The organism is Spirochaetota bacterium, from assembly GCA_038043445.1.
In the GTDB taxonomy this organism is placed as follows: Bacteria; Spirochaetota; Brachyspiria; order Brachyspirales; family JACRPF01; genus JBBTBY01.
The window spans coordinates 1-55067 of the sequence record JBBTBY010000069.1; the positions used below are offsets into that span (position 1 = coordinate 1).

The 55067-nt window shown below is 55.6% G+C and carries 47 protein-coding genes; 23 read left to right on the forward strand and 24 right to left on the reverse strand.

What is annotated here, in order from left to right:
* Both AABZ39_10645 and AABZ39_10650 read left to right on the forward strand, forming a co-directional pair.
* Positions 1–415 (forward strand): hypothetical protein (locus tag AABZ39_10645; protein ID MEK6795227.1); only part of this gene is annotated, 415 nt, incomplete at its 5' end.
* Positions 412–1491: a uroporphyrinogen decarboxylase family protein gene (locus AABZ39_10650; GenBank protein MEK6795228.1), complete on the forward strand. Its 1080-nt coding sequence runs from the start codon at positions 412–414 to the stop codon at positions 1489–1491. The genes AABZ39_10645 and AABZ39_10650, both read left to right, overlap by 4 nt.
* Here the strand turns inward: AABZ39_10650 and AABZ39_10655 are convergent.
* Together AABZ39_10655 and AABZ39_10660 are read right to left on the reverse strand one after the other, a co-directional pair.
* The gene (locus AABZ39_10655; protein MEK6795229.1) at positions 1477–2922 is read right to left on the reverse strand and encodes a hypothetical protein; all 1446 of its coding nucleotides are present in this window, start codon (positions 2920–2922) and stop codon (positions 1477–1479) included. The genes AABZ39_10650 and AABZ39_10655 overlap by 15 nt on opposite strands.
* A gap of 3 nt (positions 2923–2925) precedes the next feature.
* Entirely contained in the window at positions 2926–7827 is a 4902-nt protein-coding gene (locus AABZ39_10660; GenBank protein ID MEK6795230.1) for a right-handed parallel beta-helix repeat-containing protein, read from the reverse strand.
* A gap of 376 nt (positions 7828–8203) precedes the next feature.
* On the opposite strand from AABZ39_10660, the gene vorB reads away from it, so the two are divergent.
* The 12 genes from vorB (at position 8204) to AABZ39_10720 (ending at position 19259) form a co-directional block, all read left to right on the forward strand.
* Entirely contained in the window at positions 8204–9253 is a 1050-nt protein-coding gene (gene vorB, locus AABZ39_10665; GenBank protein ID MEK6795231.1) for a 3-methyl-2-oxobutanoate dehydrogenase subunit VorB, read from the forward strand.
* Positions 9253–9999: a thiamine pyrophosphate-dependent enzyme gene (locus AABZ39_10670; protein ID MEK6795232.1), complete on the forward strand. Its 747-nt coding sequence runs from the start codon at positions 9253–9255 to the stop codon at positions 9997–9999. Before vorB ends, AABZ39_10670 begins: the two co-directional genes overlap by 1 nt.
* Positions 9996–10526, forward strand: coding sequence for a 2-oxoacid:acceptor oxidoreductase family protein (locus AABZ39_10675; protein ID MEK6795233.1), 531 nt, complete (start codon positions 9996–9998; stop codon positions 10524–10526). Before AABZ39_10670 ends, AABZ39_10675 begins: the two co-directional genes overlap by 4 nt.
* A 45-nt stretch (positions 10527–10571) precedes the next feature.
* Positions 10572–11408: a hypothetical protein gene (locus AABZ39_10680; protein ID MEK6795234.1), complete on the forward strand. Its 837-nt coding sequence runs from the start codon at positions 10572–10574 to the stop codon at positions 11406–11408.
* Positions 11409–11564: 156 nt separating this feature from the next.
* Complete coding sequence (locus tag AABZ39_10685) at positions 11565–12146, forward strand: TetR/AcrR family transcriptional regulator (GenBank protein ID MEK6795235.1); 582 nt, start codon at positions 11565–11567, stop codon at positions 12144–12146.
* Positions 12147–12158: 12 nt separating this feature from the next.
* A complete protein-coding gene (locus AABZ39_10690) occupies positions 12159–13004 on the forward strand; it encodes a 4Fe-4S binding protein (GenBank protein ID MEK6795236.1) in 846 nt (281 codons plus the stop codon).
* The gene (locus tag AABZ39_10695) at positions 12989–13243 is read left to right on the forward strand and encodes a ferredoxin (protein ID MEK6795237.1); all 255 of its coding nucleotides are present in this window, start codon (positions 12989–12991) and stop codon (positions 13241–13243) included. The genes AABZ39_10690 and AABZ39_10695 overlap by 16 nt, the downstream gene beginning before the upstream one ends.
* A 25-nt stretch (positions 13244–13268) precedes the next feature.
* Entirely contained in the window at positions 13269–13595 is a 327-nt protein-coding gene (locus AABZ39_10700) for a cupin domain-containing protein (GenBank protein MEK6795238.1), read from the forward strand.
* A gap of 87 nt (positions 13596–13682) precedes the next feature.
* Positions 13683–14558 carry a branched-chain-amino-acid transaminase gene (gene ilvE / locus AABZ39_10705; protein MEK6795239.1) on the forward strand — a complete coding sequence of 292 codons (876 nt, stop codon included), beginning with the start codon at positions 13683–13685 and terminating at the stop codon, positions 14556–14558.
* Positions 14555–15043: a hypothetical protein gene (locus tag AABZ39_10710; GenBank protein ID MEK6795240.1), complete on the forward strand. Its 489-nt coding sequence runs from the start codon at positions 14555–14557 to the stop codon at positions 15041–15043. The genes ilvE and AABZ39_10710 overlap by 4 nt, the downstream gene beginning before the upstream one ends.
* Before the next feature lie 2 nt (positions 15044–15045).
* Positions 15046–16089 carry a hypothetical protein gene (locus AABZ39_10715; GenBank protein MEK6795241.1) on the forward strand — a complete coding sequence of 348 codons (1044 nt, stop codon included), beginning with the start codon at positions 15046–15048 and terminating at the stop codon, positions 16087–16089.
* A 35-nt stretch (positions 16090–16124) separates the two neighbouring features.
* Positions 16125–19259, forward strand: a complete 3135-nt coding sequence (locus tag AABZ39_10720) for a glycoside hydrolase family 38 C-terminal domain-containing protein (GenBank protein ID MEK6795242.1) — start codon at positions 16125–16127, stop codon at positions 19257–19259.
* Positions 19260–19261: 2 nt separating this feature from the next.
* On the opposite strand, the gene AABZ39_10725 is transcribed toward AABZ39_10720, so the two are convergent.
* Both AABZ39_10725 and AABZ39_10730 read right to left on the reverse strand, forming a co-directional pair.
* Positions 19262–20764, reverse strand: a complete 1503-nt coding sequence (locus AABZ39_10725) for a hypothetical protein (protein MEK6795243.1) — start codon at positions 20762–20764, stop codon at positions 19262–19264.
* A gap of 90 nt (positions 20765–20854) precedes the next feature.
* A complete protein-coding gene (locus AABZ39_10730) occupies positions 20855–22120 on the reverse strand; it encodes an FAD-dependent oxidoreductase (GenBank protein ID MEK6795244.1) in 1266 nt (421 codons plus the stop codon).
* A gap of 240 nt (positions 22121–22360) precedes the next feature.
* On the opposite strand from AABZ39_10730, the gene AABZ39_10735 reads away from it, so the two are divergent.
* Together AABZ39_10735 and AABZ39_10740 are read left to right on the forward strand one after the other, a co-directional pair.
* A complete protein-coding gene (locus tag AABZ39_10735) occupies positions 22361–22555 on the forward strand; it encodes a hypothetical protein (protein ID MEK6795245.1) in 195 nt (64 codons plus the stop codon).
* A 4-nt stretch (positions 22556–22559) separates the two neighbouring features.
* Positions 22560–23351 carry an SDR family oxidoreductase gene (locus AABZ39_10740; GenBank protein ID MEK6795246.1) on the forward strand — a complete coding sequence of 264 codons (792 nt, stop codon included), beginning with the start codon at positions 22560–22562 and terminating at the stop codon, positions 23349–23351.
* Positions 23352–23373: 22 nt separating this feature from the next.
* On the opposite strand, the gene AABZ39_10745 is transcribed toward AABZ39_10740, so the two are convergent.
* From AABZ39_10745 to AABZ39_10775, 7 genes are all read right to left on the reverse strand, one after another.
* The gene (locus AABZ39_10745) at positions 23374–24108 is read right to left on the reverse strand and encodes a hypothetical protein (GenBank protein MEK6795247.1); all 735 of its coding nucleotides are present in this window, start codon (positions 24106–24108) and stop codon (positions 23374–23376) included.
* On the reverse strand, positions 24105–24716 hold the full coding sequence (locus AABZ39_10750) for a regulatory protein RecX (protein MEK6795248.1): 612 nt from the start codon (positions 24714–24716) through the stop codon (positions 24105–24107). The genes AABZ39_10745 and AABZ39_10750 overlap by 4 nt, the downstream gene beginning before the upstream one ends.
* Positions 24713–25693: a hypothetical protein gene (locus tag AABZ39_10755; GenBank protein ID MEK6795249.1), complete on the reverse strand. Its 981-nt coding sequence runs from the start codon at positions 25691–25693 to the stop codon at positions 24713–24715. The genes AABZ39_10750 and AABZ39_10755 overlap by 4 nt, the downstream gene beginning before the upstream one ends.
* Positions 25690–26307 carry a hypothetical protein gene (locus tag AABZ39_10760; protein ID MEK6795250.1) on the reverse strand — a complete coding sequence of 206 codons (618 nt, stop codon included), beginning with the start codon at positions 26305–26307 and terminating at the stop codon, positions 25690–25692. Before AABZ39_10760 ends, AABZ39_10755 begins: the two co-directional genes overlap by 4 nt.
* Before the next feature lie 159 nt (positions 26308–26466).
* The gene (locus tag AABZ39_10765) at positions 26467–29274 is read right to left on the reverse strand and encodes a right-handed parallel beta-helix repeat-containing protein (protein MEK6795251.1); all 2808 of its coding nucleotides are present in this window, start codon (positions 29272–29274) and stop codon (positions 26467–26469) included.
* On the reverse strand, positions 29271–30803 hold the full coding sequence (locus tag AABZ39_10770) for a sulfatase-like hydrolase/transferase (GenBank protein ID MEK6795252.1): 1533 nt from the start codon (positions 30801–30803) through the stop codon (positions 29271–29273). Before AABZ39_10770 ends, AABZ39_10765 begins: the two co-directional genes overlap by 4 nt.
* Positions 30800–31543, reverse strand: coding sequence for a helix-turn-helix domain-containing protein (locus AABZ39_10775; protein MEK6795253.1), 744 nt, complete (start codon positions 31541–31543; stop codon positions 30800–30802). Before AABZ39_10775 ends, AABZ39_10770 begins: the two co-directional genes overlap by 4 nt.
* 147 nt (positions 31544–31690) lie before the next feature.
* On the opposite strand from AABZ39_10775, the gene AABZ39_10780 reads away from it, so the two are divergent.
* Both AABZ39_10780 and AABZ39_10785 read left to right on the forward strand, forming a co-directional pair.
* Positions 31691–33253: an adenylate/guanylate cyclase domain-containing protein gene (locus AABZ39_10780; GenBank protein ID MEK6795254.1), complete on the forward strand. Its 1563-nt coding sequence runs from the start codon at positions 31691–31693 to the stop codon at positions 33251–33253.
* On the forward strand, positions 33250–34308 hold the full coding sequence (locus AABZ39_10785) for a hypothetical protein (protein ID MEK6795255.1): 1059 nt from the start codon (positions 33250–33252) through the stop codon (positions 34306–34308). Before AABZ39_10780 ends, AABZ39_10785 begins: the two co-directional genes overlap by 4 nt.
* Positions 34309–34312: 4 nt before the next feature.
* Here the strand turns inward: AABZ39_10785 and AABZ39_10790 are convergent, their stop codons facing one another.
* The 4 genes from AABZ39_10790 to AABZ39_10805 are packed head-to-tail and all read right to left on the reverse strand — an operon-like array spanning position 34313 to position 38196.
* Complete coding sequence (locus tag AABZ39_10790; GenBank protein MEK6795256.1) at positions 34313–34744, reverse strand: ACT domain-containing protein; 432 nt, start codon at positions 34742–34744, stop codon at positions 34313–34315.
* A gap of 1 nt (position 34745) precedes the next feature.
* Positions 34746–36032, reverse strand: coding sequence for a phenylacetate--CoA ligase (locus tag AABZ39_10795; protein MEK6795257.1), 1287 nt, complete (start codon positions 36030–36032; stop codon positions 34746–34748).
* Positions 36033–36052: 20 nt separating this feature from the next.
* Positions 36053–36628, reverse strand: coding sequence for an indolepyruvate oxidoreductase subunit beta (locus tag AABZ39_10800; GenBank protein MEK6795258.1), 576 nt, complete (start codon positions 36626–36628; stop codon positions 36053–36055).
* Positions 36625–38196 (reverse strand): thiamine pyrophosphate-dependent enzyme, encoded by a 1572-nt coding sequence (locus tag AABZ39_10805; protein ID MEK6795259.1) that lies wholly within the window; start codon positions 38194–38196, stop codon positions 36625–36627. Before AABZ39_10805 ends, AABZ39_10800 begins: the two co-directional genes overlap by 4 nt.
* A 60-nt stretch (positions 38197–38256) precedes the next feature.
* Between AABZ39_10805 and AABZ39_10810 the strand changes: the two genes are divergently transcribed.
* From AABZ39_10810 to AABZ39_10825, 4 genes are read left to right on the forward strand one after another with little or no spacing between them, the layout of a single operon-like run.
* Positions 38257–38436, forward strand: coding sequence for a hypothetical protein (locus AABZ39_10810; GenBank protein MEK6795260.1), 180 nt, complete (start codon positions 38257–38259; stop codon positions 38434–38436).
* Between the two features lie 45 nt (positions 38437–38481).
* Positions 38482–39432 carry a CDF family Co(II)/Ni(II) efflux transporter DmeF gene (gene dmeF, locus AABZ39_10815; GenBank protein ID MEK6795261.1) on the forward strand — a complete coding sequence of 317 codons (951 nt, stop codon included), beginning with the start codon at positions 38482–38484 and terminating at the stop codon, positions 39430–39432.
* A 34-nt stretch (positions 39433–39466) separates the two neighbouring features.
* Positions 39467–40078, forward strand: a complete 612-nt coding sequence (locus AABZ39_10820; protein MEK6795262.1) for a hypothetical protein — start codon at positions 39467–39469, stop codon at positions 40076–40078.
* A gap of 21 nt (positions 40079–40099) precedes the next feature.
* Complete coding sequence (locus AABZ39_10825) at positions 40100–40639, forward strand: DUF1697 domain-containing protein (GenBank protein MEK6795263.1); 540 nt, start codon at positions 40100–40102, stop codon at positions 40637–40639.
* Positions 40640–40707: 68 nt separating this feature from the next.
* Here the strand turns inward: AABZ39_10825 and mnmA are convergent, their stop codons facing one another.
* The 9 genes from mnmA to rpmB form a co-directional block, all read right to left on the reverse strand.
* Positions 40708–41760 (reverse strand): tRNA 2-thiouridine(34) synthase MnmA, encoded by a 1053-nt coding sequence (gene mnmA, locus AABZ39_10830; protein ID MEK6795264.1) that lies wholly within the window; start codon positions 41758–41760, stop codon positions 40708–40710.
* Entirely contained in the window at positions 41757–42569 is an 813-nt protein-coding gene (larE, locus tag AABZ39_10835) for an ATP-dependent sacrificial sulfur transferase LarE (GenBank protein MEK6795265.1), read from the reverse strand. The genes mnmA and larE overlap by 4 nt, the downstream gene beginning before the upstream one ends.
* 207 nt (positions 42570–42776) lie before the next feature.
* The gene (locus AABZ39_10840) at positions 42777–44921 is read right to left on the reverse strand and encodes a hypothetical protein (GenBank protein ID MEK6795266.1); all 2145 of its coding nucleotides are present in this window, start codon (positions 44919–44921) and stop codon (positions 42777–42779) included.
* A gap of 133 nt (positions 44922–45054) precedes the next feature.
* Complete coding sequence (locus AABZ39_10845; GenBank protein ID MEK6795267.1) at positions 45055–46311, reverse strand: hypothetical protein; 1257 nt, start codon at positions 46309–46311, stop codon at positions 45055–45057.
* A 9-nt stretch (positions 46312–46320) separates the two neighbouring features.
* Positions 46321–47529: a hypothetical protein gene (locus tag AABZ39_10850; GenBank protein ID MEK6795268.1), complete on the reverse strand. Its 1209-nt coding sequence runs from the start codon at positions 47527–47529 to the stop codon at positions 46321–46323.
* Between the two features lie 258 nt (positions 47530–47787).
* Positions 47788–49920: a glycoside hydrolase family 38 C-terminal domain-containing protein gene (locus AABZ39_10855; GenBank protein MEK6795269.1), complete on the reverse strand. Its 2133-nt coding sequence runs from the start codon at positions 49918–49920 to the stop codon at positions 47788–47790.
* Between the two features lie 272 nt (positions 49921–50192).
* Complete coding sequence (locus AABZ39_10860; protein ID MEK6795270.1) at positions 50193–52340, reverse strand: beta-galactosidase; 2148 nt, start codon at positions 52338–52340, stop codon at positions 50193–50195.
* A 58-nt stretch (positions 52341–52398) separates the two neighbouring features.
* The gene (gene ispH, locus AABZ39_10865; GenBank protein ID MEK6795271.1) at positions 52399–54120 is read right to left on the reverse strand and encodes a 4-hydroxy-3-methylbut-2-enyl diphosphate reductase; all 1722 of its coding nucleotides are present in this window, start codon (positions 54118–54120) and stop codon (positions 52399–52401) included.
* A gap of 22 nt (positions 54121–54142) precedes the next feature.
* Entirely contained in the window at positions 54143–54334 is a 192-nt protein-coding gene (gene rpmB, locus AABZ39_10870) for a 50S ribosomal protein L28 (protein ID MEK6795272.1), read from the reverse strand.
* Between the two features lie 154 nt (positions 54335–54488).
* Between rpmB and AABZ39_10875 the strand changes: the two genes are divergently transcribed.
* The coding region (locus tag AABZ39_10875) for a tetratricopeptide repeat protein (protein MEK6795273.1) at positions 54489–55067 on the forward strand (579 nt) is incomplete at its 3' end.

Consider the following 55067-nt stretch of genomic DNA (forward strand, 5'->3'; position numbering starts at 1 on the left):
AGTCTCCCTCCCATCCTGCATACTCCATCGTGACGTCCTCGGCATCGATGGATCGTTCGCTATGCTCGGTGTTGCAGGGAAATACGACGGCATCCCCTCGGGCGGCGCGGATGATCATTTCTCCCGCCTCAATGACAAGCGAACCGGACCGCAGATAGATTATCTCATGGAACGGATGACGGTGCGCAAGGGAACGCCAGCCGCCGGGAGAGGTGAACTTCGCACAGTGGAGATAGATGATAGTAGAATGATCCATGACGGCAGTATACAGAGTACGGCCGATATGGTCAATGAGCGGGCGTTCATCGCGAAGGATGAAGACATGCCGCTTCCGTTCCGTACAATGCTTTTCCGATTCGTCATAGTGACGCGGCTCGGTTTTGGCGGTATACTATTGATCGGGAGCAGACGATGAACTCACATGAACGATTTGCCGCTGCGATGGAACACAGGGCGGCCGACCGTGTCCCGATAGACTACCTCGCGCATCGCACCGCCGACGCGAAGCTCCGCGCCCATTTCGGTGTCCGCACCGAGAGCGAACTCCTCGATATCCTCGGCGCCGACTTCTACTATCTCTCCTGCCGCGACATATCACAGAATGAGACCTGTCTGCCGTTCTATAAAAAACCGCTCGCAATGAACGAAACCGAGCGCACGTGCCCCCTCGGAATTCGCTGGCATCGCGGTGCATACGACGCCAAGTTCACCGTCGATGAAGCGGTCGCAGGGCCGCTTGCGAATGCGGAAACCGAAGCGGATATTCTATCGCACGCATGGCCGACCCCGAAAGATTTTGATTTCTCCCCGTTCATTCGCGAATGTAATGAGAACAATGACCGCGTGATCATCGGTGGGCTATGGACCGGCATCATGGGCGATTCATACCGCACCATGGGCTTTGAGAAATTCTTATTATACGCGGCGATGAATCCCGGCATGATAAAGACGCTCATAAACAAACTTACCGATGTCTATCTCTCGATCAATGATGCGATATTCTCACAGCTCAAAGGCAGGATGCATATCTGGTTCTTCGGCAATGATTTCGGTTCGCAGAATGGACTTCTGCTCAGTAAAGATATGTGGTGCGATTTTTTCTTCGAGAACATCAAACGGCTGACGTCGCTTGCGCATTCCTACGGCCTTTCCGTTATGATGCATTCCTGCGGCGCTATTGCCGAGATAATACCGCTCCTTATCGACGCCGGTGTGGATATACTCGACCCGATACAGGTCACGGCCAAGGGTATGGATGCGGCTGCGCTGAAACGTGATTTCGGCGGACGTATGGTGTTCCACGGCGGCATCGACACGCAGGAAATATTGCCGCGCGGATCGGTCGACGATGTGCGCGGGCATGTGATGTCTACGGTGAAGATACTGGGCGCTCTCGGCGGCTACATCTTCGCCCCGTCGCAGATACTGCAGACGGATGTGCCTGTCGGGAACATCGAGGCGATGTATCGGGCAGCGCTACTCTCCCGATGACAGCCGCGTTTTCGCTTTCTCAATGCTGTTCTGTGCACGCTCATAGAGCTCTGCGCCCGGCTTGATCTTTCCCCACAGTTCGATGGCTTTCCGGTAATCCTTGGCCTTCGCATAGGTCACCGCTTCGATGTAAATATCCTCATCACTTTTTGTCGGGGCTGTGCTTTCAGCCGCATCCTTAAGCCGTTCCTGCGCACGGACGATAGCGGCCTGTGCGCGGGAAAAGTATTCTGTTCCGGATTTGATCTGACGCCATGTGTCGATGGCGCCGATCGCATTTCCATCATTGAGGAGCCGTTCTCCCGATTCGTAATATGACCGGGATGCGGTCTGCGATTCCGCGAACGCCAACTTCTCGATCGCCTCCCGGTAGAACGGTGAATTCGGCGGTATCGTCGAGAAGCTGTCCGCCCCTTCGCGGTAGCGTGCCTCCCGGAGATGCGCTACGCCCTGGTCGAATGCCGCGCGCCCGTCGTTCACGGCAGGCGCCGGCGTCGCGTTCCCGAACATGGCCGAAAGCTGCAGTGCATGATGCATGCCGAGGTCGCCGAGCGGAACGAAGGAGTAATCGAAACGGAATTTCATCGCATCGACGGCGATGCGCGCCCCTGCACCGATGGTGAATCCGCGTGCGTCATAGCCGAACATGTACCCGGTGCGGATGAACGCGACATTGAAGATATCGAATTCCGCCCCGAGATCGAATTTCGGCGTATCGTTGAAGAATATCGTCGCATCGAACATCGCCTTTACACCGAATGCTTTGGTTATCCTGCCGCTGTATTTCAACCCCGCAGTGACCGCGCCCGGGAGCGTAATATCGCCCGCGAGGCCTATGCCGAGATTGCGCCCGTACGCGCCGACGGCGAAGGAATGCCGCTCCGCGATATTGGTGAAGGCGATGATGACGCCGGCATCCGCCATGATGCCGGATATCGTAAGGTCATCGAGGCGTTCCATCGCATAGCGCGCGGTAACGCCCGCATCGATAAGGAACGGTAATCTGAGATACGATCCTATCGGCAGTGCGATGGAGCCTGAGAAGACATAATCGCCGGAGGGTAGTATGCGTCCGGTGTCGCCGGAATACATCACATCGCCGATGACCGGTTCGGTGAAGATGAGGCCGTATCCGGATGCGGCAATGGTCATGACCCCGGGGAGCCGCAATACAACAGCACCGCTCCAGAGCGCCATGCCGAGATACGGATTGAACGAGCCGAGGAGGGCAAGGTCGCCGTCAAGCGAGCCGAGCGTAGCAGGGTTGTAGAACACTCCCTCGGCAGATCCAGTGTCGGCAGCCACTGTTTGACCGAGCGCCGTCGCCGCGCCGCCGATGCCGATGTTAAGCACATCGAACGAATCGGTGGCCGCACCGAACACTGCTGTCGCGGCGAGCATTGCGAGCATGGTGTGTCGTATCGTTCTCATGGGCTACGACTCCCTTCGACGTACTATCATTATCCGTATGACCCTCGTTCCGGCGTTCGATTTGATGAGACAGAGATATACGCCGGGCGAGACGAACTTGCCGTTGTCGGCGATGACGTTCCATGCCAGCTGGCCGGACGTATTATCAGCATTCATGACGAGTTTCGCCATGAGCTTGCCGGATACGGTGTATATCGATACGGAACTGTTCGTCGTCAGGTCCTTGAATACGATGTCGCCCGATCCGCGGTAGGGATTATTCTGCGCATAGACGGTGGCGAGGCTGCCCGAAGGCCAGAGATTGGATATCATTATCGGCGTGGAGGGCGATGATACGGTAAGTCCCGCCCCGTTCACCAGGGTGAGATAGATATGGTATTCACCGTTCGTCAGTGTCGATGCATTGGTCGAGTTCCAAGCCGCACTGAACACGCCGCTTCCGATGCTCGCGGCAACGTTCACTGACATGCCGTCGGCGTTCGTGATGGATACGGTAGCAGAAGCGATATCGGACTGTGCGTCGGCGTTCGTACCGAGCACGGTGAACACATTGCTTATCACCTGGTTGGAGGCGATATTGGTGATAGCGCCTGCGGGAGGGGTGTTGTCAAAATAATTCGTTATCGTTTCCACCCAATAGTCCGCTATCGTGGTATTGCTTACCTTGATGCTGAATACATTGGTTATAAGCCCTGCACCGAAGGGGAGCGAGAGATTCGTCCACCAGCTCCCGAGCGTGTTCGTCGTCGTCATCACGATGAACGGCGCATTGTTGGTGCTGAAGTAGAGATCGTTGTTCGTGGTGAAAATGCCGGCGTACATCCATCGATTGGTCGATATCCACGTGTTCGGCGAGGGGTTGGTGATGGAAACAGTGACGGTGTAGTTCGAGTTGATATAGCCCACACCCGATGACGCACTGAACCACGATTCATTGGTGAACGGTGTCGCGTTATCGAGCGCGGTGATATAGTAGTAGTAATCGTTCCCGGACAATGCGGTGATATCGGTCAGTATGGAGACCGTTGTTTCGACAAGCGGGGTGTTGAAATTCGACCAGGCGTCATTGTTCATCGAGCGGTAGATGCGATATGCGGTGGCACCGCCGACGTTGCCCCAGTCGATCACGATCCGGTTGAGCAGCCCGGCGGATGCGGTCACACCGGCAGGAACGGCGGTCGGCGTCTTATCGGTCTGCCAGATGCCGACCGGCGAGAGGAGATACGGGGAAAAGAAATTCGTCGATGCGGGAAAATCGCAGATACGGTTGCTAAGAACACCTGCATTGATGCTCCCCCAGTAATTCGAGCGTATATGTCCGTTCGCCCAGTTCGCGTTGATGCGTACATTCGTATACGGTTCGTAGCTGTATATGGTATTATACGAAAACTCGCCGGGGCCCGCATTGCCGTCGTACGCACCGTCGGAATAGAGCGCCGCATATGTATTGTTGCTGATAGTGTTATAGGTGAACGTGCAGCCGTCAGGGGACGAAATACGCATGCCGAAGGCATTGTCGAATATCAGATTGCTCGATACCGTGTTCGTGTCCGCGTTCTCATTCACGATGCCAATGCCGGCGTAGGACGCGTTCATGTGCCCGAAGACGATGTTGCTCTCGATCGTGTTGTACTGTCCGCTTTCATCGATATAGATGCCGGCTCGTCCGTTGCTGAAGACGATGTTGCCGATGATCTTATTGGTGTCCGCCTGATAAATGCGTATGCCGGTCTCGACATTGCCGAACACGATGTTCGACGCAACGAACGTATCGATGACACCGTTCGCGTAGAGGTAGATGCCTTGCTGGATGTTGCCGAATACGACATTGTTGAAGATGAGATTCGTCCGTGTGCCGATATTGGTGGCGTTGAGGAGCGCAATGCCGTGGTTGACGTTGCTGTATATCAGGTTGCTTGCGATGACAAGCTGGTCCGCGTTCTGGAACCGTATGCCGTTCAGGTTCGACCATATCGTGTTGGAGAGGATGAGATTGCGGTCGGCGTTCTCCGCCTCGATATAGATACCGTAGCTCGTGTTCTCGTATATGGAGTTCAGATAATAGAGATTGTAGTCCATCGTGCCGCCGCCGTTCATATGGATGCCGTATGCGGTGTTCCGGAACACCGAGTTCGAGATGATGTTCCCGAATCGGTGTGCGTCGATGTACATGCCGTTGCCGCTGTTGTTGAAAACGGCGTTTGATACGATCGTATTGCTGATGAAATAGCCCGGCATATAAAGGCCGGTGCTCCCGTTTGAGCAGATGATGTTATTCTCGATCCTGTTGCCTACGCGGTTCTGCCCGTTGTAGTACGGTGATCCTATGCCGAAGGTCTGGTTGGCGTAGCAGAAATTCCCCATGACGACGTTGCTCGAGGTATTCGAAAGTATTATGCCCGTCCGGTTACCCCACACCCTGTTGCCGGACACGGTATTTGAGATCGTGGAGTTCGAGAAGATGTGTATGCCGCCGCAGCCGTAATTCGCGTACCCGATGCCGTTCGAGTACACATTGTTGTTCGCGATGACGCAGTTCGATACGTCACCCCAGAGATAAATGCCGTTGATGAAATTGCGTACCGACATGCCCTCGATGCGAATGTTCATGGCATTGGAGACGATGATGCCGTAGCTGAACGGTCCCGGTATGCCGGCTCCGTCGATAATGGCGGCGGTATTATCCGCGCTCTGGATCCATGGCAGTCCGATGAGACTGAAATTCGTCTTTCCGGTGATCATGATGTTCTCGGTCAAATTCGTCCCGGCGAACATGACGACGGTGTGCCCGTTCGCTGCGTTCGTGACCGCGGTATTGAGCGTATAATACACCGCTCCTGTGTTCATGTTCGATGCGACCGCACGGCTGTACACGGTCACGGTGGCCGGTGCGCTGAACCAGGATTCATTCTCGAGCGGAACTGCGGCGTCATATGCGGTCACGTAGTAGCTGTACGGCGTATCAATGGCCACCGCGGTATCGGTTATCGATGTTATCGCCGCGCCCACGTTCGAATAGGGAGCGGTGACATTATATCCTGCGGCTCCGGTCTCCCGGTATACGCGATATCCCGTTGCCCCGCCCACCGCCTGCCACTCGATGATGATCTCTCCGCTCGTATTCGTTGCGGCATTGGTTATCACCGGCGGTACGGGTGCCGTAGTGTCCGCCTGGAATATGCCGATAGGACCGAGACGATAGGGCGCATAAAACGGCATTCCCCAGAGGTTGCCGTCGATACCGGCGGTTATCGCGCTTGACTGCAGCGTCCCGAAGTAATTCGTCTGCAGGTTCGTCGCCGCCCATCCGCCGTTCACGCGCATATTCGTCGCCGCCCCGCCATAGATGTTGTTGTAAGCGATAAGTCCGCATCCGCGGTTCCCGTCGTAGGTGCCGTCGCTGTAAAAATTATACGACGTGTTGTTCGTGAGGATATTGAACACGATCTCTTGGTACTCCGCTTCGGAGTTATGCATCCCGATACGATTCTCGAAGATGATATTGCTGACTATTCTGTTGCTGTCGGATCGGTCATCCGCAATGAGTATCCCGCGTCCGTTCGCGGTGGACGTATGTCCGAAAATATAATTGCTCACGATGATATTCATGACGCAGTTCGTCGGAGTGAAATTCGCGGAGGGCGGATTGGCAGGGATGAGGTATATCCCCTCAAGGCGGTTGCTGCAGATGATGTTCCCGATGACGGTGTTCGTGTCCGAGTCGCCGATGCGGATGCCGTAGCTGTTGCCGCTTACCGAGTTCGATGCGATGAAACAGGTGTTCACCGCATCGTGGACAAGATATATCCCCTCGTTCGTGTTGTCCGCAATGTTGTTCTCGACGATCCGGTTGCTTACCGTAGCCCCGTTGGTTGTAGCGTCCACCATGATGCCGCGCGCCGCATTGCTTACGATATCATTGCCGATGATCCAATTGTAGTCCGCGTACGATATCCTCACCCCGTCGCTGCGATTGTGTATTATCCTGTTCGATACGATGTAATTGCTTCGGTCAGAGCCCCACTCGCCGGACATAAGCACGCCGAGGTTGTTATATCGTATGTCATTGTACCGGATCATGTTCGAATACGTGCTCCAGCTGCCGGAGAAGCCGTGACCGCCGTTCGTGCACACATTATTTGAGATAAAGGTGTTATAATACGAGGATGGGAGATCGAAGCCATTACCGGTATTGCTGAATATTGCGTTGGATATGAACATATTATACCGATTGATGCCCCAGCCGCGCCATCCTGTCGCAAAATTCGAGCAGATGGAATTTCCCTCAAAATGGGAATAATCCATGCTCTGGCTCCAATTTGGGTTACCGAAGCCCCCTTGGCTGTTCCAGTACACGGTGTTGTATTTGTATATACACCGGTCGGCGTTCCATATGCAAATACCGATCCCCAGCGTCTTCCACACATTGTTCGAAAGGATAAAATTGGAAACGACCGAATCGCCATAGAGATAAATCCCCCCATTGTGGCAGTTCGTGGTGTACGGGCCGTTGGAATAGATGTTATTGTTGGCGATAGTGCAGTTCGAAAGATAATCGCGCATGTAGATGCCGTTGGTGAACAACCGGACCGTGAATCCTTCAACACGGATGCCCGCGCTGTTCGTGAGCGTTATCCCGAAGCTGTTGAGCGATGTGAACCCGGTGCCGTCGATTATTGCTGCGGTATTATCGGCGCTCTGTATCCACGGCCAGCTGATGAATGAGAAATTCGTTTTTCCCGCGATAACGATGTTCGTGTTATGCGTACCGGCGAAAACGACGATGGTTTGCCCATTGGCGGCGGCGTTTATTGCACTCGGAATGTCGGCATAGGTTGCCCCGGTATTTGTGTTCGAGGCGACCTGCGCATGGGAAATAGCCGGTATCAACAGAAGGGCGAGCATTACGAGAGCATATGCACAGGGGCGGCCGATTTTTGAGTGCGCCGAACACATAAGAGTCGACTCCTTTTTATGGACCCCAGTTCGCCTCGATTCTCCTATGATACTGGATATAACAAGACAAGCCCAAAATAGTGAAATTGTAAGCGTTTACATTATCGTATAGTATTGAAGATAAATTGAGCCGATTCGAGACACTCTTGAATAGAATTATGTGAGATATGTTGAATACAGCCATGCTGCCGAGCGTCATGGCACGGTTCTTTCGAGACCATGCCTTGACATTGAACGCGTTTTTATTATATAATCGTCTGTGTGGCGTGCCGCCCACATTCTCTTATCGAACTATACGAGAACGGCCCATCGAAAGGAGCATTTGTTGAGCGAACGAATTCTTATGAAAGGTAATGAGGCGATGGCGGAATCCGCCATTATAGCCGGCTGTCGGTACTATTTCGGATATCCTATCACCCCGCAGAACGATGTTCCCGAATACATGTCGCGGCGAATGCCTGCCGTTGATGGTGTATTCCTCCAGGCGGAGAGCGAGGTCGCCGCGATCAATATGGTCATCGGTGCCTCTGCGGCGGGAAAACGCGTCATGACATCGTCATCATCTCCCGGCATAAGCCTCAAACAGGAAGGCATATCGTATCTTGCCGGTATGAATCTCCCTGCTGTCGTTGCGAATATCACACGTGCGGGTCCCGGTCTCGGCGACGTGACGACGGCGCAAAGCGATTACTTTCAGGCGACGCGCGGCGGCGGTCATGGCGATTATCGCACGCCGACGTTCATGCCCGGCAATGTCCAGGAACTCGCCGACATGACGGTCGCCGCATTCGATCTTGCCGATGCGTACCGCACGCCCGTGATGATAATCGCCGATGCCACCATCGGTCAGATGATGGAGCCGATAACGCTCCCCAAGCCGACGGGGAAAGTGTTCGAAAAGCCGTGGGCGCTTACCGGGGCGAAGGGCAGGGCGAAGAACATCGTCCGCTCGCTTTGGCTGTATCCCGACCCCGGATTACCGCAGAATAACGAGCAATTGCAGAAAAAATATGCCCAGATCGAGCGCGAATACCGCATGTACGAAGAGTATAAGACATCGGACGCCGATTATCTTTTCGTGGCATATGGGACAACGGCGCGCATCGTTCGGGAAGTCATCGGCATGCTCCGCAGCGAAGGCATAAAAGCCGGATCGTTCCGTCCGAAAATGGGCTGGCCGTATCCGTACGAAGAGCTGCGTGCATGCGCAAAGGGCAAGAAATTCGTGCTCACCGTTGAAATGAGCTATGGCCAGATGGTCGACGATGTGCGCATCGGCATGAACGGTGATATTCCGGTACATTTCTACGGGAAAGCGGGCGGTGTCATTTTGACCACGAAGGACATCATCACCGCGTTCAAGGGATACATCTAATGGCAGTCGTATATTCCCGGCCCCGATCGATAGAGGATGTTCCGTTCCACTACTGCCCCGGGTGCGGACATTCCATCGTCCACAAGCTTATCGGTGAATGCATCGATGAGCTTGCCATCCTCGAGAACACGGTGCTTGTGGCGCCGGTGGGTTGCGCGGTGAACGCGTACAATTACTTCAAATGCGATACCTGTGAGGCGGCACATGGCCGTGCGGCGGCAGTGGCGACAGGGCTCAAACGATCCCTGCCGGACAATATCGTGATATCGTATCAAGGTGACGGCGATCTCGCGTCGATAGGCATGGCGGAGACGATACATGCCGCCAATCGCGGCGAAAAGATAACGATAGTGTTCATTAATAACACCATCTATGGGATGACGAGCGGCCAGATGGCGCCGACAACGCTCATCGGCCAGAAGACGACCACGTCGACAAAGGGCAGGAACGATTCCATGGGGTTCCCCATCGATATGTGCAAGCTTATCTCGACATTGGAGGCGCCGGTGTACGTGGTCCGGTCAAAGGTCACCAGTGCCGCATCTGCGCTCAAGACAAAAAAACATATAAAACGTGCGCTTACGCTGCAGAAGGAAGGGAAGGGCTATACGTTCGTGGAGATACTGTCGAACTGCAATACGAACTGGAAAATGACGCCGCTTGACTCGAATAAATGGATTGACAGCACGGTTGAAAAAGTATTCCCTCTGGGCGTCTTTGTAGACAAATTCGGAGAACAGAAATGACCGAGCGCATCATCATAGCTGGATTCGGCGGGCAGGGCGTGCTTTTCAGCGGGAAGCTATTGGCTCAGGCCGCCATGATGGCCGGTTTCAATGTGACGGAAATACCCTCGTATGGCGCTGAAATGCGCGGCGGGACCGCGAATGCGGCGATAACCATATCGGATACGGAGATCGGGTCTCCTATCATCGAGCAGCCGTCGTCGCTGTTATGCCTCAATATCGCATCGTTCGAGCGTTTTGAGGCGGATCTGCTCCCGAAGGGTATGCTCGTTGTCAATACATCACTGGTTAAGAATAAGAGCTCGCGGGACGATATTAATATAGTAGAAGTCAACGCGAACGATCTCGCGCGCGAAGCGGGGAACCCCGCCATTGTGAATATGCCCGTTATCGGGGCATACATAAAGGCAAGCGGCATTGTACCGTTCGAAACGGCGATGCGGGCGCTTGAGGCGGTCATATCCGACAAGTACCGGGACCTGTTGGCGGTGAATAAGAGGGCATTGGAGTTGGGGTACGGATCCTAGCATCCCTTGTTCAATCGGCTCCGTACCAGGATAAGGTGATCCGCAATGGCGACTGTAGGAAAGGAAAAAGCGTCTGAGGCGCAAAAGGCCGAATTCAACGAACGCATTAAGGATATGCGTGACCATGTTGAATCGATATCGGTGAAGATAAAAGAGATCGAAAAAGAGCTCATCGGCAAGACCGATAAGATCGAGACCGCAGCGCAGCGGCTTAAGCTCGCCGAGATGTACATGAACGTCATTTCGTTCCACACCGGTATGAGCGCGCTCTCCCAGCACATGCTCAACTACAAGAACGAGTCCTATCTCAACGAAGGGCGGAAGATCCTCTATAAAGTGCTTATACTGCTCGAAGAGGCACTGGGTAATCATGTCGATGACCCGCTCAATGAGAACGAGGCGGTGCACGAGGTTCTCGCGGGGAAATTCGACGATAAATGGAAACTCGCGTTCGCGCGGACGCTCGGCTACAATATCAATCTCATCGAGGACTGCTACGGCGACAACACGAAATGGAAGTGGAGTTTCGTCGAGGTAGAGGGACGCTACGCGATAGCGATGAAGAATTTCATCGATTACAAGACGTTCATCAAGAACATGGACCCGCGCGTGCCGGGCTTTTCCGAGCGCAACAATCTCATGAAATTGGTGAAGAAGCTCCTCAACGAGGCGGCGGAACTCTACCGCAAGAAATATGAGCTCAAAGAGCATCGTCTCGATGATATGAAATATGCGCTCAATATACTGGGTGCGCTTCGCCGCATACTCATGTATCTCGGCGAGGCCGAAGAGGCCAATGAGCGAAAGAAGATCTATGACCTATGGAAAAAGAAGATGGAAGATGATCTTCGCAAGAAAGAGGAATTGGACGCGAAGCGGTAGCGCTGCATTCCATGGAATAACATTGTATCCCGCAGGCGGGGCCGCGCGACCCCGCCTGCGGGATTTTTTTTACACTGGTAATGCCTTTTGCTTGACTCCTGGAAGAAGATTTATATATTTTTCAATGTTAGCAAGTGCTAACCGAAGGAGCAGGCCATGCCGGCAACGAAACGGCAAAAGGATATCATGAACGCGACGCTTACGGTCATTGCGGCCGAGGGCGTTGAGCACCTTACGGTGCGGCGTATCGCCGATCGCCTGTCGATAACCGATGCTGCGCTCTATAAGCATTTTGATGGAAAGACCGGCATTCTCGCGGCTATCGTCGAGGAGTTCCGCATCGATTCGCTCAAAGCGCTCGATGCCGCGGCGAAGGGTGTTACCCCGATCGATAAAGTGCGGCTTTTCTTCCTTGACCGTGCCGATTATTTTGCATCGCACCCGGAAATGGTGCCGGTGCTGTTCCCGGAATCCATGGTCGGAGGGAATCGGCGGCTCTTCAAAGCGGTGCTTTCCGCGATGGATGATCACAAGCAGGCGCTTGTTGTCATCATCGGCGAGGCGCAGAGGAAAAGGGAGATACGGATCGCTCCGCCGGAGCATGTGTTCATCATGATCATGGGTACGCTCCGGCTGCTCTTCACGCGCTGGCAGTACAGCGGTCACGGATTCGATCTCGCCGAAGAGGCGCGCGCGCTTTGGGCATCGCTTGTATCGCTCATTTCAGACATCAAATAACGGAGGCATCATATGGTTCGAAGCATCATCACGATCGACGAGGAGAAATGCAATGGCTGCGGGCTCTGCATACCCAATTGCCCTGAGGGGGCGATTCAAATGATAGACGGCAAGGCGCGTCTTATCAGCGATCTTTTCTGCGACGGGCTCGGCGCCTGTCTCGGGCACTGCCCGGAAGGGGCCATCACGACGGTCAAGCGTGAGGCGGCTCCGTACGACGAATGGACGGTGATGGGTAATATCGTCAAGGCGGGTGCCAACACGATAAAGGCGCATCTCATGCATCTTCGCGACCACGGCGAAACGGCGCATCTCGCAACAGCGGTCAAGTATCTCAAAGAGAAAAATATTGAAAATCCATTGAAGGAGGAAAACACAATGGTACATCAACATGGGGGCGGATGCCCCGGATCACAGGTGATCGATCGCTCGTCAGAGGAGGGAGCCGCAGATGCCGCGGGAACGCGTCAGTCGGCACTTCGGCAGTGGCCGGTGCAGCTCCATCTCGTATCGCCGATGGCCCCGTATTTTGTCGGCAAGGACGTTCTCCTTGCGGCGGACTGCGTGGCGTTCACGGTCGGTGATTTCCACAAGGACTGGCTCGCGGGGAAATCGCTCGCCATCGCCTGCCCGAAACTCGACGAAGGTCAGGACGTATACAAGGAAAAGCTTGTATCACTTATTGATGAGGCGAAGGTGAACACGCTCACCGTCATGATAATGCAGGTGCCCTGCTGCGGCGGTCTGCTTGCGCTCGCGAAGGATGCTCTTGCATCGGCGAAGCGAAAAATTCCTCTCAAAGCCGTTGTCGTCGGCTTGAAAGGTGATATACTGAGCGAGGAATGGGTTACTGCCTGACCAAGGGGGATGCCATGGCGAACAGGAACGAGAAGACCCCGGGGAATACACCCGGACGCTACTATGTGGATACGACATGCACGGGTTGCGGTGTATGCATTGATACGGCCCCGGGCGTGTTCGTTATGCATGACAGTGTCGCGTATGTCGTAAAACAACCGGATGCGTCATCGGAAACGGCTGCGGCGGATGCAAAAGCAAGCTGCCCGAGCGAATCGATAGGCGACGACGGCGTGTGAAGAATAAAGATCAAAGGAGTATCGTATGGAAGAGAATTTTTCAGAGAAGCCGCTTTCGGCAGCGGGATCGGTAGCGTATTCTGGCGGCGCTGTAGTGAGCAAGACCGTCATCAACAAGAAGGTCGGCACGATAACGCTGTTCGCGTTCGATCAGGGTCAGCGGCTGTCCGAACACACGGCCCCGTTCGATGCGCTCGTGAACGTTCTTGACGGCGAAGGAGAGATCGTCATCGGCGGGAAGGCGCATCGCCTCCATGTCGGGGATTTCATCGTCATGCCGGCGAACATACCGCATGCGGTGAACGCCGTGGCGAAATTCAAAATGATGCTCGTGATGATTCGAGGCGAGTGAACATATTGTTCTGCGATGCGGAAATCCGGATTTTCTTGCAAAATCATATGATCTGATGTAGTATGCGCTCATGCCCCGGAGGCGTGCATGAGCGACTGCATCTACATCGACGGAAAATTCTTCTCGCAGGAAACTGCGGTCGTTTCCGTGTTCGATCACGGTTTCCTTTACGGTGACGGCGTGTTCGAAGGCATACGCTTTTACAACAGTCGCATCTTCAAGCTCGATGAGCATATCGAACGCCTCTGTAAATCGGCGCAGGCCATATTCCTCGCGATACCGGTCGACAAGGCGGAGCTGCGGGCCATTGTCATCGAATCGGCAAAACGCTCTGCTCTTGAGAACGGCTACATACGGCTCGTGATAAGCCGCGGCAGGGGCGATCTCGGGCTTGACCCGCGCAAATGTCCGCACCCGTCGATCATAGTCATACCGAGCCTTTTGAAGATGTATCCGCCGGAGATGTATGAGAACGGGATATCGCTCATCACGGTGCCCACGCGGCGCAATATCAACGAAGCGATCAACCCGCGCATAAAATCGCTCAACTATATGAACAATATCATCGCCAAGGTCGAGGCGTCGCAGCTTGGCTTCGAAGAGGCGATAATGCTCTCTCATGACGGATATGTGGCGGAATGTACGGGCGATAATATCTTCTATGTCACCGACGGTGTCCTCTCTACGCCGTCGTCGTTCCATGGAGCGCTCAAGGGTATTACGCGCATGGTCGTCATAGCGCTCGCGAAAAAACGGGGGATCACCGTGCATGAGACAACGGCCACCCGCTACGACCTGTACACTGCCGATGAATGTTTCCTCACCGGCACCGGGGCCGAGGTCGTGCCTGTCGTGCGCATAGACGCCCGCCAGATCGGCGGCGGGAAACCGGGTGTCATGACCGCATCGCTCATCACGGATTTCCGCGCTCTCGTTGCGACCGACGGGGTCTCGATAGCATGATATGCCAGATATGCGGTGAAGAAGAGGCGGTGCTTCACATACAGGAGATCGTCGGCGATGCCCGTACTGAACTTCATGTCTGCAAGCGCTGTGCCGAAGCAAAAGGGATACTTCGCGATATCGCATCGCTCAATCTTACGCTTTCCGCCACCGTTGCCCCCCCGCGTTCGAAGAAGAAGCCGCGGGCGAAGCTTCGATCGCTTACCTGCTCGCGCTGCGGCACTACCGGCGACGAGTATGTGAAGGACCATCGCGCCGGATGTTCGCATTGCTACACGGACCTTTCGCCGGTGATGAACGGCGTGTTGAAAGAGCTGCATCCCGGCATTACCCATACCGGCCGTGTGCCGAAGGAGCCGGGGAATTCCGCGGCCGAGATAATACGCCTGAAAAGCGAACTGGCGCTCCTCCTCAAACAGGAAGATTATGAACGTGCGGCGACGCTCAGGGACGCGATCGCGGCGCTTTCCCGGACGGAACGCTAGCGATGGCGTTCAGGGAAGCTGCGTCGTGGTGGAACGGCGGGCTTGAGGCTGCGATAGCCGTCTCGACACGGTCGCGCATCGTGCGAAATATCGCGGGGATGCCGTTCCCCTCGCGGCTGAACGCCGACGATCGCGAGGCGGTCGTTTCCATCGCGGGTGAGGCCATTGAAAAGAGCGGTATGTTCGGACCGACGGGCGTACGATGCTCCGTCGCTTCGGTATCGCCCATCGAACGGCGCATCCTTGTGGAACGGACATTGCTCCGATCGTCCGCAGGCGAGGCCGATGTGCATCTCTGGGTGAGCGCGGACGAGACAATCGCGGTCGCGGTGAACGATGATGACCATCTGCGCATCGGAGCGACAACGGCGGGGGCGGATGCCGCCTTCGCGTATCAGCGGACGCTTGAACATGAACGTCTGCTCGAAACGACCATCCCGTTCTCCTTCGATCCGACACATGGTTTCCATGCAACTTCCGCTTCCGATGTGGGCACGGGCCTGCGCCTGTCGGTCATGGTTCATGTGCCGCTCCTTATCTGGGAACAGAAGGCGGCGCTTGAAAAGCTCCTCACGGCCATTGTGCGTTCCGGCGGTGTGATAAGCGGCATGCGCGGGCATAAGAGCCGCTCTATCGGTGATATCATCGAGATCTCGAACCAATCGACGCTCGGCGTGAGCGAACGCGAGATCGTCGACAATGCACGCACGTTCATCCGTAAGATCATCCGTGCGGAGACGAAGGCGCGTGAGGATGCGCTCAAGAAGGACAGGGCGCTCATCGAGGACCGTGTGTGGCGAAGCCTTGCGACGCTGCGTGCGGCGCGGAGCATCACCTACCTCGAAACGACGGCATTTCTGTCGTGGATACGTGTCGGTGCGCATATGGGGATCATATCTGTGCCGATGGCGCTCATCACGATGGCGCTCTTTACGACACAGAAGGCGCATCTCTGCCGTGAGCATGCCGCTCTTGTACCCAAGGCTGGACGGGATATCATACGCGCGGACCGTATGCGCGCGCTGTTCGCCCCCTACGGCGGGTAGGACTCGCCGATATCCATTGACTATGAGGAGCCGCTATGCCGCATGACAGATACTTGACGCCGGAAAAGGTCAGGCGATTGACCGATGAGCTCAGGAAATATATCCATCGCGATCGTGTTCCACTCACCGCGCTTTTCATGAGGAAAGGTGCCGCAGATGAACGTACGCCGCCTGCCTTCGATAAAAGCTGGAAGGAAATGACGCTGCCGTTCCATTGGGGTGAGCGTGATGCGACGGTATGGTTCCATCAGGATGCCGTCATCCCTCGTACGTGGAACGGCGGACTTGTTCGATTGCTGCTCATGCCGTCCGATATGGCCGATCGTGAGATAGCGAACGTGGAATCGCTCATCTTCCTCAACGGGGAGATCATCGGTGCGAGCGACACTTTTCACCGCGAGATCATCGTCTCCGACCGTGCCAGGGGCGGGGAGCGGATATCGATCCATCTGAAGAGCTGGTGCGGGCTCATGCGGCAGTGGGCGTACGACTGGCGGACGCTGCGATTCAGCGACGCGGCGCTTGTGCTCGTCAATAAGAACGCGGAATCCACGGTGCGGATACTTGAGACCATGCTCATGGCGCTCGAACTTTTTGGCAACGATACCTATGAATATAATCACCTCCTGTCCATCGCGAACCGCGCCGTGTCCGGGATACCGTTCGGCGAGACGGGGAAGCGTTTTGATGCGGGCGTTCATGCCATGCTCGTGCGGCTTGAGAAGGACCTTGTCAACAGCGATCCCAATCGTCCGTCGATGATAGCGGTCGGGCATTCGCATCTGGATGTTGCGTGGCTCTGGCGCCTCTCGCATACGCGCGGGAAGGCGGAACGGACGTTCGCCAACGCGGTGAATCTCATGCGCTATTATCCGCAGTACCGTTTTACGCAGAGCCAGCCGCAGCTCTTTCAATTCATCAAAGAGGATGATCCGTCATTGTACGAAGAGGTCTCCCGCCGCGTGAAGGAGGGGCGCATCGAGCCCATCGGCGGCATGTGGGTGGAGGCGGACTGCAATCTCATCTCGGGCGAATCGCTCGTGCGGCAGATGCTTCACGGCCAGCGTTTCTATGAGCGCGAATTCGGGAAACGTTCCGAGGTGCTCTGGCTCCCCGACGTGTTCGGGTATTCGTGGGCGCTGCCGCAGATAATGCGCGGCACCGGACAGAAATATTTCATGACGACGAAAATAACCTGGTCGCAGTACAATCGCCCCGATTACGATACGTTCACCTGGCGCGGCATCGACGGGAGCGAGGTGCTTGCGCATTACGTCACCGGGGCCAGACAGGGGTATAACGGTGAACAGACGCCCTATGACCTCATGAATATCTATCGCTCATACCGTCAGAAGGATATCAACAGCGAACTCTTGACGACGTACGGATACGGCGACGGCGGGGGCGGACCGACGCGTGAAATGCTCGAACGCGGCGCCATCGTGAGCGATATGCCGTTCATGCCGCGCGTCGTTAATGGCTCGGCGCTCGATTTCTTCAAACGCCTTGACAAACGCGTGTCTTCCGATCCGCGCCTGCCCTGCGTGGACGGGGAGCTCTATCTCGAATATCACCGCGGTACGTACACATCGCAGGCGTCCGTGAAGCGTTCCAACCGCATGGCGGAAGTGCTGTTCCAGTCGGCGGAGAAATTATCCGTGCTTGCCATGCTTTCGGGAAAGGCATATCCCGCGGAGGCGCTCCGGAGCGGATGGGAAACGATACTGCTCCATCAATTCCACGATATCATTCCCGGGTCCTCCATCCGCGACGTGTATGCCGATGCGGCGAAGGAATATGAGCGCATCTTCAGCGCGGCGAACGGCATCATAACGGATGCGCTCGTGAAATGCGCCGAGTCACTTTCAATGAAGAAGGGATTCGTCATTTTCAATCCGCTTCCCTGGATACGCAACGATATTGTAACGCTGCCCAGGGAATTGCGCGGTGTGTTCATTCCTGTGCTCAAGCGGGAACAGCCTGCGCAGACGGTGAGCATTCTCGGCGAGAAGCGCACCATCGTGTTCGTCGAGGGGCTGCCGTCGACGGGGATAGCGGCGATCACCGAGGCGAAGGAAAAAAAGAATAAGAAAAAGGTGCCGCCGATGCGGGCGAACGCGGGCGGCTGCGAGAATGCGTTCTTCAAGATACGCTTCGATCGCGAGGGGCATATCGTTTCACTTATCGATAAAAGGAAGGGGCGGGAGATAGTCGCGGACGGCGAAAAGCTCAATGGCCTCACGGCGTTTGAGGACATCCCGGTGAATTTCAATGCATGGGATATCGATCTCTATTACACCGAAAAACCCTATGCGGTGACGACGCGGTCGTTCTCGCTCAAGGAGCGCGGACCCGTGTGCGTTCGATACCGCGCGGAGAAACGCTTCCGCTCGTCGATGATACGGCAGGATATCATCGTGTATGCAGATGTCGACCGCATCGATTTTCATACGGAGATAGACTGGAAGGAGCATCAGACGATACTGAAGACAGCCTTCCCGGTGGCGATACATGCGAATTCCTATACGAGCGAGATACAGTTCGGCGAGATAGAACGAGCGAACAACTGGAACAACAGGATCAACTATGCAAAGTTCGAGACGGTGGCGCATAAGTGGATAGACCTTTCGGAGAACGACTATGGCGTGTCGCTCCTCAACGACTGCAAATACGGCCATGATGTGCTCGGGAATGTCATGCGCATTACGCTCATCAAGTCCGGTGTCGATCCGGACCCGAATGCCGATATCGGCATCCATCGCTTTTCCTATGCGCTCTATCCGCATGAGGGGCATGTGAAGGATTCGCTCACCGTTGAGATGGGGTATCGGTTCAATCATCCCTTGATCGTACGGGAGTGCACGGGCGGCGGTGACCGCGATTCGATATCCTTCATCAAGGTGTATGCGAACCACACCGTGCTCGATACGATGAAGCGCGCCGAGGATTCGGACGATGTCATCGTGCGGTTCTATCAGTCGAAGAACGTGCGTGAGCTCGTGAATGTCGTGCTCGAACGGGAGACTGCGCGCATCGAGGAGACGGACATGCTCGAGAATGCGATAGGCGCGGTGAAGCCTACCGAGAATGGCTTTGCATTCACACTTGAGCCGTTCAAGGTGAGGACGTTCAGGATAACGCTTGCGGATGATAAAAAGTCGAAGCGGTGAGGTCAGCGCTTCCCGAAATAGATGCGCGACGCGAGATCGTTCTTGTTCTTGACCATGATATCAAGCCATATCGCTTTTTTCTTAAGGGCGTCGCTTTTGGTTGCGAACTTACGGAATTTCTCGTACGTCTCGATGTTCTTTTTCGAGGCGTAGTATGCGCGCTTGTAGTTCTCCGGAAAAATGAGGTCTATCTTCTTGTCTATTTCCTCGTCGATGGTCTTCTGATACTGTTCGCAGAGCACGGCATACTTCGCATGCACGTCCTTCGCGTAGTCGACGATCATGCGGTCGTAGCCGGGTATCTTCGACACGACATCGATGATGTACGCCATGGTCTTTATGGCGCTCAGGTAGTCCTCTTCATGCGAGTATTGTGAGATGACGCGTTCGCAGAGGTCGAATATCTTTGTCGGCGTAAAAATATCGCGTACCCCGTCGATGACGATGGGCGTTTCGAACGGCGCCATGGTGGTCGCGGATTTCGCGAGCGTTTTCATCATCTCGATGATGACGTTCTTCTGCCATTGATTGCCCTTGATCGTTTCGAAGAGCGTCGTGAGCTGGTCGGCGAGCTTTTCCTTGTAGCGCTCGTCTTCCTTGAAGATGACCTCGTAGAACGAAAGTGATACGCCCTTAAAATCGACGGTGCCGTTGTCGTAGAAATAGATCGCCTTCTTCGCGTACATGGGCGAGGTAACGATGGAATTTTCCTTGATGAAATTCAGATATACTGTGTTCGCTATCACGAGCTTCGATTCGGAAGGATCGAGCTCGTTGGCGCGGGACTGCAGGCGCGCTGCGGTATTGAGGAGGAAGCCCGAGAGCATGCCGTGCTCGGTGACGACGAGCGGGGTGGTGATATTGCCCCCGGCGATGCCGGCCGATATCTTGAAATCCGGCAATACCACGCTGTAGGCGGTACGGTCATGCGGCACCGACGGGTCCTTGATGAGCGGTTTCGATGAGAAGCTGTTGAATATCATGAGCGTGGAGCGTATGATATCGGTGGCCGTCGTTCCGATGAGGATGATCTCGTCGCCGCGCTCGCGCTTCGTAAGGACGCCGTTGACCTGCGTGAGGCGCGGTATACCGTTGGTGATGAAATCGTCGAGCATGTGGAGCTGCGACAGATTGCCGCGGCTGTCCTGGCAGAAGCGCGTATAGCCGTGTATGTCGAGCATGGCGAGATAGATGTTCGATATGGAGATATTCCGTTTCAAGTCGCCGTAATCACGGAATTTCTCATGCGGGATGACGAGTTCGCGCCAGAGCTTGGTGAATTTGGCGATGGAGAGGTCCTCGAAGAAGCCCCAGTTAAGCTGCTTTATCATCTCGAATACCGAGGGGAGTATCGTTTCTACCTTGTACGAAGCCGGTATCGGTTTGAGATAATCGTAGAGCGCTGAGAACGTAGTGATATCGCCGGCAAGGATCGTATCGTTCAGATGGCAAAGCAGCTCATATTTCGAGGTGCTCTTCTCGGAAAACTCGGATAAATCCTTCAATCGTGTTTCCCTTCGGCAAGAATTTTTTCAGTGATTTCATTATAGGGCGGGTATGCAAAAAAAGCAATGGAAACACGGTCTTCTGCGTATCTAACGATGCGTTCCCGGCGGTACAATCGCACCCGCGGAGCAGAGTTCGCTGACGATCATATCGAACGGTGCGGTGCCGGGCGTCGTGTCTGTCCGCGCAGCAACGGCAGCCGCGGCCCCTGCCGCCTGGCCTGTGGCCATGCAGGTCGCCTGTACGCGGAGCGCCGAATTCGCGAGCCTGTCGCTTGCGATGATACGCCCTGCGGCGAGGATATGCCCACTCCCTCGCGGAATGAGCGCTGCAAGCGGTACCGTTGGCACGATGCCTCGAGCGAGCGGTTTCGGGACGATGCCGTTCTCGTCATGAAGATCGATGGGATAGAACGAATGACAGACCGCATCCGTGAACTGTCGTCCATTCACATAATCGTCATGGGTTATCGTGTGTTCTCCCGTTATGCGGTATGTCTCGCGTATGCCCGTTGTCCATGACATCGAAGCGAGCCGTGCGCGTTCGCAGCCGGGGAGTGTGCGTATGAACCTGAGGAGGCGGAGCGCCGCAGCCCTCCCGCGTATGTCGGCATCGGTCTTCGCCGCGGAGGTCGATGAATCCGCATTGAAGATATGTATCTGATTGCCCCCGCGGCCGGCGAGGAACGGCATGAACGATGTTCTCGAATGCGCATGATCACCCGGCATAAGCCTTCCGTCGGCAAGCGCTTTGCGGTATTCCGCATCGATGTGTTCGGCGTTAAGCGACTTGACATCATAGCCGTCGAAGGCGAGCATGATAGTGCCGGGCTGGCGAGTATCGCTTTTTTCGCAGGAGAGGCCGGCCATGCGGACGATATCGGCATCGCCGGTGCAATCGATGATCTCTTTCGCTGCTATCGATGCGAGTGCTCCGCCTTTGCCGGCGGTTTCGACATGCCAGGATCCCTCGTATGAAACGCGATACGGCATCTCATGGCAGCGGAGGACAACACCGGCGGCAAGACATTCCTCTTCCGCAAGAGCGGCGAATACGTACGGATTCACGCTTATTTGATGCTCCCAATGATGCTTCGGTGTTCGTGTGAAGTCGGGAAGCGATCCGCTGTCGAGTGCGACGGCCTTTCGGACCAGATCCCATCCGATGCCGGCGATGACCTGCTTTTCCCAGGCATGGAAGAGCCCGGGGAAATTCACGCCGCCCTGGGTTGTCGTGCCGCCGAGTACGCCTGTCATTTCAATGAGCGCGGTCTTCGCTCCCGCGCGTGCGGCCTGTATCGCAGCGCACATGCCGGCGCTTCCGCCGCCGACCACGACCACATCGAAACTGTCCATGGGAAACTCCTTGCTCGATGGTTAGAATATACACGGCGGTGCTCGATTGGCAATGGGTATCCGTTGCAGATAGTTGTCAAATAGTCGCAAGCGATCCGTCTTTCGCGACACGGCGTCGCAGCGCATCGATACGCCGAGAGTGTGCCTCGGCGAAGCGCAGTAGTTTTGTCGTATCCGACGTGCGTTGACAATCGCTCCCTATGGATATATAGTGATGACAGTTCCTTCAGGAGTGTTCTCATGGATAATGAACGAAAGAACGCAATGAACGGCGGCGGTATCTGCACCGGCGCGTACGGTCTTGCGATAATCGGTTCGGCAGTGTATTTCATCCAGCATGCGACGTCTTTCTGGGGCGGCGTGCTCGGTTTCCTCAAGGCGCTCGTATGGCCGGCATTTCTCATCCACAAAGTCCTTGAAATGATAAAGCTCTGATCCCATGCAGCGGCAAGCAGCACTGGTTACCGGCGCGTCCGGCGGTTTGGGGCTTGCCATAGCCACACTTCTTGCCGAGCGGTCCATCGATCTGGTGCTCGTGAGCCGCACTGAGAAAAAGCTCGCGGCCCTTGCCCGCGATCTCTCGAAGCGCTTCGGGATAACGGCGCATGTGATGCCGGCGGACCTTTCGAAGCCGTCAGCCGCACAGGATATTTTCCGGGCATGCAGGAAGAAGGGGCTTCGCATCGATATGCTCATCAACAATGCCGGTGCCGGTATCGCCGGTGAACACCTGGCAATGGATGAGGACTCGATCGACGCGATGATACGGCTCAATGTCAACGCCCTCACGGCTTTGTGCATGCTCTTCGGCAGGGAGATGAAAGCGCGTAAAAGCGGCATGATACTCAATATCGCATCGCTCGTGTCGCAGCTTCCGATGCCGTTCTTCACCGCGTATGGGGCGACCAAGGCGTATGTGGTGAGCTATTCGCGCGCGCTTCGGAGCGAACTGAGATCATTCGGCGTATCGGTCACCTGCGTGCTTCCCGGATTTATCGATACGGGGTTCGAGAAGAGCGCCGGTCTTAAGTCGCCTTCGTATTCGAGAATGGCGAAGTCGCTCGGCATGAGCGCGGACGCGGTGGCTCGTGCGTGCGTGCGCGCCATGTTCCGGCGCAAAGCGCTGTCGGTCGCCGGCTTCATGAACCGCATCGCTTATTTTCTGATCAAATTCATACCCAAGCAGTTCCTGTCGAATATGGCGTATCGGGCGATGAAGCGGTATTTCTAAGCCGCCTTCGGACCGACGGCGATCATCGGAAATCGGTCGCTTTCCAGTTCACGTTCTCATTGACGACGAACATCGAAAAATGCAGGCGTATCTCTGTCTTAGGGATTTTTGCCGCACAGATGACGGTGCCCGGATATGCGCCGGACGCATCGTCGCGATAATCGCGAAATGTCAGTGTTACATCATTCCCATACGATCTTCGCGTGAGGGACGCTATGCGCATGGTCGACGGCGAGAAGATGATGACGTCCTGCCACGGTGCATAATCGACCGTAAGCTCGGCTTTGTCGTTTACGACGGCGAGTTTCGTGCCCGTCATGCGTGTCGTATCGACAAAACGGAAGTCGAAAAGCATGAGGAGCGTATCGGTGTCGATGCCGCCGAGCACTGGCGCGACCGTTCTCAGCGTTCCGCTCATGTTCGTCTTGAGGAACGGTATCGATGCGCGCACGTTGCTCCCGATGAGAAGGATATCGGCCGCCGGTGCGTTGAAAATGCCGTCGGTGAGCGAGAGCCGTTTCCTGTCGTTCGCGCCGTCGTTCAGATAGATGAACGAGAACGGCAGCCCGTCATAGCGGCTGTCCTTGTAGAAGATGCCGCCGGAAGCGTAGACGGACCTGAACTGCGGTTTCGCGAAGTACGATGCGTAGAACGCCGCGTCGCGCACGGGGGCATGCGTTACCGGCGCAGAAACGCATCCTGTCATGAACAACGCGTATATCCCCGCGATGATGCCTGCGATGTATGATGATCTCATTCGGATGCTCCTTCGCGCCGCTCGCGTATCGCATGGGTGACGGCGTCATGGGAGAAGCCTTTGCGCCTGAGAAATATCATGAGCGTGCGCAGTCCCTTCTCGCCGGCTGCATACGCGCGATAGTGCTTGTCGAGCAGCGCATTGAGCGCGGCGCGTTCGGCCGCCGCCGCACCGGCAAGCATGACCTCATCGATGATGTCGCTGTCGATATGCGCATTGGCGAGGCGGAAGCGTATCTCCCGCGCGCTCCTCATCTTTTCGCGGTAATGATCGACGAGGAGCTTCGCATAATGCGTATCGTCGAGGAAGCCGATCTCGGTGAGATGTACTATCGCGTCGTCGATGATATCGCTCTCATATCCTTTTCGTGCGAGCCGTGTCCGCACCTGGTATTCGCTCCGTGCAGCCCGGGCAAGGAGATTCATCGCGTAGCGCCCTGCGAACACTTCCTTGGAGCGATGGACGACGGCGGTAAGCTCATCGTCGGAAAGCTCGCGGCCGACAGTGATGCCGAATTCGAGGGCGATATCATCAGGCACGGCGATCGCAGCACCGTCGGCATGCGCCACGAGCGCGCCCTTTTTCTGTTCGATTCGTGTTATCCTCATCGCGTTCTCCGCGCTTTCGATGCCGCGCGCGGTATGCTCTCGTCCGGTATCCTGCCTTCGATGATGGAAAAAAGGGCGTTGAGATCGATGCGCCTGCGGGCTTCCGAGAGCGTCTCTGCGAGGGCTTTCGGGCTCGCGCCGCGTATCCGGATCTCGATCTCCTTATGTTCGAAATAGTCATCGGTGGATATCTGTATCCCCTGTCCGCCCATGGCCTGTGCCGCGGAACGGAACGCGTGCCTCATGGCGGTGTATTCCGGATGGCAGAACGAATAGAACTTTCCGTAGATGCGCTCATATTTCTCCGGGTCGGGGATGTCCTCTTCGATGCATCGCTGCACATCCCAGCGGAAGAGTATGTCGTGCACCGGCATGCCGGTGATGAGCTTCACTTCATGAACGAGTTCGATGAGCTTGACGAAATTGTTCTGGTTCATGCGGAAGCGCAGGAGCTCTTTCGTGAGTATGTAGACCTCGTTGGTGTTAAAGCGCCGAAGCGACCCTATGCCGCGTTCATGGATGGCGTTCTCGCGAAGGTAGGCTATCGTCGCATCATCGCGTTCGGAAACGAAGGTGATGAATTCCGGCGTACAATGCGATACGGGAAGTTCGAACCTGTGCATGAGGGATGCGCTGTCCGACTGAAAGCGGCCCGCATCGAGTTTCGACAGCTTGCTGAGCGTGAGCACGGCACGGTAGAAGTCGAGACGGGTGAATCCGGCGTAGTAGAGCGCCTTGAAGCGAAGCATGTCGTACGGAGCCGATGGATCGAGCACGAGCAGGGGAGGGAGCGAGAGCCCCGGCGCGGGCGTAATGAGCGGATAGATGTCATTGTCCTCATCGCGATAAAAGATCGCGGGGATGACGGGAAGCTCGGGGTCGCCGAGCGGGAGGGTAAGGTCGATGTACGGGCGGCGTATGACACGCTCTTTGGGAAGCGGTTCGATCACATAGTGGGAGAGGAGATCACCCGTCATTTCAGGTCGAGCGCTTTCGCAATGTCCGGCTCAATGCGGAACGCGGCGAGCTCCTTGAATATCGGTTCATAGTAGAACGATATCCGATACGAGAACGTCTTGTCGATGATGGGAACTTCACGAAGCATGAGCGATACCGTCACCGTTTCCCCATGCCACCAGAGGAGCTGGTCGCGGTAGAATATCCGTTCGTAAATGAACGGCGGCTTCTCTATCTTGTCCGGATCGCCGTACAGCTCACGGAAGGACTTTTCCAGCGACTGCCGCTGCGAGGCGCTGATCGGATAATTGATATTGAGATCGTCATATGTCGGTCCGGCATAGTTCGCCATATCGATGCGATAGAGCCGGTCTCTGAAGAAGTGGAAGAAGTACAGAACGTTCTTTGATTGATCGAGGTATTTCACACAGATGGTGCTGTTCCCCGTCGTCGTCGTCCCCCAGCGCATTCCCGAGAGCGAATCCTTCGTTGTCGTGCGATTGGTGTAGAAAAGCGCATCGACCTGCCCCGGCGTCATCTTCCATGCCGCGTTCTTATAGCCGCCGAGCGAATCAGCGGCCTTTGCGGCGAAGAGCATCGGCATAATGATGAGCAGTAGAACGGTACGTTTCATTGCATCTCTCCCTGCAGGGAATGATGCCATTATACTCTGAGCATTGCTTATGGTCAAGGTTCGGTCGTTTGCTGGGTCAATAGCGTATCAGTATCGTTCCGGAGGCCATGATGGGTCATCGGTATATGCCGCCATGAGCCTGCGGTAATATTTTTTTCTTTACTTTCGTTTTTCAATATTCAGCGCATCGAGGTAAAATATCCCTTCGGTCTGTCCTTCCGAATAGATGATGATACGGTGCATTTTTCTTGCAGCTGCATCGGTCTTAGCGATATCCCCGTCGAACACACCCTTGATCATCAGATGGTACGATGTACCCGCATTGGCTCCGAGCGAATACACCATGCTGCACGGCACCCACACATTGCGCGGTATAGTCCCGAGAGCGGTCTTTCCCGACGTTACCGTGCCGTCGGGGGCTATACGCATCGATGAGAATGTCTTGAAACTCCCGCTGCCGTCATCGTTCGCATACTCGCGCGCATCGATGGTGACCGCGGGTGATACTTCGGGTATGCGTACGGCGAATGAGAACGTGATCGTTCCCGAATTTTCCTTCATATTGAACATTATCCGCGGATCGAACGTTGGGCCTTCACCATCGGTCATTTTGAGACAGCTCCCGTCGTCAAAAGGCGCTTCACCGCTCACCGCTATCGAAGTCTGCTTTTCCGCAAAAAGCTTCACCCCGCCGGCAGTGAGAACTTTTGAAACACCGCTTGCTGCAAAATAGTCGCCGAGCGCGGCGAATGCCGAACGTTTCGGTACATGTGTGTACGCCGCAGCTGTGCGGACTGCGGATACATCACCGGAATAGTCCGGCATACAGCCAAGCGAGCGCTGTATCGATCGCTGTTCTTCGCGGAATCTGCTGTCGGCAAGGAGGCCTATCTTCTCTACCTCTATACGCGCGAACCCGAGCGCATGCGCGGGGGAATTCTTCGCCAGGCGGTAATCATGCTTCGCTGCATGTACGAAAAGCGGATCGGTAATGACCGACGAAGCATCGAGTCCGGAGGCAGGGCGCCATTCATCGATAGACGATGACAGGCCGGGCGGATATCCGATGAAATCATAATTGTCATCGGGGTTGAAATAGACATTGCTGCCCATCCCGGTAATGCGCTCTTTGTCCCAGCCGGCGAGCTGGAAGTGAAATGCCGCCGCCGTGCCCTTTGTCACGATGATATTGCGCGAATATTCGTGGAATGCCACGCGGTGGCCGTACCCTTCCCACATATGCATCGCCGCCTTTGTGTCCGCATCGCATACGATGATATTATTCACCGTTGCGTTGTAGCGTCCCTTGTTGAATATCCCGAAGCGTTCCGTGCCGCCGAGAACATTGTAGATGATATTGTTCTCAAGCCGGCAGTAGTCCGCGCCGTCATCGAGGTACACTGCCATGCCGAGCCCCCCGAGCTCGCGCTTTGAATCGTGCAGAAGATTATTGTAAGCGATATTGCTTTCGCCGGGATGCCAGTATGAAATAAAACCATTATCCTCGGTGTCGGTGCTTACGCGGAATATATCGTTATAGGCGAGATAATTATACCGCGAATGCACATACGGATAACGGTCATGAGGGCCCACGATATTCCCCGCCCAATTCGCTGTTTTGTCATCGGACATGCCCTCCCCTTTGATGCAGATGCCGTAGCGCGGGCTGTCATGCATGACATTATGGGTTATCCTGTTATGTCCGCTTGCCCAGATGAATACCCCGGCGCCGTGCCCCGCTTCTCGTCCGACATGATGTATCCAGTTGTTCTCGATGATATTGTATTTGTTCATATCGAACGCAGTGCCGAATTTCGCACGGTAGCCGGAGAGAAGAACGCCGTGGAAGCCCGGTGATGCTATCTCGCATCCGTACACGCGGTTCGATACGGCGCCCCAGACAAAGGCGGCGCCGCTGTAGCCGGCATTGGCGATGCGGCAGTGCTCGACGGCGCATTCCGATGCATTCTCAAAATAGACAGCACCGTCCTTGTTCAACGGCTCATTCCATACGCCCAGTCCATGCGTGCCTTCTGTTTCGACGAAACAATTGCTGTAGTCCGAGAGCGAAAGATCGATGCCCCGTACGGTGATATGCGCCACATGCTCATTGGATGTGCCGACGAAGGAAAGGATACGCGTTGTTCGTGCCGCAATGATGAGCTGTCTGTCTATCGGTTCTTTCATCGGCTTATAGAAAAGTTTTCCGGCAGCGGCATCGAGATAGAATTCCCCGGGAACATCGAGTGCCTCGCGGACATTCTGCAGGTAATAGCGACGCTCCTTGCGTATGACGATAGGCACAAGCGTTGTCCGTGCCAGCGCTAGGATGCGTTTTTCGCGGTCCATCGATTTTACCGGAATGAGATTGCCGAACCAGTCAAAGCCGGCCCAGATGAAAACCTCCGCCTGCGGGATATCCCATGGAATGTCACCGTCCTTATAGACGAATTCCTTCTGCGAGTGGCGTATCCCCCACAATGTATCCTGGACTACCGCACCGTTCTTATCACGCTGCGGTATTCCCGCTTCAACAATGAGATACCCCGTGTTCGGATGACGCGCCTTCCTTGCAGCAATACCATTCTCTTCCATTTGATGGAATACCCATCCCGGCTCAACGGAAGCCGTATACACGCCGCCGCCCATTGCCGACCATCCCTGTATGCGGCGCCCGCCGTACACAACGGCCCGTTCTCCGGGAGCGCTCGTATACACGCGCGGCGTACTCTGCGTCCCGCTGTCTTCTGCAGTGAACACGACAGCGCTGTCAAGGAAATACGTACCGCCGCGGAGATATATGGTGACCGCTTCGTTGCGTTTTTCACGGGCGGCATCGCGCGCACGCGTTATCGTACGGAAGGGCTTTTCTTTTGCACCCGGGGCATCATCATTCCCGTTCTCTGCAACATAGATATCCGCACCGCAGAGCATGACTGCGGCAAAACATACGATGACGTATTTCATGTATAATTCCCTCCCGCTATGCTGTTGATGTGCCGCCACGGCATCTTACCGTCCGCGTTCACCCGTATCTTATACCGTTCAACGCTTTGTATCGAATGTGTATACGACGGCGGCCACACGCTTTTCGGACGCGTGGTCGTTATCAGCCATTCGGCGAGATCGCGGTTTAACTCATCAATGACGGCGCGATAGGCTGCATCAAAGTAGAGATTCTTCATCTCCCACGGGTCGCTCTCGATATCGTACAGTTCCCCGAACCCATCCGGATATTCCTTTGCGAACATCGCTTTCGGATACCACACGAGCCGATACTTTCCTTTGCGAACGCTTTTGCTCCAGGAGAATTCCGTCACCGCGATAGCATGCACCGTATCGCTTCCGCCATTCAGGAGCGCAGTAAGCGATCCCCCGTCAGCGGTCTCCATGCGCTCAAGCCCTGCGAGATCGCAAAGCGTGTTCGCCACATCTACGGATTCTACAAGCCCCCGCGCGATATGGCCCTTCTTGCAATGACCGTTCCATCGCCACAGCATCGGGATGCGTGTTATGGCATCGGCGCATATGCCCGGCGCCTTCTCCATGATGCCGTGCTCGCAGGCGTAATCGCCGTGATCGGTCGAATAGATAACGATAGTGTCATCGGCAAGTCCCGCACGGTCAAGATAGTCGAGCGTCATCCCGACGGCATGATCGGTCTGGCTTATCGCGGCGAGGTATCCGCGAAGTTTTCGCATACGCGCCGCTTCGAATGTCTTCGGTTCCATGAGCGCCCAATCGCCTTTACGCCATGTCTCAGCGCTTCGTATCGCATGGGGTGCTTTGCCTGCGGCATGCATGTCATAGTCAGCGTTCGGCGGAAGCACGAGGTCCATGCCTTCGTACATCGACCAGAATGGTTCGCTCGGTGCGGTGCATTGATGCGGCCGCGGGAAACTGGCGAATGCAAAGAACGGTTTTCCTTCGGTGCGAGATCGCTCCATGAAATCTATCGTGTTCTGTCCTATCCATCCCTCCTGTGATTCCTCGAAACTGAGCGGCGAGGGTCGTCCCTCCATGCTCTGCGTGCCGCGCTTGCCGAATTCGGTGAGTGAGCCGTGATCCTCAAGATGCAGTTTGCCTCGCGACTCAAGGAAGGTTCTATATTGTTTCGACATGCCGACAATGCTGCAGCCGTCGCAGGTCTCATGGAAATTATCCGCATCATCCTCTATCCAGTATTCCGGACAGTGGATCTTCCCGACGGCGCTGGTGCGGTATCCCGCGCGTCGGAAATGCCCCAGGACGGACGGCAGCCCGCCGGGATTGGGCCCCGAAAGACCGTAATAGCCGTGATTGTGGCAGTATTGCCCCGAGAGGAATGATACCCTGCTCGGCGTACATATGGGGTTCTGTGTGATCGCATTGTCAAAGCGCACACCTTCGGCGGCCAATCTGTCCAGATTCGGCGTCCGTACGTTCGCATGGCCTTTGTGGCCGAGCACTTTCGCATTATGCTGATCGCTGAACAGGAACAGTACATTCGGTTTCATTGCGGCTCCTTGTGATCGATCTCGATACGTTTCAACGACAATCCGTCTGCGGTGTTCTTAACGAGCCGGGCATACGGTGCTATACGTTCGTCGGGGATGGTCAATGTGTTGCCGCCAAGTCCGACAGCACCGACGATACGTTCCTGTTCGAATACCGGTGCAGCTATCCTCCGGATATTCCTGTACATGAAACCGTCCTCAACGATATATCCGTTCTTTTTGAACGACGAATGTATCGAGCGCAGGGAGGAGAGGAATTCCTTTTTTTTCGACATGCCGCGTTCCGCTTCCCGCTGCATGGATGCGTCCATGTGCAGATAGAAAAGTGCGCCCCAAGGCGTTGTCGAATGGTCCGATGACAGTGTTCCCGTCTCCTGCATGGATATGGAGAACGGATGGATGACCTTTGCGATGGATTGCATCTCTCTGCCGTTCCAGTACATGAGTATCGCGGTATTCTCTGCATCATCGGAAAGCGTCTGCAATGCCTGTTGTGCCCGGTCAAGCAGGCGGGAGAACGCCGGTGTCGAGTATCCAAGCACGAGCAGTTCGTTCCCCGCGCGGTATTTTCCGTTCACATCCTTTACGATATAACGGCCCTCTTCAAGGCTTTTCAGGAGCCGGGTTACGCTCGACGGCGGGATGCGGGTGCGGGCGAGTATCTCGTTGTACCCCAGGGGGCATTCGCTCATGAGTATGAGCTTGAGTATCTCGAGTCCTCGTTTCAGTGCGGGTATCATATGCACTCATATATGGATGTTAATAACCATATATAATGTAGTCGAGATCGGGTGAAAAGTCAAGGGCGGTCATGGATGGCGTCATGCATGGCAACATAATTTCTCCGACAACCTTGACAAAAACGGCGTTTTTCCTATTATGGTCGCATGAAGACTACTATAACACGAAATACGAAAGCGATGATCCCCGTTCATGCGACCGTACACGCCTATATCGATCCGCTCTATTCCATCGCCATGGCGATTCAGCCGATCGTAAGCCGCATTCCCTTCATTAACAAGCTTATTACGGTGCTTTTCAGCATAAAGGCCAAGCTGATAGGGATAACGACGATCATTGTACTCTTCGTCATCATGGTGCTCGGTATCATCCTTCTATCCGTGCAGTACAGCGCGCTCATTGAAAAGACGGATGAGACATGTCGGGCGACGGCCGTCGGCCTTTCGAGCATCACCATCGAAGGGATAACGCAGAATAAGCGCGGCATCATCAGCGATTATGTGAACAATCTCCGGGCAAGCCGCATCAGCGGTCTTTCATCGGCCTTCGTCGCTGAATATAAATATGCGCGTACCAGCGATGAAAAGCATATCGCCAATGCGGTGTATATCGCACATTCCGACCCCAAGCGCGTCGATACTATGCTCCCCAAGGCTACGCTCAATGAGCTTATGCTCATCAAGGAATTCCACCGCGATGTCATAACTGACGCCGGTGAACGCTACTATCTCTATACATTCCCCGTCGAGTGGCGTGTAAAGCTGAAAGGAGAAGTGCGCGTCGCGTCGCTCGGCATCATTCAGCTGCGCTTTGTCGAGCGGGAAGTGCTTGCCGTTTTCTATCGTTCGCGCACCGCCGTATTCGTCGCAAGCCTTATCGTCGTTGCCATCGCGGCATTGCTTATGTACCTTGTCGGCATGCTCATCGTCCGTCCGATACTGATACTCGCGGAAGGGGTGAAAGCGGTCAAGAGCGGCGATATGACGCTGCAGCTCGATATACAATCGCCGGATGAGATCGGCCGCCTGTCCGTAAGTTTTAATGAAATGACGGCGCATCTGAGAGAAAAGCTCGCAATGCAGAAATTCGTTTCCGCATCCACGGTAGAGATGATACGTGACTCCGCGGGAAAAACAGGCATTGAGGTCGGGCGCAAAGGCGAGCGAAAAACGGTCGCTGTGTTCTTCTCCGATATTCGCGGGTTCACGTCCTACAGCGAGCATCGCCAGCCGGAAGAAGTGGTGGAAATGCTCAACTTCTATCTCGATCTGCAGACGAAGATCATACTCAAGTATCGCGGCGATATCGATAAGTACGTAGGCGATGAAGTGATGGCGATATTCCAGGGCAAGGCGATGGCGATCAATGCCCTCAAGGCGGCCGTTGAGATACAGCGTACCATGGCCAATGAGCTCAAGAAGAAAAAAGCCATTCGTGATGCATCCATCGCTGTCGGCATCGGCATCAATATTGGCGATGTGATCATGGGGAGTATGGGCGCCACTGACCGAATGGACTACACCGTGATCGGCGATGCGGTCAATCTCGGCGCGAGACTCTGCTCCGCGGCGGGAAAGGGCGACATTTTGGTGGCCGAGTCGGTACGGGCATGCTCTCCTTCAAAAGCGCGCGATTATAAATTCTTCAAGATAGAGCCCATCACGGTGAAAGGGAAAAGCGAACCGATAACCGTGTACCGGGTGAAATGATGCGAACCGTTACGACACTTGTCGCGCTGGCATTCCTCGGCGTCTCGTGTGCGCATATGAACTGGGACGCGGGTTTTTCCGACGAAGACAGGGTGGGTTTCCTTCTGCAGAAGAGCTCATCGATCGCCGACGATGCGGACGCGGATATACGCAATTACATCCAAGCGCGTGACATACTCCTTCGCGCCATGGCGCTTCAGCCGCGCAATGCGCAGGCGAAGTCGGCGCTCGCGTCCCTGGAGTCGGAGATAATGACGCGTAAGCGCAATGAGTATTATGCGGGCAGGACGTCCATATCGCAGAAGCGGTATGTCGACGCTGGCGTGCAGTTCCAGCGCGTTCTCGCGCTGCGTTTTTCCGACAAGCCCGAGGATGTCTATGATGTGTCCGCGAAGAAATCGCTCAACGCGATAGCGCCGCAGCTGAGGAAGGACATCGAGGCGCTTCTCAAGTCCGCCGACAGGAAATGGCAGGCGAAAGATACGAAGGGAGCGACCGATATCTATCTGCGCATATTGCGGGCGGACCCGGGTAACGGCACGGCGTCGGGACGCATCGCGGAACGCGAGGACCGTCTCGCCTCCGAGGCGCATCGGTACTTCGATCTCGGGAAGCGTGCCTACGATGCGAGGCAGTACGATACCGCGGTATCGTATCTCAACCGATCATATTGGATAAAGAAGGACGACGCTACGTTCGATCTGCTCAATCGCATAGCCATCATGCAGGCCAACCGCCGGCACGTTGCCAATGCGGAGGCATACATCGCCAAGAACGATCACTACGATGCGCTCAGGCTCTATCGCCGCTGCAAGCTGAACGATCCGCTCAACAGCGTCTATGATGCGAAGATACGGATGCTGACGGAAAAGCTTACCCCATCGGTCGACGGATGGTATAATGAAGCGGTGCAGAAATACAATGAAAGCGATTTTGAGGCGGCGGTCGATCTCTTTGAACGGGTGACCACGGTGAGCGAGAATTACAAGGATGCCCGCAATTTCCATGAGAAGAGCCGACAGAAGCTTGATGCGGCATTACGCGCGGTGCAGTGAACGCCTAGAGCGAACGCAGCTCCTCATCGGATAAGAGCAGCCCTTTGGTGTCGGACAGGGCTTTGACCGCGTCCGCGGCTTTTTCGATGCGGAATATCATGACAGCGTCCTTTCCCGTGCTTCCGGCGAACGCGTACATATATTCGATGTCGATGCCTTTTTTCGTGAGCACGGAAAGCACCCCGGCAAGCCCGCCCGGCACATCGGCGATACGTATCGCGAGTACATCAGTGAGCGATGCGGTGAAGCCCGCCACTTTAAGCGCATCGGTCGCCTTGGCTACATCATCGACGATAAGGCGTATGACCCCGAAATCGAGCGTGTCCGCGAGCGAAAGCGCGCGTATGTTGATGTTCGCTTTCCCGAGCGTTTCCGCTACGTCGAAGAGGCGTCCGGACTTGTTCTCGACGAACACTGAAATTTGCCTGATGGTCATGTCATGCCCCCGTCGGTTTTGTTCTCATATCGATGACGCGCTTGGCCTTGCCCTCGGAGCGCTGTATCGTCTTCGGTTCCACGAGCTTCACGCGTACGGTTATCCCGAGGAGGCTCTCCATTTCCGCGACTATCCTCTTTTCCAGCGATTCAAGCATCTTCACCTCATCGCTGAACAGCTTCTCGTTCACCTCGACGCGCACCTCGAGCTCATCGAGCGACTCTTCGCGCCGGACGACTATCTCGTAGTGCGGTTCGGCCCCCTCGATGTTCATGAGCACGCTCTCTATCTGCGAGGGGAAAACGTTCACGCCGCGTATGATGAGCATGTCGTCGGTGCGTCCGAAGATGCGCTTCATGCGCACATGCGTACGCCCGCAGTGACAGGGGGACGGATTGATGATCGATATGTCCTTCGTTCGATAGCGCAGGACCGGGAAGCCCTGCTTTGTCAATGAGGTGAACACAAGCTCGCCCTTCTCGCCGTGGAGGAGCGGGGTAAGCGTCTTGGGGTCGATGATCTCGGGGTAGAAGTGGTCGTCGAAGATATGGAGACCGTCCTGCATCTCGCATTCGCTTGAGACGCCGGGGCCGATGACTTCCGAGAGCCCGTAGATATCGTTCGCGCGTATGGACAGCCGTTCCTCTATCTCCTTGCGCATATTATCCGACCAGGGCTCGGCACCGAACACGCCGAACTGTATCGGGAGGCGCGACGGGTCGACGCCCTTTTCGCGCGCGACCTCGGCGATGTGGAGCGAATACGAGGGCGTACAGCAGAGCACATCGCTCCTGAAATCCTCCATGAGCATTATCTGCCGCGGCGTATTGCCGACGGATACCGGTATGACAGCGGCGCCGAGACGTTCGGCCCCGTAATGGATGCCCAAGCCCCCGGTGAAAAGCCCGTAGCCGTAGGCGTTCTGGATGACGGAGCTTTTCGTCGCACCGCAGGCGGCAAGCGTACGCGCCATTACTTCCGCCCACACGCCGATATCCGCTTTCGTATACCCGACCACCGTGGGCTTACCCGTGGTACCGCTTGAGGCATGGATGCGCACGATCTGTTTCATCGGTACGGCAAAGAGGCCGAAGGGATAATTATCCCTGAGATCGTCCTTGGTGGTGAAGGGGAGTTTGGCGATGTCGGCAAGCGTCTTGATATGTGACGGCTTCACGCCTGCTTCGTCCATCTTCTTCTTGTAATAGGGTACCCGGTCGTAGCAGTAGGCGACGGTCTCTTTCAGCCGCGTAAGCTGCAGCTTCTTCTTCGCGGATTCCGTCATCATCTCCGCTTTTTTGTCCAATATCACAGCGTTTTCCCCCGTGCGAAGGCCTGTATGTTCAATGTGCGGAACTGTTCCGCGACATGCATGCCTATCGCTTTCTCGAATATATCGTCCGCAACCGAGAGCTCGCGCGCGAGCACGCCGAGCAGTATCGTGTTGAACACGCGTGCATTGCCGAGCGCTTTCGCTTCGTTCGCTGCGTCCACCATGATAACGCGGGATGCTTTCTTTTTCAACCGTGCCTCGATGTCGTCCGGATATGCCTGCCCGCCATGGACCGTGGTCGTCGGCATTATCGATTCATTGTTGACGATGACCGTGCCGCTGGCAGCAAGGAGCGTAAGCTCGCGTACCGCCTCAAGCCGCTCGAATGCGAGGATGACGTCCGCTGTGCCGTCGGGGATGATGGGAGAATACACCTTCGTGCCATAGCGTATGTGGCTCGTCACGCTCCCGCCGCGCTGGCTCATGCCGTGTATCTCGCTCTTCTTTACATCGAAACCGGCGAGGAGAAGCGCATCTGAGAGTATCTCCGAGCAGAGTATGATGCCCTGTCCGCCGACACCGGCGATGAGAATGCTCCGCGTGCTGCTCATCGGCGTTCTCCGTTCGGGAATCGCTTGCGGTAGAAGATGCACGGCGCTTCCGCGATGATGAGCGACGGTGCGGCGGCTTCTATCTCCGCACGTATCAGCTTCGCCATTTCCTTTTCCTTGAACGGATTGAATTTGACGATGCGTGATACGCCTACGCCGCGTCCGAGCGCCTCGAGATCGAGCCTGACCGTCTTCTCCCCCTTGGCGGTAATGCCGGTGGCCGGGTTCGACTGATGCCCCGTCATCGCGGTGATGTAATTATCGAGCACGATGACGGTGATATTCGTCCTGTTGTAAACGGCATCGATGAGCGCGGGAATGCCGGTGTGAATGAACGTCGAGTCGCCGAGCACAGCGACGATGGGGGCTTTCGTTCCGCCGAACGCCTGTGCGCGAGTGAAGCCGCTCGCCATGGTAATGCTCGCGCCCATGCACAGGCACGTGTCCATGGCGCTGTACGGCGGCATGGTGCCGAGCGTGTAGCAGCCGATATCGCCGGTGACGATGACATTGAGATCACGGAGTATCTCGAAGACCTCATGATGCGAACAGCCGGTACAGAGCGAGGGCGGACGCCCCGGTATCGGCCCGCCCGCGGACGCCGATGCATTCTCCTTTCCCGTGTATACGGAGAGCACGTCGGCGGAAAGTTCGCTCGTGAACGGATGCTTCCTCGGCAGGAGCGATATGCCCATGGCGCGCACCTGCTCTTCTATGACGGCATCGAGCGATTCTATGACCATACACTCCCTGACCGACGATGCGAACGACGCGATGAGCTTTTTTGGCAGGGGGTGTACCATCCCGAGCTTCAGTATCGATGCCTCGGGGAAAATCTCTTTTACGTATTGGTAATCGACGCCGGCGGTGATGATCCCGAGCGGGCCGCCTTTCTCGATGCGGTTGAACGCACAGTCGTCAGAGTACGCAGCGAGTGTGATGAGGCGCTCTTCGAGCATGCGATGACGTACGACGGCATGTGAGGGTATCATCACGTATTTCTTCGGGTCTTTGGCGAACGTGAATTTGCCGGTTATCGGTGCATGCGCGTTCGTATCGACCGCGGTCTTCGTATGCGCTATGCGTGTGGTGAGCCGCACGATGACAGGGGTATCGAATCTCTCGGAAAGCTCGTATGCCGCTTTTGTGAAATCGAGCACTTCCTGCGAATCGGCGGGTTCAAGGAGCGGCAGTTTCGAGAAGCGTGCATACCATCGCGAGTCCTGCTCGTTCTGCGAGGAGAACATACCCGGGTCGTCCGCAACGACTATCACGAAACCGGCGTTCACGCCCGTGTAGGCGCTGGTGAGGAGCGGATCTGCAGCAACATTAAGGCCGACATGCTTCATCGCCGTGAGCGACCGAACACCGCCCACCGCGGCTCCGTATGCGGTCTCGAAGGCGGTCTTCTCGTTCACGCTCCAGGTCGCATCGATGGCCGGTACGCGGGTGATAATACTTTCCAGTATTTCCGTCGACGGCGTTCCGGGATATGCGGAGGCAACGCCCACGCCCGCTTCCGCGGCGGCCTGGGCAATTGCTTCGTCTCCGGATAACAGTTCTTTCATAGCATGGCTCTTTTAGTGCAGGATTATTCGTGTGATTCGCAGTATATCATGCATATATGAATGGTCAAATCAAAAACGAACCACAATCCGGCTGAAGGAAAAGATCCAACGTGGGGCGCGCGGGCAGCGAATGCCGTGATTGAACTCAAGCAAACCGGATTCGATGTTGCTCGAGTTGTATCGGTATCGCGCCATGCCGACAATGAGAAGAAGATGGACCTTGATGATTTTATCGTGTAATATAGAATGCAGAATAAATGTATCGGGAGTGCAAAGGAAACAGCAATGCATAGAGAACGGATAGAATTGTGGCAGCATCAGCATACGTTCAATATAGAGAAGAGAGCGACGGAAAAGCGGACGTTCATCGTCGTGGCAGTGACGCTTGTGACTATGACTGCGGAGATAGCTTTTGGGCTGATGACGAATTCGATGGCGCTTTTCGCCGACGGCTGGCACATGGGGACTCATGCGTTCGCACTCGGTGTTTCGTTGCTCGCCTATGTTCTCGCCAGGCGATATGCGCGTGATCGGCGATTCACGTTCGGGACATGGAAGATAGAGATACTCGGCGCGTATACGAGCGCGATCGTTCTCGGCATCGTCGCATGCTATATGATATTTACTTCCATCGAAAGAGTCGTTCATCCCCTGCCGATACGCTACGACGAGGCATTGATCGTTGCGATCATCGGATTGCTGATCAATCTGGCGTGCGCGATCATCCTGAACACAGGCACGCATGCTCATGCCAGCCACGGGCATGAACACGGGCATGAACATCATGATCATATGCATGATGACCTCAATTTGAAATCGGCATATCTGCATGTTGTCGCCGATGCCGTAACGTCCGTTCTGGCCATCGCGGCGCTCCTCGGTGCAAAACTCCTGAGGATACAATGGCTTGATCCGTTCATGGGGCTGGTGGGTGCGGGGCTGATCATCCGCTGGGCGGCCCTTTTACTGAAAGACACCGGTTCCATTCTGCTTGAACACGGAGCAGATGGTCCTGTTGCCCATGAGATAGCCCATGCGATCGAATCGGACGGCGATTCGAAAATATGCGATCTGCATCTCTGGAAAGTAGCGCAGAACAAATACGCCTGTATCCTGTCCATTGTGGCGAAAAGGAAATATACGCTCGACGAGTACCGTACGAGGTTGCGCGCTGTCCATGAACTCGCGCATATAACCATCGAGATCAATAAGTGTAAGGGCAAAAAAGCCGCTTAACGAGCGGAATGCATGCAAAACGAAGGAGCATCATATGCCGAATAAAGAAGTTATTCTCAGCGGATTGGCCGGCATTGCGAGCCAGTATTCGACCGTCGCTATTGCCTGGCACATAGCGATCTATGTTTTTATTCTATTGCTCGTTATCGGTCTTCGGCCGCCGAAGAGGTTGTCGTCCATTATGGCAACCATGCCGTTGCTGTCGGTTGCGGTGTTCGCGTTTCTCGCAAAAAATCCGTTCACAGCGATCGTTCTCGGGGCGGCATCGCTTCTTCTGATGATGTTCGGAATCCTCATGCCGAAAGGAAAGGTGAAGGTGGCCATCAATCCGAATCTTTTTCTCGGCATCCCGATGCTGCTATACGGTTTAGTGTACCCTCATTTTCTTGAGAATATCCAGTTTTTTCAGTATGCGATCATGGCCCCGGTTGGACTTGTGCCCTGCCCGACCTTATCGACCGTGATCGGTCTTGCGCTTTTCATGAACGCATTCGGTTCAAAAAAATGGCCAATTACGCTGAGCGTTTTCGGATTATTCTATGGGCTGTTCGGCGTGTTTCGACTTGGGGTAATGCTTGACATCGGATTGATCCTCGGTTCGATCGGCCTGCTCATTTCGGCGATCATTGCAAAGAAGGAAACCTGAAAAAGGTCTATGGCAGAAAACATGAAGTTCGTCCTCTTGATACGAGGCATTAATGTCGGCGGCGTTGTCCTCAAAATGGACGATCTCAGGGCTACACTCGATCGTCTCGGGCTGACGAACGTACGGACATATATCCAAAGCGGGAACGCCGTTTTCGACTCCAGGAAGAGCGATGCTGAACAATTGGCGGATGATATACGATCTTCGATACGGAACGATGCCGGTTTGGATGTCGCTGTTATGGTAAAGGGCAAAGCGGATTTCAAGAAAGCGGCGGCATCGCATCCATTTGAGAAGAAAGGGAACGAAGATAGATTGTTCATTACTATTCTGGAACATGTGCCGACGGGCGGGCAGAAGGTCCTGTCTCAGGTTAAGAGTGCATCCGAGAAGTTTTCGATAAAGGGCGATATTATCTATTCGTCATACAGCGAGGGGTACAGCAGGTCGAAATACAATAACAACTATCTCGAGAAGATCTTCGCCATGTCCGCGACGACACGGAATTGGAGAACGATGAGAAAACTCCTTCAGATGCTCGATGATGACGATCAACGGTGAAATTATTGTGGCTTTCGCGTTCTGTATGCGGCCGGTGAAACACTGATGCGACGCTTGAATATTTTGCTTCAGTCGATGATGCCTGCACCGAGAACGATGTTGCCGTCATAGAACACCGCCGCCTGACCGGGGGTTACCGCGCGCTCGTGCTCGTCGAACGTAACGCGTACCGCATCGCCTTCCGGTGCTATCGCCGCGCCGATCCCGGCGTGGGCTGACCGTATCTTAACGGTAACGTGCGTCGGCGTATCGACTTTCTGCAATATCCAATTGACGTTCCGGACGATGCAGGAATCGCGTAAGAGGTCGGCATCATCCCCGACGAATACCGTGTTCGTATCCGCATCGATCTTCACAACATAGAGCGGTGATGCATATGCTATCTTCAATCCCCGCCGCTGACCGACGGTGTAATGTTCTATGCCGTCATGCATGCCGAGCTCACTGCCATTGACGTGCCGTATCACGCCTTTTTTCGAAGTGCCGCCGATGAGCTTTGCGTAGTCGCCGCCGGCGAAATCCTGGCTGTCCTTTTTTGCCGCTGCCGCAAGGCCGTTCTCGCGGGCGATGGCGCGTACTTCGTCCTTCGTCATCGCGCCGAGCGGGAACAGCACCGATGCTATCTGATCCTGTCCGAGAAATCCGAGGAAATATGATTGATCGCGTTTTGCATCGACTGCCTTAAGGAGCAGCCATTGCCTGTGCGCTTCATCATATTCGGTGCGCGCATAATGACCGGTGGCGAATTTCTCGAAGGATATGCCCATCTCGCGCGACCGCGATATCAGAAAACCGAATTTCACGAGCGCATTGCAGCGTACGCAGGGATTGGGAGTTCGCCCCGCGCGGTACTCGCGTTCGAAATAGGAAAGTACTTCGCGCTTATATTCTTCGCGGAGGTCTATCTCATGATACGGCACGCCAAGTTTTTTACAGAGCGCGGATGCTTCGGCTACATCATGGTCCTCATCGGGCCCGTAGCAGGCATTCCCCGCGGGTATGGGTATGTCCGGCGAATAGATACGCATGGTAACGCCGGTAATGGAATGCCCGGCATTCTTGAGCAACAGCGCGGCTACCGATGAATCGACGCCGCCGGAAAGTCCGACCGCGATATTCATTTTTTTCCTATCGCCTCGTTCAAGGAGCCCGTGCGATACCCTTCGAGGTCGATGGCCGCATAGGTGAACCCGGATTTTTTTAAGTGCTCGTTCGCTTCTCTTGTCATCTGTTCATCGCTGAGGAATCGCTTGCGGTCCTCGCTCGTCATCTCAATGCGTGCCACGTCGCCGTGATGGCGCACGCGCACTATCTGTATGCCGCGTTCGCGGAAGAAGCGCTCGGCGTTCTCCACGGCGGAAAGTTTCTCTTTCGTGATGCGTGAGCCGTAGGGGATGCGGCTGGCGAGACACGGATTCGCGGGCTTATCCCAGGTGGAAAGACCGAGTTCCTTCGAATGAGCACGAACGTCGACCTTGGTGTATCCCGCTTCGATGAGCGGGCTGACCACGCCGTACGACTTCGCCCCTTCGCGCCCGGGGCGGTAATCGTGCTCATCATCCTTGTTCGAGCCGTCGGCGATCGTCGCCATGCCGCGCTTCTCGGCGAATGCGCGAACGTCCTTATAGAAATGCGATTTGCAGTAAAAACAGCGGAGCGCATCGTTCGTGGCGAATTTCTCGTCGGTGAGTTCGTCGGTGGATAGCACGACATGTTCTACGCCGATGTTCTTCGCAAGCGCGCTCGCATAGGTGAGTTCGCTCGACGTGTAGGTTTCTGACTGTGCCGTGACGGCGACGACGTTCGCGCTGCCGAGCGTTTTTACTGCGACGGCGAGGAGCAGTGTAGAATCGGTGCCGCCGGAAAAGGCTACGATGAGTCTGCCGTATGAGCGCAGTTTTGTGGCAAGGGCTTCTTTCTTGTCATTCATACGATCGCTCCGGAAAAGTGTGGGAACCAATATAACATTTTTTGGGGAATAGTCACCACATGATGAGAGGCTGGCGCGAAAATGCTATTCGCCCACAACGATGAATAATGTACATCAAAATTTCATCGGAATCGATGAGAACAGCGGGTTGCAACCCGCTGCGCTCTATTTTTGCAACAGTCTCGATGAACATGCTCGGGGCGGCGGTCATCGCGTCGTGACGGTGATGAACGCCACGCTTTTTGACGGCATGGTGAACACTAGCGATCCGTCGCGCTCTACTACGGTGAGCGGATGTACGAACTCTTCCTTTGTACTGAGGACCGGTGAACCGTTCACTTCGGCGTGGGTGAGGGACACCGCTTCGATCGATGACGATGAGAGTTTAAAACCGTTCACCGAGATGCTCGCGTCGGCGCTGTTCTTCATAGATGAGTTCACCAGCATGAGGAAGAGCCGCTTCTCGTCGTCGGAAACGCTCGCAAGGCACGGTACGCGCGGCAGGTCTCGTGCATCGGGCGAACGGTGCGTGGGGCTCGTGCCGCTCATGGCAACGACCCAGTCCCCGACATGACGATTGAAATAGTAATAAAGCCAGTAGAGCATCGATCGTTTTTCAGGCGCCTCCGGATAGAGCGCTGCGAAACCGGTGCTCCACCGGGAACTGCCGAACAGGTTCCAGGCCGATGATTCCGAAACCGTTTCTTCGCGGGCATAGTAGAGCAGACGTACCGCGCGGTAGAGCGTGCCGACCATGTTCGCGTTCAATTCCATCTGGTTTTGATTTTTCTTATCCGTTGCCTGGTGGAGCCCCCATTCCGTCTCGATCTGCTTTACTGTCCTGCCCGGATTATTCAATGCGGCAAGTGCGTTGATCTTGCGGGCAATGGTGAGGATGCGGTCATTGCCCTCGAGGATGCCGCGTTCGTATTCGGAAAGCTGTGCGTCCCCCGTAAGGGCGGTGTTGATGCCGGCGTCATACCCGTGCGGGGCAACGAAATCGTAGTGTCCGGCCGCGCGCTGCATTACCTCGACACCCCATTCGATCAGACGGTCCGGGCTCAGGCAGAATTCGATCGCAAGGCCGATCTTCGCATTCGGCTGCACCGCCTTGATCGCCTTGCTTACCGCGACTACATGATCGGCATAATCCGCCCCGTTGCTGTAGGCGCTCCCGTAGGTACCGATGGGGCATGGCCGGTTGCGGACGAACGGCTCATTGCCTATCTCCCACTGTTGGAAACGGTAGCCCTTCGCCGCCGAATAGGAAACAACGCGCGCCCACTCCCCCGGCGGGAGGCGTTTGACAGCGAACACGTCATCAAGTTCCATGGTCGTAGTCTCCTCTGCGACACCGATGCGCTTAAGATACCACGCGGCTTTGTCGAGCGCCTCTTCGAATGTCTTGAATGGCTCGCTGTGCGCACTGGCCGAAGGGTTGTCCGCGGCGATGTCATAGAACCGCGTTACCGGCAGTTGAAGTTCGCGCGTCGCATTTTCTATCGCCTTGGACAGCGTGTATTCCCCATTCGTCAGATTGAACGGATACCCCGGCTTCTCGCCCCATCGGCCGAAGCTTGCCTGCGCGATGCCGCCGACCTTTTTGTTCGCCCGGCGGATGCGCTCTGCCGCATTGATGCGGATATCGACCGCGGACCCGCTCGTGAGCCGAAGGGGAAGCGCTTCATACGCGAGCGTTGCGAAATTGATGAACCTGCCTGCATCGGCCATATCGGATGCAGCGACACGGACATCGTCGATCCAGAGCGTTCGCGCATTGGATGCACCATTGGGCGAAAGAAAGAAGCCGAGATAACCGAACCACTGTTCATTGGATGCGATGAAGAAATCCTTCCCGTAGGAAGCCGTGAACGAATATTCTTTCCACTCGGTGTCGGTGTCGAAGGGGATATTCATGCCGAGGGGTCCATTCCTGAACGGATCGACACTGGCGTATGACAGGATGCCGAGCACCGATCGTCCGCTTGCTGCCGAGCGCGCCCAGAATGTGATGGTGTAGCGTTTTGCGTATCCGATGAAGAACGGGTTGTCCTTCGGATTGCTCGCGAGTACGGTGTCCCAGACCGAGGGCTCTTTTGACGTGCGCGAGATCCTTGCGCTTTGTTTGCCGCCGTGCGGCCGTTCGGTGTCCACAACATAGAACGAGGGGTCCTTGCCTGCCGGCAAACCCCACGGCGTCCAGGTGCCGACTATCCCGCCGATATCGGAGCAGGGGGTCTCGAAATCGCCGTTCTTGATGAGGTTCTGTGATGCTGCCGAATGTGCAGGCGATACGGCAAGCACGAATGTGAGTACGAATATTATCCATGATCCAAGGTGTGTCATTGTCATTGGCCGCTCCGAGGGGGCTATTTACCGATGTCAGTATACCGGTACAAGGCAAAAAATTCCATAGCAGCGTGCTGCTGTTCATGCGAAAACGCATTATACCCGCAATGAATGCAGGCCGTTTTTCATATCCGCTTCAATACAGATAATTTCCGCTCGATACCGCCGCACCGGTCTGCCCCTCTATGTTAAAATTGGCAATGCCGGCACCATCGACGGTGAAAACCGTATCGGCTATCACGGTGTCATGGTACAGCCATGTCATTGACCCCATCATGAATCCGTTGCTGACGAACGTCTGCCCGGTCTCGGCTATGAGTTCCTGAATGCCGTATGTTGTAATGCCCGAGCCGCTGAATACACAGCCGGAAATGATGAGGCTTCGTGCAGTGGATAGAAGCACCATATTGCCGTTGATCGCGTTATTGGTGATGAAAGAATTGCGCAGGGAAAAACTGCCTGCATTGTTGAGATAGATTACCTGCGATGCGAGAGCATTGCTTGCCGCGGTCAGGCGAATGAACGTGATATTCGTAGTCTGGTCGAGGGAGAAGGCTGCCCCGGAACCGCCGTTGTTCGAAAGTATAAAGATATTCGATGCAACGAGATTACTGCTGAATTGTGCATATATCCCTCCGGCATGAGCTGCGCCGAACCCCTGAAGCATATGCGCGTTCTGTATGGTTATATCACCGCTGTGTACGCACATGAGCGCCCCGCCGTAGTTCTGAGCGTAATTTGAAAAAAAACAAGAGGATGATACCGTGATACCCGTACTGTTCGATACGAACATTCCGCCGCCGTTGTATCCGACATTTGACATGATCGACAGATCGGACAATGATGCGCTCGTAACGCCAATGACTGCTGCGCCGCCGCCGCTTATCGCTGTCGTTCCTCCTCGCACGATGGCGAACCCTGTCACTCGCAGCGACTGTGCATTCGATATGAGAAGTACACGGTATGCGGCATTCCCGCCGTCAAGAACGCTTCGATCCGATGGCGAGCGTGAAAAGAAGTTGTTCTCCCATCCGCCGAGAAGCGCAAGCCCCGCGCAGTTCGTAATGATCACGCCGTCCGAGCCGGCCGATATGCCGAGCCCGCGGCTGTAAACGCCTTTTGCCACGAAAACATTCGTTCTGCCGTACTGCGCCGCGCGTTGAAGCCCCATCGGCACGCTTCGCACCGGGGAGTGGGAATAGAGGCCCGCATTCGCATCGCTCCCGAGCGTGGAGACGAAAATTCCCGGCGGAAGTACTATTGACGCGGCATTCGTACGCAAGGCGCTTTGATACATCGTATCGCGCCTGCCGCGGAAAATATCGAATGCCGAGAGGATGATGACGCATATACCGCAGAGGGAGGTGAGGAGTATCGCATTGCGTCGCGTCATCTGTTACCCCTAAAAACTCAGCCGATAGCCGAGGCCTATCTGCGGCACCCAGGCGAAGGACACATCGCTTAAGGTGAGCATGAAAATACTGCTGACGATAAGGTACACATTGATCGTGCTTACCGCGATGATCGACGGTGTCAATTCAAGCGCGAATGAACCGTAGGTGGACGGGGCGAGGTAGAGGAAACTTACCCCGAAATGGAGACGCGTTTCGAGGGAGAAATAGTCGGCCTTGAGGAATTCCCATGAGCCGTATACCGATCCGTTGAAGAGATACTGGTCTATGAAAAGTCCGTTCGTCTGTTCCTGGCCGTAGTCGAAACCGACGGCGGCACCGGCAGAGAACGGTGCGAGGAAGCGCCAATCGAACAGTATCGTGATGAGATTGCCCCCGCCCGCTTCAAAGCAGAGATCGTACCTTTTATTATCCTCGCGCGCATCGTCGCGGAGATTCTGCAGGAATTTCTCTCCGGGCGATGATGTCCCCGCGGCAAAGCGTACCATGCTGTTGGTGGCTATCGGCCGTTTCGCGGCGGCTGACGTTTCCAGTTGAGAGAGCGCATTATCATATTCGGATATCGATACGCCTTTCGTCAATATCGCGAGGCCGTCGTCGGCTGTGTCGCGTTTCCCCGCATCAATGAGCGCCGCACGCGCTCCATCAAGTTTTCCGGAAAGCGCCCGTGCTATCGAAAGGGCGATGTCGCGGCAGGCGGCATCGGACGGATCGATACGGGTGACATCGACGGACGCAAGGTGGCGTGCCGCCGCCCGCGGTCTTCCTTCCTTGAGACGGACGAGCCCTTGCGCAAGGCGCGACTCATTCCCTCCGCCGCTCGCGGCCGCGTCCGCCTTTTCGACGGAACCCATAGAGAGATACGTCTTTACAAGGAAGAGCCTGTTCGTCCCGCTGTTGGGGAATTGCGCCACCGATTTCTCGAGATAGAGTATCCGCTTTGCGTTGTCGCTCGTTTCCCGTGCCGCCCGATAATATTTATCGACCTCGGTATCGAGTTCGAGTTTTTTTATCTGCGATTTCTCGATGGTCGTCGATTGCCCGTTCTTTTCATAGGTGACAGTGTCTTTTGTCTGCGAGAGTACCGTGCATTCGATGATCTCATTGTTCTCAAGAACGATACGGTCGGCGGCAATTACGGTAAAAGATAGAATGGTCAGGATGAAGAGTGCTGTGCGGGCAGTGACCGAAGATAACATGATGTTCAGTATAATACGCAGCAACTTTTTCGTCAAATAAGCGGCGTTAAAAGTGAGTGACTTTCAATTGTAGGTAACATATGCCGCCATATAAAAGAGCACGGGGTTTTAACCCCGTGTTTGTTTTATCATACATGCTGTACACGGGGTCAAGACCCCGTGCGCTATACCTGCAAAGAAAAGTCACTCACGCGTTAAAACGGTGTGTGCGCTCATCAGCGGTATGCTTATGAGCGAGGGTGGCATAGCGCTTTCGTGCTATCGGCCAGGCATACCTTTCGTCGACTCTGCCATCATTATCGGGGCCGTCTGACGGGTTATCTCCGCGGCAATGACATCGAATGACGGATGCTTCATCGGCATGAGCGCTATCTCATATTCATGCTCACCCTGATCGGTTATCGGACGTATATCGCCTTCGATCACCTTATGTGGGTCGTGATGCGCATAGTAGGGGCAGCGGAGGAGGGTAAGCCGCAGCATGCCATCGGGCTGTACATCTGCAGCGAAGATATCGCGGCTCACGACTGCGAGTGCTGATGATGCGCCGGCAAGCGAGACAAAATCGAACACCGGATATTCCTGGCCATTGCATGGACGCGCGATGCGTCCGCCGGGGATGCCGTCAATTCGCTCCGTGACCGCGAACCCCGTGGGGATGAGCAGTTTCACTATTTTCTGTTTATCATTCCAATTGACACGAAGCCGCATACGGATGATGGGCTCATCCTTCTGAAGATAGACCTGCCAGAGCACGGATGATGATCTCAGCGACATGGCATTTTTCATCGTCGTCCGCAGCGGACCTTCGTTCCAGACGCTCCATGGCGTTTCGGTGTTGAACATGCCGCTTACCGCACCCGTGTATCCACTGATACCATGCGACCATGTATCGGAGGTGTCGTCAATCGATGCGATGCGTATAGGGCCGCGGATAAGGCTGTCACCGCCGTACAAACCCATCGATGAAATACCGCCCGCATCAAGCGATACCGAGACAAAACCGTTCGAAAGGGAGCTGTCATTGCGCACCACGGGTGCTACCGCTGCCGGAGCATCGCCGTACGAAATGCGGAAAACCTTCGCGGCACCGGAGGGAATGGACATATGCGCGATGAGCCGGTTCTCCTTGAATGTCGCCTCGGCTTTGATCCGCTGGGTGGGCACCGCCGCACCGGCCTCGTCGCTCATGTTCATCGCTCCGGTCCATGGCTCGAATTCGACATAGCCGCTGAAATCATCTGTCCGAACGTTCGCGAACAGGAGCTGCATCTCTTTTGACGGTGCAAGTGCTATCGCCTTTCTTCGAACGCTGTCGATGATGATGCCTCTGCACGCCGTCTTGGCCGCACCGAGCTCATCGAACGCGTGATCGTACGCAGTGCGTATGGAACTTCCCGCAAGTATGTCGTGGAATTGATTAAAGAGGATGTGACGCCATGCCGACGCTATCGTCTCAGCGGCGACCTCTGAATTCCTGTCATGGGGCATCGTGCGCATGCATTGCTCGGCGGCGAGCGCCATGTCCTCAGCGGCGCGCATCTCCTTTTTTATACGGTGAACGACGCTGTAACAGCCGACCGCATGCATCTGCAGTTCATCCCTGACCACCGGAAGCGTTACGCCCGAGCGGCTGACCGCATCAAAGAACGCCCGCGGATGGCTGAATATAAGTTCAATATCCGGCGCGAAGTGACGGTGTTCGATCATCCAATCGATCTCCTTGCGCGTCGGGCCGCCGCCATGATCTCCTGCACCTATAAAGCACATTGTATGACCGATGCGCCGATCGGCATCTTCGATGGTTTTTACCAGGTTCTGTTCAACGTACGGAATACCGCCGGTAGTGCAGTAGGCATTGCTGATGCGAAACGTCGTGATGCACTTCTCCGACGGCGATTCCCAGGTGAAGATGTTCGACGGAAGTGCCTTTTCATGCTGCTGCGGGCGCATCATCACATAGGAGTCATATCCCGCATCGCTGAAAAAATCCGGCAGTGTTGCTGCGTGGCCGAAGCTGTCGACATTATAGCCGATAGTGACGTCGATGCCGAATTCCTCCCTGAAGAAACGTTTGCCGACCGCCGCCTGCCGTTTGAATGAAGCAGCGGAAGGGAGATTGCAGTCCGGCTGTATCCACCAGCCGCCGATGACGTGCCACCGTCCGTTCTTTACATGTTCTTTGACGCGAGCGAAAAGTGCCGGATCGAGACGTTTGATGACATCGTAGAACCACGCTTCTCCGCGGGTTATCACGATGTCGGGATATTCATCGAGGACATCGCAGTTCGTCCGTGCGGTATTGATGACCTCATCGACACCCTGAGGCCATGTCCAGAGCCATACGGGGTCCAGATGCGAATTAAGGATGATATGCACGGTCAGTTTCATAGTGAACTCCATCCATTGACATGCAGATAATCTATCATCTTTCCGCTTTGTTGGCTTTATGTTTTTTTATCTTTTTCTTGCTTTGTATTCCTGATAGATCGGATGTCATCGCATGACCACTGCCGGTACATACGCGGTCTTTCCGATCCGCCGATCCCGTCATTGCCATTGACGATGAAGTTGAGCGTTCACGAATTGTCAGTGCCGTCCTCTGCTCCAGGGCTCCTTGACGATCTTGGCAGTAAAGGCGATATGTCGAGGAAGGTCGATCGTCATAGAGACGGTGAACGTACGGCGCGTACGGTCATCGGCGGTACGCTCGCTGAGAATATGGTGCGGCGTTTCAGCTGTCCTTTCCTGTCGAGTGTCTGCAGCGCTATTTTCACACGCTGCTGCGAGGTGAAGAGGTTCATGACGAAAAGCATCGCCCGTTTGTCCTTGACGCGCAGGGAGGTCAGTATGTTCGGATTGTCGCAGTGGATGAGCGGGAAATTCCGCCCGAGCGACTTTGCGATGAAGCGCAGCATCGCCTCATGTTCGCGATTGCCCTGCTTCCAGTGAAAGCCGAGGAAGAGCACCTTCCCGCCTTTCTCGCCGACGGCCTTTTCCCAGCCTATCTCGGAGTGCGTCGTATCTTCGAACGCTATCGCTTCTGCGGAGAGCGGCCGGCGCACGCATGCGAAAAGTCCGCCGTTCATGAAAATCGTTTCGACCGGGCCGACGTTGACACGCGGGCTTTGCACCGTGAGTTTCTCCGTTTCGGGGCTGCCGAGAAAATCGATCAATATCGTGCAGGGGCGATAATGCTCATCGAGCGTCGGTATTATCGGCGCTATGCACAGAGCCCCGCCGAGCTTCACGAATTCGACAAGACGACGCTGAACGGATGCCGCCATGGCGTCGGTCGCGGATACGAAAAGCGGCGTGTGCGCCAGGGCGAAGAGAACATCGGAATGGAGATCGACATAATTCGGTGAGAACGACGCTGCCGATGCGGAGAGGAAGAGCCCCTTCTGCATGAATTCATACGCCGCGGATGCACCGAACATGCCGGTAGTATCGGGTATGGCCCTCCGCCGGGCGATATCCCAATCGAATCCGATGGCGATATCTCCTGCGCGATGCGCCTGCGCGAGCCACGCGTTCTTCCTGAGGAAGCCGTTGTAGCGCTTCATCATGTGATACGATGGGCGGATCTTCCCGTCGGCGGATATCGGCGCACTGTAATCGTATACGGTGCCGGTGGCGCCGGCATTCGCAGGATTGATGCCCCCGGTGAAAATGTAGTAATTGCATCCCTTCATCCCGAAGGCGGTGTTGGTCATGTAGCAGGCGGCGAGGTCGCCGCTCGTGATGGGCGGCCAGTCGGAGAGGCTGCCTGCGGGGAGTTCGAACACGGTGGGCGGCATGTTCATGGCACGGAGCATCTCAAGCGAGAGGAATATCCCGCCGGCGTATTTCGGCGTGGGATTGTTCTGCTCCCAATCGAGGTTGAGATTGTAGTAATGATCGGACCCGAGGACGAAGTCGCGCAAAGCGGGCGATCTCGCATTGCGGAAATAGGCGTTCATTCCCGGATTGCCGGAATTATGGCAGAACGTGCAGTCGATGCCGTAGCCCTGCATCCACTGCGAGAGCGTCGCCATATATTCGGCGATGGCGGAGAAATAGAACTCGCGGTAATCCGTCATGATGCGCAGTGACTCACGCGTGTCGGACTTTGACGACGGCAGTACCTGTGTGAATGAATCGTACGCGGTGCCGCAGGCCGCATTGAGCGCATTGATGGTCGCGTATGTGCGGGCAAGGAATGCGGGATATCTGCCATCCGAAATGCCGATGCCCATAGCCTCGCGGTTATAATCGAGCGAGCCGAACCATTCATGTATGCCGGCAAGCTCATTGTCCAGCTGCGCCATGATGACGGGGCCGTCCTTCGCGATGGTGTGGTTCGCGATGATAGGGCAGGCGGCATCGAACCAGTGTTTCGTCTTTTCAAGGAAGAGCGGGTGGAGATAGGATATCGATGATCGGCGGATATCCTTTCCGTCCATCGTTTTTGCGCGGAGGTCCGGGTAATTATCGCAGAGCCACACGGGCAGTCCGTCGTAGCGGAGTTCCGAATACTGATACGGCCCGGGGCGGGCGATGACGAAAAGACCGAGCGTTCTGCAGAGCGTAAGGAATCCCTCAAGGTCGCGTTCAGGGACGTCGGAAAAGAGGATGCGGCCTTCCGTCGGTTCATGGAGTATCCAGGGGATATAGGTGGCGACACAATTGCCGCCGGCCTTCTTGAAAAGCAGCAGGCGCTTTTCCCAATCGCCTTTCGGCACACGGAAGTAATGGAATTCGCCCGACACAAGGAAGGCCGGCTTGCCGTCTATCAGATAGGACTGACTGTTCCATGAGAACGTGCGCATGACTTCCTCCAGAGCGGCCATTACACAAAGAAGGACGAAAATGTCAAATCAGGGGGTATCACAGGATGCCGATGACGCCGGTTATCCAGAGATTGGAGTCGATGAGGAATTCATAGGCGTATTTCGAACGGAGTATCGTTCGATTGCGTGCGAAGAGGATGAGGACGCCGTTGAAAAGCACCGGTATGAAATAGACGATCTTCTGCAGGGGGTAGAGGCCTGCGATGATGCCGGCGGTCATCGCCGCGAGCATGCATGCCTGGAGGACAATGAGGGATATCATGAGATGACGCGGGCGAACGAGCGAGAGGAGGCCCGTAACTCCTGCAATGCGGTCGCTCTGTGCCGTTTTCAGTTCGAGGAGCGTCTGACGCGTGAACATGACGCAGAACACGAGCGCGCCGGAAAAGAGGAAGGCGAAATGGTGATCGATGAGCACGCTTCTGTCATCAACGATGATAAGGCCGTTGACGAGCACGGTAAGCGCCGTTGAGATGACGAGCGATTTGAACGCCGGTACGTTCTTAAGGCGGAAGAAGAGAAGGCGGCGTTCGCCCCCGGGCATGGGGAGATAACTGGCGTTGTAGCCGAGGCCGAGGACGACGGCGAAGGCGGTGAGCATGAAGATGTTCAGTCCGTAGAGATACGATGCCGCCACGACAGCACCGCCGGATGCGAGGAAGGCGACAAGGAACACGATGCGGAATCGGTAGACGAAATCGTAGCGGATGCGGTCGCTCGCTCGAAGCCCCGCGCGATTGGTGTAGTTGTTGAACACCGACATGGCGAAGTAGTAGAGTGCGGCGATGAGGGCGATGTTGATCGGATACCGGCGTCCGGTGATGTCGGCGACCGCGAAGGGGATGAGGAGTACCCCCGCTGCCGGGAAAAGGTTCGTATAGATGATGAATCGAAGTATGTCCTCTGCGATGCGGAAGAGCGGATGCGATGCGTTCTCGCGGACGGCGGACGCCACTTCCTCGATGAGCCAGTCCGGCGTGGACGCACCCGCGGTTATCCCGATGCGGCGATACCCCTTTTTTCTGAGATCGAGCGTGTGTATCGCTTCCGCCGACTCCACCGCGAAGGTGGTGACCGTGCGGGCGGCTATTTCCACGAGCCGTTTCGTGTTCGAGCTCGCCGCACCGCCGACGACGATGATGCAGTCGTTGCGCGCGGCCATTTCGGCGACCTCGCGCTGACGGAGTTCGGTCGCGTTGCAGATCGTATTGATTATGACGATGCCGGGGAAACGTGCCGCCATCCTTTCTGCCAGCGCAGCGAACGCGGCCATCTCCATCGTCGTCTGCGAGACGAAGAGCGGCTTCGTGAGCACCGGGAGCGATGCCACGTCCGCTTCGTTCTGAACGACGTAGGATGTGCGCGCAAAACCGCGAAGGCCTATGACCTCGGGGTGATCGGCCTTCCCGAAAATGACGACCGCGCCCCCCGAAGCATCGTGTTTTTTTATGATGCCCTGCACCTTTGCGACATCGCGGCAGGTGAGATTGACGACATGCTTCGCGCGCGACTTAAGCTCATGCATGCGCTCCGGGGTGATGCCGTGCGCGCGGACGATGACGGTGTTTCCCGACAGATCGTCCGAACCGGAAAGTTCACGAACGCCGTGTTCGGTCAATTGCGAAAGTGTCTGCGGATTGTGTATCAACTCGCCGTCGGTGAGGACATTGTCGGTCGACCGGGCGACCTGAAAGACGGTATCGACGGCATGCTTTACGCCGCGGCAGAAGCCGGCGTATTTTCCTATTTCAATGCGCATTCGGTATCGTGGTGCAAGCGCCTTATACGGCCTTGACCACCTTGTTCGCCGAGAGGCAGCCGGTGCAGACACGGATGCGTTTTACTTTGCCTTTCACGTTCGCCTTTACCGGGTGCAGATTGATCTGGAAAATGCGCCGTGTCTTGCGGTTCGAATGGCTTACGCGGTTGCCCCGCAGTGTGCCTTTGCCGCATATATCGCATGAGCGGGCCATGGATGTTCTCCTTAAGTACTGTGTTTCACGCACGCGTACCCATTGAGGCACACGGCGAAAATAGTGCGCTATTATACCTGCAGGGAGCGGAAATGTCAACGGTATTTCCTTGACTTTCATTCACCTCCCCGCTACAATGGGGATGGGTGGGCGCATGGCGAACGATATCGATCCATTGATAAAAGCATCGAAACTCCTTCATGCGAGACGCTATGCAGAGGCCAAACGCATACTCCTTGATGCCGTGATAAAAAGCCCGCGCAATGCCGAGGCGCACGCACTTCTGGCGCATGCGGCGTTGTCGCTTAAGCAGTATGAAGAGGCCAAGCCCTTCATCGAGAAGGCGCTGTTCTTAAGCCGTATGAACACGAGCGCTTTGCTTGCCGAGGGGTACCGTAATCTTGTCATCGGCAATGTCGAGGAAGCGCTTCGTGCGTATGTCCGCGTGCTCGAGATAGACCCGCGCAATATCACCGCGAAAGCGAATATCGATCGCATACGGACGTTCGACAGCATCGATGAGGAAATACCGTACCTGAAGCCGCACGATTATCTGACGCCGCCCATGATATCGGTCGATGTCCGCAGTCTCCCCCGAGGCTACATCATCGGCGGTGCTTTGCTTGTGCTCGTCATCGTTCTCGGTGTGATTATAGCCGTGAATCAGAGGAACATCGCCCGGACCATCTCCCGCGTACTGCCGACGGATACAAGCGATCCCATAGCGGAAAAG

Coding starts and splice junctions, on each gene's coding strand:
- mnmA (MEK6795264.1), bottom strand. CDS start 41,760: ATGAATATCGCGGTCGGACTTTCCGGCGGCGTCGATTCATCGGTAGCC.
- AABZ39_10745 (MEK6795247.1), bottom strand. CDS start 24,108: ATGAGATCATCATACATCGCAGGCATCATCGCGGGGATATACGCGTTG.
- AABZ39_10700 (MEK6795238.1), top strand. CDS start 13,269: ATGGAAGAGAATTTTTCAGAGAAGCCGCTTTCGGCAGCGGGATCGGTA.
- AABZ39_10650 (MEK6795228.1), top strand. CDS start 412: ATGAACTCACATGAACGATTTGCCGCTGCGATGGAACACAGGGCGGCC.
- AABZ39_10860 (MEK6795270.1), bottom strand. CDS start 52,340: ATGCGCACGTTCTCATGGAACAGTCAGTCCTATCTGATAGACGGCAAG.
- AABZ39_10690 (MEK6795236.1), top strand. CDS start 12,159: ATGGTTCGAAGCATCATCACGATCGACGAGGAGAAATGCAATGGCTGC.
- AABZ39_10805 (MEK6795259.1), bottom strand. CDS start 38,196: ATGAAAGAACTGTTATCCGGAGACGAAGCAATTGCCCAGGCCGCCGCG.
- AABZ39_10840 (MEK6795266.1), bottom strand. CDS start 44,921: ATGACAATGACACACCTTGGATCATGGATAATATTCGTACTCACATTC.
- AABZ39_10785 (MEK6795255.1), top strand. CDS start 33,250: ATGATGCGAACCGTTACGACACTTGTCGCGCTGGCATTCCTCGGCGTC.
- AABZ39_10770 (MEK6795252.1), bottom strand. CDS start 30,803: ATGAAACCGAATGTACTGTTCCTGTTCAGCGATCAGCATAATGCGAAA.
- AABZ39_10845 (MEK6795267.1), bottom strand. CDS start 46,311: ATGACGCGACGCAATGCGATACTCCTCACCTCCCTCTGCGGTATATGC.
- AABZ39_10730 (MEK6795244.1), bottom strand. CDS start 22,120: ATGGACAGTTTCGATGTGGTCGTGGTCGGCGGCGGAAGCGCCGGCATG.
- AABZ39_10850 (MEK6795268.1), bottom strand. CDS start 47,529: ATGTTATCTTCGGTCACTGCCCGCACAGCACTCTTCATCCTGACCATT.
- AABZ39_10655 (MEK6795229.1), bottom strand. CDS start 2,922: ATGAGAACGATACGACACACCATGCTCGCAATGCTCGCCGCGACAGCA.
- AABZ39_10685 (MEK6795235.1), top strand. CDS start 11,565: ATGCCGGCAACGAAACGGCAAAAGGATATCATGAACGCGACGCTTACG.
- AABZ39_10695 (MEK6795237.1), top strand. CDS start 12,989: ATGGGTTACTGCCTGACCAAGGGGGATGCCATGGCGAACAGGAACGAG.
- AABZ39_10710 (MEK6795240.1), top strand. CDS start 14,555: ATGATATGCCAGATATGCGGTGAAGAAGAGGCGGTGCTTCACATACAG.
- AABZ39_10750 (MEK6795248.1), bottom strand. CDS start 24,716: ATGAGGATAACACGAATCGAACAGAAAAAGGGCGCGCTCGTGGCGCAT.
- ilvE (MEK6795239.1), top strand. CDS start 13,683: ATGAGCGACTGCATCTACATCGACGGAAAATTCTTCTCGCAGGAAACT.
- dmeF (MEK6795261.1), top strand. CDS start 38,482: ATGCATAGAGAACGGATAGAATTGTGGCAGCATCAGCATACGTTCAAT.
- ispH (MEK6795271.1), bottom strand. CDS start 54,120: ATGCGCATTGAAATAGGAAAATACGCCGGCTTCTGCCGCGGCGTAAAG.
- AABZ39_10675 (MEK6795233.1), top strand. CDS start 9,996: ATGACCGAGCGCATCATCATAGCTGGATTCGGCGGGCAGGGCGTGCTT.
- AABZ39_10680 (MEK6795234.1), top strand. CDS start 10,572: ATGGCGACTGTAGGAAAGGAAAAAGCGTCTGAGGCGCAAAAGGCCGAA.
- AABZ39_10820 (MEK6795262.1), top strand. CDS start 39,467: ATGCCGAATAAAGAAGTTATTCTCAGCGGATTGGCCGGCATTGCGAGC.
- AABZ39_10780 (MEK6795254.1), top strand. CDS start 31,691: ATGAAGACTACTATAACACGAAATACGAAAGCGATGATCCCCGTTCAT.
- AABZ39_10670 (MEK6795232.1), top strand. CDS start 9,253: ATGGCAGTCGTATATTCCCGGCCCCGATCGATAGAGGATGTTCCGTTC.
- AABZ39_10765 (MEK6795251.1), bottom strand. CDS start 29,274: ATGAAATACGTCATCGTATGTTTTGCCGCAGTCATGCTCTGCGGTGCG.
- AABZ39_10810 (MEK6795260.1), top strand. CDS start 38,257: ATGGTCAAATCAAAAACGAACCACAATCCGGCTGAAGGAAAAGATCCA.
- AABZ39_10790 (MEK6795256.1), bottom strand. CDS start 34,744: ATGACCATCAGGCAAATTTCAGTGTTCGTCGAGAACAAGTCCGGACGC.
- AABZ39_10735 (MEK6795245.1), top strand. CDS start 22,361: ATGGATAATGAACGAAAGAACGCAATGAACGGCGGCGGTATCTGCACC.
- rpmB (MEK6795272.1), bottom strand. CDS start 54,334: ATGGCCCGCTCATGCGATATATGCGGCAAAGGCACACTGCGGGGCAAC.
- AABZ39_10755 (MEK6795249.1), bottom strand. CDS start 25,693: ATGACGGGTGATCTCCTCTCCCACTATGTGATCGAACCGCTTCCCAAA.
- AABZ39_10775 (MEK6795253.1), bottom strand. CDS start 31,543: ATGATACCCGCACTGAAACGAGGACTCGAGATACTCAAGCTCATACTC.
- AABZ39_10660 (MEK6795230.1), bottom strand. CDS start 7,827: ATGCTCGCCCTTCTGTTGATACCGGCTATTTCCCATGCGCAGGTCGCC.
- AABZ39_10855 (MEK6795269.1), bottom strand. CDS start 49,920: ATGAAACTGACCGTGCATATCATCCTTAATTCGCATCTGGACCCCGTA.
- AABZ39_10800 (MEK6795258.1), bottom strand. CDS start 36,628: ATGAGCAGCACGCGGAGCATTCTCATCGCCGGTGTCGGCGGACAGGGC.
- AABZ39_10720 (MEK6795242.1), top strand. CDS start 16,125: ATGCCGCATGACAGATACTTGACGCCGGAAAAGGTCAGGCGATTGACC.
- AABZ39_10760 (MEK6795250.1), bottom strand. CDS start 26,307: ATGAAACGTACCGTTCTACTGCTCATCATTATGCCGATGCTCTTCGCC.
- AABZ39_10740 (MEK6795246.1), top strand. CDS start 22,560: ATGCAGCGGCAAGCAGCACTGGTTACCGGCGCGTCCGGCGGTTTGGGG.
- larE (MEK6795265.1), bottom strand. CDS start 42,569: ATGAATGACAAGAAAGAAGCCCTTGCCACAAAACTGCGCTCATACGGC.
- AABZ39_10715 (MEK6795241.1), top strand. CDS start 15,046: ATGGCGTTCAGGGAAGCTGCGTCGTGGTGGAACGGCGGGCTTGAGGCT.
- AABZ39_10795 (MEK6795257.1), bottom strand. CDS start 36,032: ATGATGACGGAATCCGCGAAGAAGAAGCTGCAGCTTACGCGGCTGAAA.
- AABZ39_10825 (MEK6795263.1), top strand. CDS start 40,100: ATGAAGTTCGTCCTCTTGATACGAGGCATTAATGTCGGCGGCGTTGTC.